38 protein-coding genes, 5 pseudogenes and 1 riboswitch (1 of these 44 running past the window's edge) are annotated in these 57,671 nt (G+C 58.3%); of the genes and pseudogenes, 23 read left to right on the top strand and 20 right to left on the bottom strand.

Features of this window, described 5'->3' with window-relative positions:
• From I6F33_RS31065 to I6F33_RS31055, 3 genes are all read right to left on the bottom strand, one after another.
• A protein-coding gene (locus I6F33_RS31065) for an acyl-CoA dehydrogenase family protein (protein ID WP_225145070.1) crosses the window boundary here: on the bottom strand, positions 1-573 show its 5' portion. Its footprint begins 972 nt before the window's first position; 573 of the gene's 1,545 nt are visible here — the first part of the coding sequence; the start codon lies at positions 571-573; its stop codon lies off the left edge, out of view.
• Between the two features lie 1,009 nt (positions 574-1,582).
• A complete protein-coding gene (gene groL, locus I6F33_RS31060; protein ID WP_225145069.1) occupies positions 1,583-3,223 on the bottom strand; it encodes a chaperonin GroEL in 1,641 nt (546 codons plus the stop codon).
• An 83-nt stretch (positions 3,224-3,306) separates the two neighbouring features.
• Positions 3,307-3,621 (bottom strand): co-chaperone GroES, encoded by a 315-nt coding sequence (locus tag I6F33_RS31055; RefSeq protein ID WP_128932171.1) that lies wholly within the window; start codon positions 3,619-3,621, stop codon positions 3,307-3,309.
• 751 nt (positions 3,622-4,372) lie between these two features.
• On the opposite strand from I6F33_RS31055, the gene I6F33_RS31050 reads away from it, so the two are divergent.
• Positions 4,373-5,020, top strand: a complete 648-nt coding sequence (locus I6F33_RS31050; protein WP_345944121.1) for an FkbM family methyltransferase — start codon at positions 4,373-4,375, stop codon at positions 5,018-5,020.
• A gap of 723 nt (positions 5,021-5,743) precedes the next feature.
• Here I6F33_RS31050 and I6F33_RS31045 read toward each other — a convergent pair.
• The 5 genes and pseudogenes from I6F33_RS31045 to I6F33_RS31025 all read right to left on the bottom strand — a co-directional run bounded on the left by I6F33_RS31045 (position 5,744) and on the right by I6F33_RS31025 (position 14,446).
• Positions 5,744-6,111, bottom strand: a pseudogene (locus I6F33_RS31045) (hypothetical protein).
• Between the two features lie 1,472 nt (positions 6,112-7,583).
• The gene (locus tag I6F33_RS31040) at positions 7,584-8,750 is read right to left on the bottom strand and encodes an acyl-CoA dehydrogenase family protein (RefSeq protein ID WP_225145068.1); all 1,167 of its coding nucleotides are present in this window, start codon (positions 8,748-8,750) and stop codon (positions 7,584-7,586) included.
• A gap of 1,667 nt (positions 8,751-10,417) precedes the next feature.
• On the bottom strand, positions 10,418-11,161 hold the full coding sequence (locus I6F33_RS31035) for a carbonic anhydrase (RefSeq protein ID WP_225145067.1): 744 nt from the start codon (positions 11,159-11,161) through the stop codon (positions 10,418-10,420).
• A 10-nt stretch (positions 11,162-11,171) separates the two neighbouring features.
• Positions 11,172-11,924, bottom strand: a complete 753-nt coding sequence (locus I6F33_RS31030; RefSeq protein WP_225145108.1) for a thermonuclease family protein — start codon at positions 11,922-11,924, stop codon at positions 11,172-11,174.
• Between the two features lie 1,739 nt (positions 11,925-13,663).
• Positions 13,664-14,446, bottom strand: a complete 783-nt coding sequence (locus I6F33_RS31025; protein ID WP_225145066.1) for a nodulate formation efficiency C protein — start codon at positions 14,444-14,446, stop codon at positions 13,664-13,666.
• 1,007 nt (positions 14,447-15,453) lie between these two features.
• A riboswitch (cobalamin riboswitch) is annotated at positions 15,454-15,657 on the top strand.
• 102 nt (positions 15,658-15,759) lie between these two features.
• Here I6F33_RS31025 and metE point away from each other — a divergent pair.
• Positions 15,760-18,105 carry a 5-methyltetrahydropteroyltriglutamate--homocysteine S-methyltransferase gene (metE, locus tag I6F33_RS31020; RefSeq protein WP_225145065.1) on the top strand — a complete coding sequence of 782 codons (2,346 nt, stop codon included), beginning with the start codon at positions 15,760-15,762 and terminating at the stop codon, positions 18,103-18,105.
• A 1,267-nt stretch (positions 18,106-19,372) separates the two neighbouring features.
• On the opposite strand, the gene I6F33_RS31015 is transcribed toward metE, so the two are convergent.
• From I6F33_RS31015 to I6F33_RS31000, 5 genes and pseudogenes are all read right to left on the bottom strand, one after another.
• Positions 19,373-19,972 carry a hemerythrin domain-containing protein gene (locus I6F33_RS31015; protein ID WP_225130916.1) on the bottom strand — a complete coding sequence of 200 codons (600 nt, stop codon included), beginning with the start codon at positions 19,970-19,972 and terminating at the stop codon, positions 19,373-19,375.
• A 1,008-nt stretch (positions 19,973-20,980) separates the two neighbouring features.
• Positions 20,981-21,578 (bottom strand): annotated as a pseudogene (locus tag I6F33_RS31010) (response regulator).
• A 449-nt stretch (positions 21,579-22,027) separates the two neighbouring features.
• Entirely contained in the window at positions 22,028-22,156 is a 129-nt protein-coding gene (locus I6F33_RS38405) for a hypothetical protein (RefSeq protein ID WP_275945328.1), read from the bottom strand.
• 123 nt (positions 22,157-22,279) lie between these two features.
• Positions 22,280-22,522 (bottom strand): hypothetical protein, encoded by a 243-nt coding sequence (locus I6F33_RS31005; RefSeq protein WP_225145064.1) that lies wholly within the window; start codon positions 22,520-22,522, stop codon positions 22,280-22,282.
• A gap of 235 nt (positions 22,523-22,757) precedes the next feature.
• The gene (locus I6F33_RS31000; protein ID WP_225145063.1) at positions 22,758-23,096 is read right to left on the bottom strand and encodes a hypothetical protein; all 339 of its coding nucleotides are present in this window, start codon (positions 23,094-23,096) and stop codon (positions 22,758-22,760) included.
• A gap of 864 nt (positions 23,097-23,960) precedes the next feature.
• Here I6F33_RS31000 and I6F33_RS30995 point away from each other — a divergent pair.
• The 3 genes from I6F33_RS30995 (at position 23,961) to I6F33_RS30985 (ending at position 26,228) form a co-directional block, all read left to right on the top strand.
• On the top strand, positions 23,961-24,179 hold the full coding sequence (locus I6F33_RS30995) for a hypothetical protein (RefSeq protein ID WP_225130907.1): 219 nt from the start codon (positions 23,961-23,963) through the stop codon (positions 24,177-24,179).
• 875 nt (positions 24,180-25,054) lie between these two features.
• Entirely contained in the window at positions 25,055-25,387 is a 333-nt protein-coding gene (locus I6F33_RS30990) for a hypothetical protein (RefSeq protein WP_225145062.1), read from the top strand.
• A gap of 655 nt (positions 25,388-26,042) precedes the next feature.
• On the top strand, positions 26,043-26,228 hold the full coding sequence (locus I6F33_RS30985; RefSeq protein ID WP_225145061.1) for a hypothetical protein: 186 nt from the start codon (positions 26,043-26,045) through the stop codon (positions 26,226-26,228).
• 810 nt (positions 26,229-27,038) lie between these two features.
• On the opposite strand, the gene I6F33_RS30980 is transcribed toward I6F33_RS30985, so the two are convergent.
• Positions 27,039-27,368, bottom strand: a complete 330-nt coding sequence (locus I6F33_RS30980) for a MarR family transcriptional regulator (protein WP_345944124.1) — start codon at positions 27,366-27,368, stop codon at positions 27,039-27,041.
• 799 nt (positions 27,369-28,167) lie between these two features.
• On the opposite strand from I6F33_RS30980, the gene I6F33_RS30975 reads away from it, so the two are divergent.
• The 11 genes from I6F33_RS30975 to I6F33_RS30925 all read left to right on the top strand — a co-directional run bounded on the left by I6F33_RS30975 (position 28,168) and on the right by I6F33_RS30925 (position 45,378).
• On the top strand, positions 28,168-29,322 hold the full coding sequence (locus I6F33_RS30975) for a sulfotransferase (RefSeq protein WP_225145060.1): 1,155 nt from the start codon (positions 28,168-28,170) through the stop codon (positions 29,320-29,322).
• 210 nt (positions 29,323-29,532) lie between these two features.
• Entirely contained in the window at positions 29,533-30,498 is a 966-nt protein-coding gene (gene cysD / locus I6F33_RS30970; protein ID WP_225145107.1) for a sulfate adenylyltransferase subunit CysD, read from the top strand.
• Entirely contained in the window at positions 30,498-32,381 is a 1,884-nt protein-coding gene (cysN, locus tag I6F33_RS30965) for a sulfate adenylyltransferase subunit CysN (RefSeq protein WP_225145059.1), read from the top strand. The genes cysD and cysN overlap by 1 nt, the downstream gene beginning before the upstream one ends.
• Positions 32,382-32,858: 477 nt before the next feature.
• Positions 32,859-33,317, top strand: a complete 459-nt coding sequence (locus I6F33_RS30960) for a hypothetical protein (RefSeq protein ID WP_225145058.1) — start codon at positions 32,859-32,861, stop codon at positions 33,315-33,317.
• Between the two features lie 1,225 nt (positions 33,318-34,542).
• Entirely contained in the window at positions 34,543-37,074 is a 2,532-nt protein-coding gene (locus tag I6F33_RS30955; RefSeq protein ID WP_225130891.1) for a 2-aminoethylphosphonate--pyruvate transaminase, read from the top strand.
• 31 nt (positions 37,075-37,105) lie between these two features.
• Entirely contained in the window at positions 37,106-38,164 is a 1,059-nt protein-coding gene (gene rtxC, locus I6F33_RS30950) for a dhydrorhizobitoxine desaturase (protein ID WP_225130889.1), read from the top strand.
• A gap of 29 nt (positions 38,165-38,193) precedes the next feature.
• Positions 38,194-38,979, top strand: coding sequence for a gamma-glutamyl-gamma-aminobutyrate hydrolase family protein (locus I6F33_RS30945; RefSeq protein WP_225130887.1), 786 nt, complete (start codon positions 38,194-38,196; stop codon positions 38,977-38,979).
• Positions 38,980-39,108: 129 nt separating this feature from the next.
• Entirely contained in the window at positions 39,109-40,011 is a 903-nt protein-coding gene (locus tag I6F33_RS30940; protein ID WP_225130885.1) for a DMT family transporter, read from the top strand.
• Positions 40,008-41,294 (top strand): ATP-grasp domain-containing protein, encoded by a 1,287-nt coding sequence (locus I6F33_RS30935; RefSeq protein ID WP_225130883.1) that lies wholly within the window; start codon positions 40,008-40,010, stop codon positions 41,292-41,294. Before I6F33_RS30940 ends, I6F33_RS30935 begins: the two co-directional genes overlap by 4 nt.
• Positions 41,294-42,631 (top strand): glutamine synthetase, encoded by a 1,338-nt coding sequence (locus I6F33_RS30930; RefSeq protein WP_225130881.1) that lies wholly within the window; start codon positions 41,294-41,296, stop codon positions 42,629-42,631. The genes I6F33_RS30935 and I6F33_RS30930 overlap by 1 nt, the downstream gene beginning before the upstream one ends.
• A 2,276-nt stretch (positions 42,632-44,907) precedes the next feature.
• Positions 44,908-45,378 (top strand): hypothetical protein, encoded by a 471-nt coding sequence (locus I6F33_RS30925; protein ID WP_225131000.1) that lies wholly within the window; start codon positions 44,908-44,910, stop codon positions 45,376-45,378.
• On the opposite strand, the pseudogene I6F33_RS30920 reads toward I6F33_RS30925, so the two are convergent.
• The 6 genes and pseudogenes from I6F33_RS30920 to I6F33_RS30895 all read right to left on the bottom strand — a co-directional run.
• Positions 45,379-45,750: pseudogene (locus I6F33_RS30920) on the bottom strand (transposase); the annotation flags it as partial. It abuts the gene before it with no gap.
• A gap of 364 nt (positions 45,751-46,114) precedes the next feature.
• A pseudogene (locus I6F33_RS30915) lies at positions 46,115-46,303 on the bottom strand (transposase); the annotation flags it as partial.
• 293 nt (positions 46,304-46,596) lie between these two features.
• Positions 46,597-47,193: an aminodeoxychorismate/anthranilate synthase component II gene (locus I6F33_RS30910; RefSeq protein ID WP_225130879.1), complete on the bottom strand. Its 597-nt coding sequence runs from the start codon at positions 47,191-47,193 to the stop codon at positions 46,597-46,599.
• Positions 47,190-48,584: an aminodeoxychorismate synthase component I gene (pabB, locus tag I6F33_RS30905; RefSeq protein ID WP_225130877.1), complete on the bottom strand. Its 1,395-nt coding sequence runs from the start codon at positions 48,582-48,584 to the stop codon at positions 47,190-47,192. Before pabB ends, I6F33_RS30910 begins: the two co-directional genes overlap by 4 nt.
• Before the next feature lie 184 nt (positions 48,585-48,768).
• On the bottom strand, positions 48,769-49,053 hold the full coding sequence (locus I6F33_RS30900; protein WP_225130875.1) for a Dabb family protein: 285 nt from the start codon (positions 49,051-49,053) through the stop codon (positions 48,769-48,771).
• 135 nt (positions 49,054-49,188) lie between these two features.
• A complete protein-coding gene (locus I6F33_RS30895; RefSeq protein ID WP_225130873.1) occupies positions 49,189-49,824 on the bottom strand; it encodes a GntR family transcriptional regulator in 636 nt (211 codons plus the stop codon).
• Positions 49,825-49,938: 114 nt separating this feature from the next.
• On the opposite strand from I6F33_RS30895, the gene bioB reads away from it, so the two are divergent.
• The 7 genes and pseudogenes from bioB (at position 49,939) to panC (ending at position 57,479) form a co-directional block, all read left to right on the top strand.
• Entirely contained in the window at positions 49,939-50,934 is a 996-nt protein-coding gene (gene bioB, locus I6F33_RS30890) for a biotin synthase BioB (protein WP_225145057.1), read from the top strand.
• A 51-nt stretch (positions 50,935-50,985) separates the two neighbouring features.
• The gene (panD, locus tag I6F33_RS30885) at positions 50,986-51,339 is read left to right on the top strand and encodes an aspartate 1-decarboxylase (protein WP_225130861.1); all 354 of its coding nucleotides are present in this window, start codon (positions 50,986-50,988) and stop codon (positions 51,337-51,339) included.
• A 76-nt stretch (positions 51,340-51,415) separates the two neighbouring features.
• On the top strand, positions 51,416-52,573 hold the full coding sequence (locus I6F33_RS30880) for an 8-amino-7-oxononanoate synthase (RefSeq protein ID WP_225130859.1): 1,158 nt from the start codon (positions 51,416-51,418) through the stop codon (positions 52,571-52,573).
• Positions 52,566-53,201 (top strand): dethiobiotin synthase, encoded by a 636-nt coding sequence (bioD, locus tag I6F33_RS30875; RefSeq protein ID WP_225130857.1) that lies wholly within the window; start codon positions 52,566-52,568, stop codon positions 53,199-53,201. Before I6F33_RS30880 ends, bioD begins: the two co-directional genes overlap by 8 nt.
• Positions 53,198-54,463 (top strand): annotated as a pseudogene (locus I6F33_RS30870) (adenosylmethionine--8-amino-7-oxononanoate transaminase). Before bioD ends, I6F33_RS30870 begins: the two are co-directional and overlap by 4 nt.
• 1,282 nt (positions 54,464-55,745) lie before the next feature.
• Positions 55,746-56,624 carry a 3-methyl-2-oxobutanoate hydroxymethyltransferase gene (gene panB, locus I6F33_RS30865; RefSeq protein WP_225145056.1) on the top strand — a complete coding sequence of 293 codons (879 nt, stop codon included), beginning with the start codon at positions 55,746-55,748 and terminating at the stop codon, positions 56,622-56,624.
• A gap of 3 nt (positions 56,625-56,627) precedes the next feature.
• Complete coding sequence (gene panC, locus I6F33_RS30860) at positions 56,628-57,479, top strand: pantoate--beta-alanine ligase (RefSeq protein WP_225143632.1); 852 nt, start codon at positions 56,628-56,630, stop codon at positions 57,477-57,479.
• Positions 57,480-57,671 lie beyond the last annotated feature (192 nt).

Here is a 57,671-nt window from a genome sequence, read left to right as displayed (position 1 = left end):
ACCAACGAGCCGACCTTTCGCATCGGGACCAGACGCGCGAGCAAAGCAAACGATCCAGCGAGCCCAGTCAGCGAGGCCGATCCAGATCTTGCGGCCAGAGATCCGAACTTTATCTTCGCGCATGAGAGCCGAAGCTTCTATATGCCTCGGGGCAGAGCCAGCTCCAGGCTCGGTCAAAGCGAAAGCGCAGAGATCGCCGCGTGTTGCACCCCGAATGATATGCTTTTGTTCGGGGATGTGCGGTGCCGCTTCGATGCAGGGCAAGGCTAGGAAGTTATGGATGACGAGGGTGGAGGCAGCGGAGACGTCGAAGGATGCAGTGGCGGAGATGAGGTCGATGGCCTCTTGCAAGGGAAGAGCTAATCCGCCGTGCTCTGCTGGTGTGGTGAGCCCGAACAGTCCATGCCTTGCCAAGATGCTGTGTAGGGTTGGAGGGAATGCTCGGCGGTCATCAGCGTCTGCGAAATTCAGCTGACTGAGGTCAGCGATCAAACTGGAGAAAAGTGCAGCTGCACGGCCCTCAGCTGTGCGTTCCTGCGCCTCACCGAATTGGGCGTTAACCTGAGTATACATAGCCATAAGGCCCATAATGATCCCGGCCCCGCTTCGGGCCAATTCATCCGCGTGGCTAGCTTGGCTACACATTGGTATAGTGTGGATGCAAGCGCAGTATAAGCACGTTGTCGGGGACGGGGGTTTATTGCGTCTACCGCTTCCGGGCCGATCTCAGCGCCGATCAGTTCCTCAGCCATGCAGACGCCCAGGAAACGTGGGGATTTGGCGCAAATTCTACAACAAAGAATGCTCCCGGAGGGCAATCGGCAATAGATCGCCGATTTTGCTGCGAACTCACGTGGCGCAACCAGCCCGCCAAAGTGTTCAGAGTCGTAAAACTCTACTTCTGGGTAGTCCAAAGTTTCGGTCCCGCTGCATCCTCAAAAGTCATTCCCCGTGATTTGCCTGGCCGTATGCTCAACAGCCTCAATTGAGCAACCTGCTGACACACACTCTCTCTAAAACAGATATCATGGTAGGACCCTGCGGCGGAGTTCAGGGCCCGGTAGGCGAAGCGGAGCCCATCCGCGAGGACAAAAATGAAGCGCACGCTAAATCATGGCACTTCCACGGGACATCTTGTGGCTCTTGACAATGAGCATTCTCGCTGAGGGGTTTCAAACAAGCGCTCTCGCCATGAGATGTAAGTGCGAAACTGCAGGAAAGGGTATTTGGGCGCTTGGGACCACGCGTCAGGACAGGAAAGTAGGCAAGAAGGTCGAAAGCGGGTAGGCGGCGCCGGATAAGCCCCAGACGAAGGGTTCAAACACTCAGCAGAGGTAGTTTCGTGAGACTGAAATAGCGACAGGCCCACTTCCATCGCAGTGCTGGACCCGTTTAACGTCGACCGAGGCCATGTCCCCGAAGGAAAAGTCACAAGCAAATTAAGTCTGGGCCCTACCGCCGTTCATACGGATGGGTTGGGCCTTTGGCGCGGCTTGCAAGGGCTACGTTGCAAGCTCGCCCGAGCAAAACCCTGGCATTCGTGCCAGGGTTTTTCATGTCATCGATACTTTGAGAGAGTGGATCAGAAGTCCATACCGCCCATGCCGGCGCCTGGAGGCATTGCTGGACCAGCCCCGGCCTTTTTCGGCAGCTCGGCAACCATCGCTTCCGTCGTAATCAGCAGCGCCGCCACCGAGGAGGCGTTCTGGACTGCGATGCGCACGACCTTGGTCGGGTCAATGATGCCTTTGGAGACAAGGTTGCTATACTCGCCTGTCTGCGCATCGAAGCCATAAGAGTACTGCTCGTTGTCGAGGACTTTGCCGACCACGATCGAACCGTCTTCACCGGCGTTGATCGCGATCTGGCGGGCCGGCCAGGACAGCGCCTTGCGGACGATCTCGACGCCGGTCTTCTGGTCGTCGTTCTTGGTGCGCAGACCCTTGAGCTGCTCGGAAGCCCGGAGCAGGGCGACGCCGCCGCCCGGCAGGATGCCTTCCTCGACTGCCGCGCGGGTCGCGTGCATCGCGTCATCAACGCGATCCTTGCGCTCCTTCACCTCGACCTCGGTCGCGCCGCCGACGCGGATCACCGCGACGCCGCCCGCGAGCTTGGCCAGACGCTCCTGGAGCTTCTCACGGTCGTATTCCGAGGTGGTCTCCTCGATCTGCGCCTTGATCTGGGCCACGCGCGCCTCGATGTCGGCCTTCTTGCCGGCGCCGTTGACGATCGTGGTGTTCTCCTTGTCGATCGTCACCTTCTTGGCGCGACCGAGCATGTTGAGCGTAACGTTCTCGAGCTTGATGCCGAGGTCTTCCGAGATCGCCTGGCCGCCGGTCAGGATCGCGATGTCCTGCAGCATGGCCTTGCGGCGATCGCCGAAGCCCGGAGCCTTGACGGCCGCGACCTTCAGACCACCACGGAGACGGTTCACCACAAGCGTGGCCAAGGCCTCGCCTTCGACGTCCTCGGCGACGATGACCAGCGGCTTGCCACTCTGCACCACGGCCTCGAGCAGCGGCAGCAGCTCGTTCAGCGAGGAGAGCTTCTTCTCGTATATCAGGATGTAAGGGTCCTCCATTTCAACCCGCATCTTGTCGGCGTTGGTGACGAAGTAGGGCGAGATGTAGCCGCGGTCGAACTGCATGCCCTCGACGACGTCGAGCTCGGTCTCGAGCGACTTGGCCTCTTCGACCGTGATCACGCCTTCGTTGCCGATCTTCTTCATGGCGTCGGCGAGGAACTTGCCGATCTCCTGGTCGCCGTTGGCCGAAATGGTGCCGACCTGGGCGATCTCCTCGTTCGAGGTGACCTTCTTGGAGTTCTTCTGCAGGTCCGCAACGACGGCCTCGACCGCGAGGTCGATACCGCGCTTGAGGTCCATCGGGTTCATGCCGGCGGCAACCGACTTGGCGCCCTCGCGGACAATCGCGGCGGCCAGGACGGTCGCGGTGGTGGTGCCGTCGCCGGCAGCATCCGCCGCCTTCGAAGCCACCTCGCGCACCATTTGGGCGCCCATGTTCTCGAACTTGTCGTCGAGTTCGATGTCCTTGGCGACGGCAACGCCGTCCTTGGTGATGCGAGGCGCGCCGAACGACTTGTCGAGCACTACGTTGCGGCCCTTCGGACCAAGCGTGACCTGCACGGCATTGGCGAGGATGTCGACGCCGCGCAGCATGCGGTCCCGCGCGTCTACTCCGAATTTGACTTCTTTGGCTGACATAAAGAATTCCTCAGTTCTTATTTTCTCTTCCTTCAGCGCGCCCGCCGGGCGCTCGTCAGGGGGTGGGCTGTGCGAGCGCTGGGTTAGGCGGCTTTCTTCGTGGAAAACACATCGGTGAGAACGCCCATCACGTCGCTCTCCTTCATGATCAGCAGGTCCTGGCCGTCGATTTTGACCTCGGTGCCGGACCACTTGCCGAACAGCACGCGGTCGCCGACCTCGATGTCGATCGGAATCAGCTTGCCGGTCTCATCGCGGCCGCCCGGGCCGATTGCAATGACTTCGCCCTGCGAAGGCTTTTCCTTGGCTGTGTCGGGAATGATAATGCCGCCAGCGGTCTTCTCATCGGCGTCGATGCGCTTGACCACGACGCGGTCGTGAAGCGGACGGAAATTCATACAAGTCTCCTGAGCGTCTGAACAAGTTGGAGATAGTCACATTGTGACGAGCCCAATTACAGCAAGAGTCAGGCCAAAAATGAGCTGAACGATCATGCCTGCAGTTCTGCTGAATCGTTGCCTGGTCTGCGCGTGTCTTTGTCCGGAAGCAAACGCCCTCAGGTACACAGTCCGCCAAGCTGTTGCGAAAATGACATTGCGTTGCGTCGGAACACCCGGTTGGTCCCAGGGTTCCTCAACTTGGCGGCCCTTACACCGATCGAAGCGCCGGCGTATTTCGACGGCGGCGGCCTGGCTGCACATAATTGGTTCGTCTTACAGCAGCATCTAGGAGCCGGGGAAACGTGCGGCGCACAAGATTCATCAAAGGGCGGGTTCGAACAATATGAGATCCTCGCGCATAATAACGTTATGCCAACTATCTTGAGCGCGGGACCTTCAAGAATTGATCTGGACCGAGCTCGATAAGGTCATTGCACGCTGCAGTACGAACCCAGCAGAGGCCCGCCATGAGGAAGGCGCACGGCGGTCTCCAGACAGCGAGAGGTTGCAGGGCAGTCGCTGCACCTGTCGGTCCGAGAGGTTTCCCTTTTTATGTCGATGGCATCCAAATAGCCGTCATGGATCAAGGGGACTGAGGGGCATATGAATAATATACGTTGATATGCGTTGTGCCGGCGCATCTGGCGTGTGATTGCAGCTTCGAAGTTCGAAATTCACGCGATCTCCGCGCCCAATGGGAAAAGCACCTGTGTCCTCTGTAGAAGTCCACCAGTACATCGTCTCACTTCTTCAGAAGCCGAATCCAGTCATCCTGGATATCGGCTGCAATGACGGGACCGATACGCAACAGTTTCTCAACCTCTGCCCGCAAGCTCAGCTCTACTGCTTTGAGCCGGACCCCAGAGCGATCGCGCGCTTCAAGAAAAAGCTGGGCTCGTCCCTCAATAAGGTGAAGCTGCTTGAAATCGCGATCAGTGATCGAAACGGGATGATCGACTTCCATCCAAGCAATGCAGATGGTGATGCGAAGGAATGGGACCTCTCCGGCTCAATACGCCGCCCAAAGAATCATCTCACTGAGTATGATTGGGTCCGATTCGATCGCCCTGTCTCCGTTGAAACGCGGCGGCTGGACGACTGGTGCGGCGAGGCGGAGCTGAACACGGTCGATTTCATCTGGATGGATGTCCAGGGAGCCGAAGCCGATGTTATTGCCGGCGGCATGCGGACCTTGAGCAACACGCGCTTCATCTACACGGAATATAGCGACCGTGAGCTCTACGAAGGGCAGTTGTCCCTGCAAGCCATTCTGGACCTGCTACCATCATTCGAAGTGGCGGCCCATTATCCGCGCACAGTGGAAGGTGATGTATTGCTCAAAAATACGCGCTTCTAGTGGCTGCTCGTATCGAGCGCCTCATTCATTGCTGGGAGACCTGACCAGCGCGCTCCATGCCACCCAAAGCTGCACAACTGGCGTCATGAAGGCGAGGGGATGTCAGTAGCCGAGCGGGCACTCCGGTTTCCGGCTGCCATTGCAGACCACACGCATCACGTCGGCGTCGGGCGGGTGGTGGGTCTCTGACAATCATTTATTTGGCGAGCCGGCACGACCGAGGACTTTGCAGCCAGCAGGCCGAGCCGTTTCATATGTTTGAATCAACACTGCCAGCTGGGGCTCGAAGCGTGGAACATCTGAACGGCTGCTGATGGTCTGAACCTCTGGTAAGCTGGTGCACTGCTTCGAAGCAACTGCATCGGTTCTCGTAGTTCCTTGTCTCAATCGGAAAGCGAGCTGAAGCATGTGTTTATGCCATATGAAGGTCGCCGTGAGGCGTCCAGCATAACTGCAGCAGCCGATTCTCCAGCAAAGCGTGCGGCGCAGGAGAAGGGGCCGCGATCATCAGCGGCCGATCTCGTGCCGGATCGGATCAAGACCGCCATCGTAATCGCGGTTACTTGCTGCTCATGTGTCGCAAGCGGAGTTGATCATCGAATCTGCGAGCACGCTCGGCCCGTGCGGCTGCGGCGCGATGACGAAGATCGGCGAGGATGTCAGGAAACGCCTTGACGTAATGCTGGCGCGATGGCCGAAGAGTCTCCTAGCCGCGCCGCCCGATCACCCGCAATTCGAGATCGGCCCGATCGGCGTCCGCGTCCAGCACGGCCCGAAACCGCCGCCATTGTAGCGGCCGCCGGCGGAAGCCGGGGCGGGCCGAAATAGTGCCATTCGCCATCCCAACCGTAGTGCTGATGAACCGGGTCAATATACCAGTGGCGCCGGTCGGCGCGCGAGAGCCGGCGCATCGCGTCCTTATGCCCGTAGAGCGGAATGCTGTTGCTGGGCGGCTGGCGATAGCCGCGCAGGAAGCCGTAACTTTGCCAGACCGGCTTGGGCCGCTTTTGAATTGGCGCAGCGTTCGCGACGACCGACAGCAGCGACAGGATGATAGTAGCAGTTAGACACACAAGGCGCGCGACATGGATCGACAATAGTCGGTCTGTTGCGCGGAGGCTATTCAAATTTGGGGGCAGAGTCCTGCGCAATCTTGCGCAGAATTGTTCTCTCAGCTGATCACGCCCTTCCTGATCAGAAAGCACGCATATCCGGTGCTGTCACCCACCTGCACCGCGCCAGCCCTAAGCCTTAGCGCGAGAAGATCCGGACGTGAGAGCTTGCTGCGACTGATGGGGCGACCGACCGAGCGCTCGATCTCGGTCTGCACCGTGCGTACGTCCGGGTACACGGTCGAGATCGTCGACCGGCATCATCACGAGCGCGGATCGACGAAATCTCAAGCGGGTAGAAGGGTTAGGATGGCAGTCTTCTCCATACTCATGCCCGGGAGCTGGATCAGGCGCTCCGAGCAGAGTCGTGGGTGGCCGGGCCGCGAGGGTGGTCGCCATGGCCCATGGAGGCGAGCAGCCAGAGCAGCTCGGGCACTAGGATCGGATCAACCGGCTTCAGGATGTGATGAACTATCCCCTCGATCATTCTGACGTTTGTCTCTGTCTTCCCAAGCTTCGCAATCATCAGATACCACGGGCCAGAACAGTCCAAACTGTCGTCGATCGGTGGCAAAAAAAAGCCCGGCCTCATTTCGATAGCCGGGCCGAAGTCAGTCGTCGACAGAGGGAGAACTGTCGACGGTTATTTGCGGCAAAACGTTCACCGCAAATTCTAATTACGAAAGGATTAATGACCGGAGAAATCTCGCGCCTTTTCCTTTCTATCAGACGATATTGACCGAATGCGGCTCAACGCTGGCTCGCACAAACCTTGAAGGGTGTATTGTCCGTTATCCTGAGGATCGTCGAGCCATGGTGATAAAGTGAGCGTTGCCGAACAGAGACGATCCGCAGCTGAATGGCGTCAATGTGTCGGCCGCAGAGCGCAGCAACCCAGCTTCCCCTGGGCTGGGACGAAGTACGTTATTTTTCGCATGCGAGCACTCGTTGCCCGTTCGCGCGATCCCGCACGCGAGGGCCCTCTGCTGCACACACAACGACCGCATTGGCATCATCGTCTCACCGATGGCAGGAAGCCGCAGGCCGCTCCGATTTTCCGGGCATCCTCGTCATCTATTTCTCATGGTACACCGTGACGTCGCGTGCGATTCAAGGCCTTTTAGCCTGACGATGCAGATGTTCTGGAGCGTGCTGGCGCGTATCCGGAATGTGCGGGCCGGTTGATCTCCGGGCCGATAGCCGCCGAGCGGTCGTATGAGGAAATGGGGCAAGTGCGGCGGGGAGGGGATGCTCTATGGAGATGCGGTGGTGTTTTTGAGAAGCGCCTGACCGCAAGGGTCTCTCTCTCTCTCTCTCTCTCTCTCTCTCTCTCTTTCTTGTCCTTTAAACAAGGCCGGCAGGCCGCCAAGTCCTTGCAACCGCAGGCCGCATCATATCGCAGGCTCTGCAATTCGTAGCTGCAGAGCGTGGGGGGACGTGGGTGAACCACTTCATGGAAAGCCCGGCTGTGCTGCACTTCCGAGCAGGAGTCGGCCGGCGCTCTGGAGCGTTCCCTCGTTTAGAGCTGCGTGTTGGGCAACCACGAAGCTGTCGCACATGGCGCGCGCCAGATTGCTGGTGGTATAGAGCGAGGTACTTCCAGCGAGACCGCTCGCAATCCTACAGACCTCAGCGCTCTGCCGCGCGGCGTTCGTTGCGGCGAGTCGCACCAGCGTCGCCGTGCTCCGGTTTACCGCACCCTTGAGCGCTTCCTTCCACAGCTCCTCGGTGGCCTCATAGAAGAAGGAACGGGCGGAACGCAGCATGGCTTCGGCTCTGGCCATCTCCAGTTGGACATAGCCGCGCTCCGCCATCACGGGCGCTCCAGTGATCGAGGCGCGGCTTCCGGCCATGGCGACCACCTCGTCTAGCGCCGAGCGCGCAATACCGATGCCGACAATTGCATGCACCTGCGCAGCGAAAGCCACGGACGGATAACGATAGACCGGCCCGTCGAGTGTCGGCGGACCGCCGCGGATCAAGGTCCATTCCTCCGGCACAATGACATCGTTGACAACGACGTCGTGGCTGCCGGTGCCTTGCAGGCCGATGACGTCCCAATTGGGGCGGATTGTCACCTTCTCGGCCGGCATTACGGCTACACGCACAAGGTCACCGGTCGAATCGTCTTCCACAGTGATGCCAACGCCTATCAGGTCCGCGCCCGGTGAGCCGCTGGCGAATGGCCACACGCCGTTCACGACAAATCCGTCGGTGCTTCGCCTGGCGGGCTGGAGTGGGAAAACCGCACCTGCCAACACCACATCAGGTCCATTCGCGTATACCTTGCGAAGCGTGTCGTCCGGAAGAGCAGCGAGGTAGCGAGCCCCATCGCCGAAGCTGGCGACCCAACCGGCGGAGCCGTCGGCTTCAGAAATGCGCTCGATCAGGCGACAAAAATCGGCCGGCGTTCGCTCCTCACCGCCGAATCGCCTGGCCGCCATAGCCCGATAGACGCCAACGCGCTTGAAGCCCTCGATGATCTCGTCGGGAATCTTCTGCGCTCGGGCGAACTCGTCTCGACGCGCGCGGATATCGACCAGTAGCGGCGACAGATTATCCCAGGTCGCAGCCGTAGCGTCGGCTTCTGCAGTGATCTTCTCTGGTGGAGCGTTCATAAACTTTCCTCGGGTGTTGAGCCGATCGACGGCGCGTGTCATTGATATGGATTGCGCGCGCATGGCGAAGCTGGCCGGATTGATACCCAGCCGGAGGGATCGTCGAAACTGTCGCAGTTGATAATCGGCTGTGATGCGATTGCAGGCGGTTGCCAGTCCAAACCGCACCCCGAGCGGATTGGCTCAAAGAAAAGGTGTTGAGGGCCAGGAAGGCTGATCGAGATGTGGCCTCGATGTTGCCATTGAGGCTGAACTGGCAAGGCAACCGATATGAGGCGGCGAGATCGATCCGCCTCTGCTGCACTATGTTTCGGACGGCTGACGGCAGCGCTCGTTTTGTCATGTCTTATCCAACGGACAGGTTGTCACAATTGGGGCTCGGCCGGCGCGAACCACGTTGTGAATACCTGACTTGGCGACCGGTACCCCAAGCCTGCGGCTCGTTTCCATATCCCCAGCAATCGACGTGCCATCAATCATGTCTGCCGGTCGTGTCTGAATCGAGCGAGATCACGTGACCCGTGCCGCGCCAGGAGGATGCTCGCGCCTCCCGTGTCTGATACCAGGCACAAGAAGTCATCAACCGAACAAGGCGGGAGGAGAACGACTGAAGTGGACCTCGGCCGCGGACCAGTCGGGCTCGGCTTGCCTGCTGGAGTTTCAGGCCCGCTGCGATCTCCTGAGACTACCAACAGCGCAATTTACCGTGGTCGCGGAGCCTGAGCGGCGGCAACGCCTGATCAATCCGGTCGACGATGCGTTGGTTGAAGAGACTATGGACGACGTGCGATGACCGCGCGAGTCGCGATCATCAAGCTGATGTCCGCATTGGAAAAACGCACTTCAAAGGTGCACGCCGGCCGCGAAGATGCTCCTTTCCGATGCGCCACTTCGGAACTTCCAATGACAAGACCCGCCTGCGCAGAGCCACGAGTGCCTTTTAGATGGCACGTCAACGCGTCTGTCGATAGTTGACCGTCAGGCTTCACGAACTCCGGCGCGGGCATAAAAGATTGTTCTCCGCTCGAGCCGATGGTCGCCATCGTCGTGCGCGCGGCAAGTTTCTGTTTATGCTGATCCAAGCTAGGCCCAAGACAGATGCGACAAGGCTGCTTTCCGACACTTGTGGTCTCCCAAATGGCTGATGCAGAGAGACGTCCGATGCCTACGCGAGTAGCTATTTTCTTTACGTCAGTCGGCTGGTTAGTCATGGCGGTCGTAATCCTGCTCTATTTGATCTTCCGGCCCTGCCTGAGCCTGGTGATCATAAGCAGGACCATAGATGCCTTGCCGGATCGGGAGTGAGAGTCTGCCGGAATTGTCGCTTGTTCCGGGGGCCGAGAGCTCAGACCCTGCATGCCTCGCACCGCGATCTGCCGCTTGACCCCCCTCGGCCCGCCTCGCGCATTAAGGTGCAGGCTTGAATACTGTTGGCCGCGATATGAGTGTTTCTTGGTGCTGGCCTCGCGTTGCCAACATGAGCGCGTAGAACACAAGGAGGATTAAGAGGCCGCGCATACCATAAAGCTTCCCGAAGCTATAACAATTGTGGAGCTGATTGTACTCGGTGCAGTTGATGCAGCCGATGCACGAGCGAATTGCGCGGGACTCGACGAAGCCCTGTATCAGGCGGCAAACGACCAGCTGGCCGCGCGAAGGTGCCAGCGTCAGCTCAGCAATTCGACCCTGCCGGTGTCGAGCCGATATAGCCCCCCGACGACCTTCAGTCTGTTCTGCTCAACTGCCGCGTTGAGAATCGGCCCCGTCGATCTGAGTTTGTTGACATTATCGACTACATTTTGTCGGGTTGCTTCTGCGAACGTGTCACCTGTTTGCTGGCGAGATGCTGTTACTGCAGGCGCAAGCGCAGCGATGAGGGATGAAATGTGCCCCGGCGGCGGCTTATCGTCGTGGAGCGACTTGATCGTGGCGTCTATCGCACCGCAATGATCGTGGCCAAGTACCAGGATCAGCGGCGTATTCAGCACGGCGACCGCATATTCCATACTGGCAAGCGTGTCATCGTTGGCGAAGTTGCCGGCGAGGCGGCAGACAAACAGATCACCGAGTCCGCTGCCGAAGACAAGTTCAGGCGCCACGCGAGAATCGGCGCAGCTCAGAACTGCGGCATATGGATTTTGCCCATCCACCAAAACAGAGCGCTCGCGCTTGAAATCGTCGCCTCGTGATACGCCATGGACATAACGATCGTTACCTTCCATCAGCCGCTTCAGGGCAGCATCCGGCGAGAGCAGGTTATCCGGCTTGGGCGGCGTTTTTGCTTCCTTCGCATCGACAATGTTGTTGTCAAGCCGCAGGCAAGCCGCCGAAACAGCGAACAGCAACAGCGAGCGGCGTGAAGGCGCGATCTTGGTCAGATAGGACATATTCGGATAATGGCCTGCATGCATGCATCTCACCTCATCGCGCGGCTTTGCGCCACCCGGTCGCTTCGGCTTCCGATTCGCTGCAGAGCCAGCGTTCACCGGACTTCTTCGTCATGTCGATTTGTTCGTAACCGAATTGCCCGGGCAAGTGATAAAGTCGCTCGCCGTTGTGGCCCACGGTGCCTTTTATCATACACTCTGACGAGGGCGGGTCCGATAGCAAAGCGGATCCGAGCAGGAGCTCCTGAGCGTCGATCGGAACCGAGCTCGCGCCGATGATGATCGTCCCCTTGTTGCGGCGACGCCAGTCCCAGGGCGCGATGAACGCCCCCGACCACAGCCCCGCATAGGCGTTGCTCGCCACAACCTCATAGATAACGTACGTATTGGCAGAAGGGGACGATAGTGCCCAGCCGGAGCGTACCATCCAGGCGTTCACGTCCTCGCCTTCGATGAAGCAACGGCCACGCGACCTGCCGTATTCATCAACTCCTGTGGTATGACAATCCCACGTTCGTCCGTTCGAATGCTTGATAAGCTCGTCGCGAGCAGCCACGCCGCAAGCCCATTTCCGGCCGTGGGCGTCGAGGCAAATCTGGTCAGTCTCAGGAGCGTCGATGTCTGAGAGCCGAAGCGTGGTTTTCTCGAGCTCGATCGTATTGCCGTCGAGGATGCGCGGAGGGCCGCTGAGCTTCGCCGCGCAGACCGGAGATGTGATGACAGCGAACAATGCGACCATCATTATGCGGTGTTTCATTCCGACAATAGCCTTTCGCTCTTGATTCATGTTCACGTGCGATCCGGCGCCGCGTTCGACGCTTAAACGCACTATGTCCGTTATCGGGCCGCATCTTTCGACGTTTGCTTTATGAAAGCTTGGCCCTCATTTCCAAGCTACGACCTGACGCTGCGTGAGGTTCAAGCGATTTCTTCCGGTGTGCGTATCGCGGTATCCTTCGAGCCTCGCCGGTCTCACTCAGTGGGCGCGCACTGCACCCTCTCTCGGCCTAAGGAGGAGATCCCCATCGCTCAGCCGCCAACTCGGCATGCGGGAGAAAGCCGAGCCTCGGAACGCTGTTTCTCACGCGATTGAAGAAGAAAAGCGCCTGTGAATTGTGACAGTCGAGTGGGAGTCAGGCGTGGAGGAGCAACCTGGCTATGCTTTGTGCCAACCCCCATCGGCAGACAGAAGGCGCTGCCAACGGTTTCGGCGAGAGCGATGACATTTTAAGTTCTTGCCACCGAAAGACCGACGTTCGAAAGAAATCTGGTCTCGCGTCCTATCTGAGATTTGGACGAAAGGCGCCACGGAGTCCAGCTCAACGCTCGCAGCGCAACTGAATCGGTATCGTTTGCGCAAACCGCAGAAAACCAGGAGCTCTCTTGAGAGCCAGCCGGGATGGTCGGGTAGTGCCGCGGCCCCGTTCGGAGAAGGCCCGGGTTTTTCATGACCCGGTCGGCGCGACTGGCGGCCGGCTCTTTCGTTGTACGCTTCCCCGTACTCTCGTGTGGAGAGTTACCCAGCAAGCCCGGCATGAGGGCATGCGTTTGCGCCAGGGAAATTTAAGGACAACCATGTGGAGCCGTGGCTTCTTCGTATACGCACCGGCGAGGGGTAAGCCGCCCGCGTGTTCGGACGATCGCGAGTGCCGTCCTGATGCCATTCGGTGCGAGGCGTCAATCCACAAATGGGTAGGCCCATCGCGGCATCCGAGCAGGTAGCTCTGGTGTGGTATGGCCGACTCAAGCTACACATCATTCTGAGCCACCTCACTACCCAATGGAAATGAAATGGTTTCAGCCCCCCGGGAATTGCCCGTCTCTTCTTACGCGCTTGAAGTGGATGGCCGACTCAGAGCTGAATTCGCAACCAAAGACGGCGCCAGGGCAGGTGGAGCAGAACTAAAGAAGCGTTTTCCCATGCTTCAAATCCGGATCTACGATGCGCAGACGAATGCGTGCGAGGAAATCTAGCGGGCGACTCAGTCCGGTCTTCGATGCCTCGCGCACGGCTCCGGCTCCTCGTTGAGGGCACTCGAAGGACCGGTGGTCAAGCCGGGGCCGCTAACACTGCCCCATTACCCTATTAACCGGTTTCGTCGCAGCAGTCGATCCCGCGTGCCACCTCGGCCTCGGAATGGTCACGCTCTTGCGGGTGCCAGTCAGTCGCGTGATGCGCGGTTCGCACGCCGGATGGCCCAGTCCCGTGAAGAATGGCGTAGAGAGCTGGTTCTCTCGCAAATGGTGTCCTTCCACTGCGTGGGGTGCGCCGAGGTCAAGCCGCTTCTCGCAAGGCGCACGCGCCGCTGAGCTCGACTCCTCGCAGAAAGAGTCGGAGGTAATCGTGCTGCCCCATTTTCTCGATGGCCGGCTGAAGGCCGCGGGAAAGCTCGCGACTGTTCAAGGTGTAAACACCGGTAAGTTTAGAGCTGATAGTCTTGCCGTTGCTCTGAGGCGTTCGGCCCTGCAGGAGCTACGGCGCGATCTTGCTCTGCGCGATCATTTACCGAGGCCTTTCGCTCCCTTCTAATCCTCCCGTTCCTTTGGCTCCATGCGAGCGAACCAGGAGCCAGGAGGAAAAGCCGCGATACGCTTGGCAAAGGAGGATTGCGGCTCCCAATCTTGTCCTTCACTCTTCTCGAAAGTGATGACCCCGTTGTATGTAAAATAGCGGGGCCCTGGGATATTACAGTTCACCACAAGCAAAACGCGCCACAGATCACCTTTCTCGGTCGGCTTGTCATTCTGCTTCGGCAAGTAGTCCACTCCAACAGGATCTACGATAGTGCAGCTGCCCTGCCGCAGAAGATCACCGAGCCGACCTTGCATGGTCGTCACAAAGTTGAAGTTGGCCGGGTCATGCAGAAAGCCAACATTTGCGTCCCTTTCGCCATCCTTGACTTCACTGGCGATCAACGAGAGCGCGAAGGCGCGCCAGCCCAATTCCATTGGCTTCGCATAGGACGACGCAAGTTCAATCGTCCCGTCGAGCGCGGCCTTCCAGGTGATAACGTACTCTTCGTCTGATTTATCATCCCGGTGCCTGGTCCAAGAAACAAAAACATATTCATTTTGGTCAAGTTCAGCGACGCCCCACATCCGAGGGACGAACTGTGCCACCTTCGAGACGTTGGAGATAACTTGTTCTATTGTCTCACCGTCTTGCGCTCGCCACGTTGACTTGACTCTTTCGACAAGGGGGCTGTCGTTAGCGCGAACAGTGTTGCTCGTCGCAGCCAGCCCGGCCAGGCAGATCAGGGATCGACTGAGCCAAAGCCATAGCGCGCGTCTTCCTGACGTTTTCTTCATAACCGTCGGCCTATCCGGTCTCATCCACACGCAATTCTAGAGCGGGCAACCTTCAACCTGTTATGCGCGAGCGCAAGAAGTTAGCGGCGACGCGACGGGGCGACCACTGGTTTTCCCGTGCGAGCAGGCGCTCCCCTCTATGTCACGCGCCGCTAACTTCACTGCCACCGACAGCCTCAATTTGCTGTGCTGGACATGCCCAGCAGGAGGACTGGGCATGCAGAGGACGTGCATTCTTCGTGCCAGATAATAGACGGCAATTCGCACCGGTTTTGCGTCCTCTTTGTCGACTTTCCGACTGGCGCATGTCTCGATGTTTCCGTTCAACCTCTCCAGCGCGGCTTATGCATCCCGTCACGCACCGGATGTTCGACGACACAGCGGAACGCCTCGGTGCCAAGTTCCTGATGAGAAGTGGCAGCACGTTTGCCGTCATTGAACCGTGTGGTTCGGTTATCGTTGCCGGAATGTGGGCTTTCGATCTCTGCCATGCCTTCGGGCACTTTCGGCCAAGGGGCCATGGCGCGTTTGGCGCTCCTTTCGAGACGTGCGGCGCTCCGGAGGTCGAGAACAGCCTCAGGCAGCGCGCTTTGTACTCGATGGCGAACGGCGCCAAGCCGATCTTCGCCGAGCATTTGGGGTGTGGCTGGCACCGCAAATCAAAGGTGCTGCCCGGGTATGTTGCTGGCTTAGCCAGGTGTCTTGGGCCTATTCAACACGGATCTGTTGGTCGAGAAGGTGGCTGGATGGCGCACGTGCTCGAACCGCTGGGAAGCCGGGACTGGCGACAAATGCGTTCTGCTCGAGGCAGCAATCCCGACCGCACAAGCCGCATTTGTCCCTTCCACCGATCTGCCATGCGCCCTGCGATGCTCATTGCGATATCGCTGATTGGAGGGCACTTCTACATCAGCTCAATGGTAGAGATGCACGGTCATTCGCGTAGCAGATGTCGCAGCATCAGCTTGAGACATAATCTGAGAGGTTGACGGAAGACTTCTCTTGCCGATAATCCAAGTCGTCGAGGTTCTCCGGTTTCCATTTGATCCGGAGCTAAGAGGGAAGCCGGTGAATATGCCGGCGCTGCCCCCGCAACTGTGAGCGGCGAGCCGCTGTCCAACGATGTCACTGAAGCCTGCGCGGCTTCGGGAAGGCCGGACAGCAGCGATGACCTGCGAGCCAGGAGACCTGCCCCGACACTATATTCGTCCACGGGCGGGGTGTCCCGGTGGTGCGCCAAGCAGCCGTCGCACCGCGCGACTTCCGCTGCCTGCGTCCGCCATGGCCTTTGCCCCCAACATGGGGTTAACGCTATGTCTCTTCTCTCCCTTCCTGTTGCCACGCTCGGAACGCCACGCATCGGTCCAAGGCGCGAGCTCAAATTCGCTCTAGAAAGCTACTGGGCCGGAAAAAGCAGCGAACAGCAGTTGCTCGAGGACGCAGCTGGCCTGCGTGCCGCGAACTGGGCCCGTCAGAAATCTATCGGCGTCACGGTCATTCCATCGAACGATTTCTCGCTGTATGACCAGGTGCTCGACACAAGTGTCATGGTTGGCGCCATCCCGGAGATCTACGCCTCGAAAGCCGAATCCGTTTCGCTCAAGACGTACTTCGCCATGGCCCGCGGTTCACAATGCGACGACCAGGATGCGAGTTGCGGTCACGGACCGCGCGGATTTGGCGCACCCGCGCAGGAGATGACCAAGTGGTTCGACACCAACTATCACTATATGGTCCCCGAGTTTCACAGGGGACAGACTTTCAGGCTATGCTCTCGCAAGCCGATCGAGGAGTATGAGGAAGCCAAGGCCCTTGGCTTTCAGACCCGCCCCGTCCTGATCGGGCCGGTCACATTCCTAAAGCTCGGCAAGAGTCCCGATCCCACGTTCCAGCCACTCTCACTACTGGATGAACTGATACCGCCCTATATCGAGGTTATGCAGGAATTGGCCAAACGTGGGGCAAATTGGGTTCAGTTCGACGAGCCCAGCCTAGTTCTTGATCTGGATGAGGGGACGCGAAAATCTTTGCGACATGCCTATGACCGGCTCGCCAAGGAGGGGCCGGCGATCAAGATCATGGTTGCCAGCTATTTCGGCGACCTCGGCGACAATCTGGACACCGCCTTGAGCCTGCCAGTTGCCGGGCTGCACCTCGATCTGGTTCGAGCGCCACAGTTGTTGCACCAGATCATCGCTGGCGGCCGAAGTGATCTCGTCATGTCGCTCGGTGTCGTCGACGGTCGGAATGTATGGCGGTCGAATTTGTCGTCGCTGCGCCAGCGGCTCGAACCCGCGATTGCGAAGCTCGGCAAGGATCGTGTACAGATCGCCCCATCCTGCTCGCTGCTTCATGTGCCGGTCGATGTTGAACTCGAGACCGGGCTCGCTTCCGACGTCAAGAGCTGGCTTGCTTTCTCGGTCCAGAAGATGCGGGAGCTTGCGATCCTAGCGCGTGCACTCGCAGGCGACCAGAATGTTGCGTTAGCTCTTGCCGAGTCGGAAGGTGCCGCGACTGTTCGCCGGACTTCGCCGAAAATCCGTGATGCCAATGTCGCTGTCCGGATGAGAGCGATCGACCAGACCATGTGTCGGCGCGCGAGCCCATTTGCCCGTCGGGCCGAGATCCAAAGCAATCGATTCGGACTACCGGCTTTTCCTACCACGACGATCGGATCATTTCCGCAGACCACAGAGATCCGGAATGCCCGTGCGGCGCATGCGCGAGGTGCGATAAGCGACGAGCAATACGACAAGTTCCTCAAGGAGGAGACTGCGCGCGCCGTACGTTGGCAGGAGGACATCGGTCTTGACGTCCTCGTGCACGGCGAGTTTGAGCGCAATGACATGGTGCAGTACTTCGGCGAGCAACTCGCCGGCTTCGTATTTACCAAGAGCGGATGGGTGCAGTCCTACGGCTCGCGCTGCGTCAGGCCACCGATCCTGTTTGGCGATGTAGCACGGCCGAAGCCTATCACCGTGGACTGGTGGCGCTACGCGCAATCACTAACAAGGAAGCCGATGAAAGCGATGTTGACCGGACCGGTGACGATCTTGAACTGGTCCTTTGTTCGTGATGATATTCCCAGAAGCGAGGTCTGCCGCCAGATTGCGCTCGCGATCCGAGACGAAGTCCGCGATCTCGAGAATGCTGGTGCGACCATGATCCAGATCGACGAAGCTGCAGTCCGCGAAGGATTGCCGTTGCGTCGATCGGAGTGGGCGGCTTATCTCGACTGGGCCGTCGATTGCTTCCGCATCTGTTCATCGGGCGTCGCCGATCAAACGCAAATTCATACGCATATGTGCTACTCGGAGTTCAACGACATCATTGGTGCGATCGCTGCAATGGACGCGGATGTCATCTCGATCGAGACATCGCGCTCGAAAATGGAACTACTCGACGCGTTCAGGAACTACGAATATCCAAATCAGATCGGGCCGGGCGTGTACGACATCCACTCTCCACGCGTTCCCGAGACAGGCGAAATGAAGGAGCTGATGGTGTTGGCTCGGACGCGGCTGCAGGATTCGCAGCTCTGGATCAATCCAGACTGCGGCCTGAAGACGCGCAAATGGGAGGAGGTTCGGCCAGCACTAGCGAACATGGTCGCTGCCGCCCGCGAACTGCGCGCTGCATTCGATCCGCGAGGCCGTTGATCCGGGCTTCGGTCTCTTTTCGACAAAGCTGATCCGCTTGTGGTCATTTGCGCGGGAGCCTTAGGAACATAAAAAATGCCCCGCCCCGCTTAGCGGGCCGGGCGAAAGTCTGGGAGGAGCGACGCTGACGCATTCGCGCGGACTTCCATCGGCGAAGCCGCCAGTTCGATCACGGCGAGGACATTCGCCGAAAATCTGAGCCGAGTTGAAGCACAAGCTCAGCGTAGCTCAATTATGCCGTGGTATGCGACCGTATAGCCTGAGAGTTAGAATCTACACCAAGGTTTGTCGCTCATGAGCACGTCGGCACGATTACGATAGCAGCGAGGGGGCATGCCGGGCGGTCGCCGCAGGACACCAACAGCAAACTCGGTGCGCTTTCCTGCCTGGAGCCTTATGTTCGATTAGGGCGACGTAAGCCCGGCTCCATGGATCTCGCAAGCTTATCCAATGCATAAGCGGTTGCTAAATTTGAACCTTGCTTAAGGCAGTCCTTGGTCGACCGGTTCCACCCGATAGTCGGGTTTCGGCTTGGGCGCTGAGGAGCACCCTATCGGCACCGCGGCATCATCAAGCTCGTGACACCCTCCGCATGGTCCGCTCATAGATCTCAAACAGAGGTTTCTGGACCTAATTACCGGAGCGTCGCCGATGCCTATGGCCGCTCCAAGGCCAATGGGAGGGCATGCTGCACGCCGCATACACGTATGTAGGATCGCGATGAAGCGGACACGCGTCAGGAACGAGCATTATTTACGATGCGGATCCCCATAGCTTGTTGAAATCCAATTGCGCCAGAACTGGTCGTGGCGATCCACGTCCAGCGCCTTGCTGTTGGTGCTGAACGTACCCGGGACTGGCAGTGCCTCGCATTTCGCGTGCAGTGAGTAGGACCGGCTGCGGCCGGATGTCTCAGAGCGTATGGGGCGGGGCTCAAGGAGTGCTTCGCCGCACCCGCGCGGCGGCAATCGTCCGTCCTCATCGGTCGGCGGACATGAGAGGCGTCCGTTTCGCGCGATATCACTGCGCAACTGACAGACCTGCGAGGTTTACATTGTGGTGCCGGAACCAGAGCTCAGCTAGGCTCGGCCATGCTGTTTGCGCCGGTGGTCGAGGAAGCGATCACATTGCGCAGAAGCCATTTTGGGGGTGCGGCAGCCTACGTGCCCGCGAGCACCCCCATTTTCTTTCGACAGAATGAGCATGAGGTCCACTTCCTGCTGTCAAACGGCCGCGATCAATACGGCCCGTCCGTCTCGGCGCTGTGTCACGGATTGCCGGCCTTGGCGGACGACAACGCGACCGAGCTCCGTTCGGCCTCAGCTTCTTGCTCCAATTGCAGAATATGCGCTCTTAGCGCATCGGAAGTCGCTGCTGCTGTCTCGCTGAACAGCGGATCTCCATCATTCGTGAGGGCGGAAGCGATTTCGGTCCAATCCTTAGCCGAGAGAGCCTTCAGAGCGGCGGGAAAGAAATCTCGTTCTTCCCACATCATGTGGTGCCGCTCGCGTACTATAAAGTCGCGTATGATATTGCCGACGTCTTGCCGAAAGAGGTCACGATCGGCGAGAATAGCGTCAATAGCTCGCGCGAAGTGGTGCAAACGGTCGACGACTTCCTGGTGTTCAAGCGCGAGATCGCCCACGATTGCAGCTGCCTCCGGATCGCGAGACTTGAGCTTGAAAAAAATCAAGTCTTCCTGTGGATGATGGTACACCTCGGGGTAAACCTCGAAATAGCTGATAATCGCGCGAATGACCTCATAATCGGGGCGGATCCCCTTCTCAAAAATCTCCAATTCGCGTTGAAGAGCGACCAGAAGAAGATCAATGTTGCGATGCTCTCGAAGCAGAAGATCGATTATCATTGCGGTGTTCCTGGAGGCACAATCTAGGCTGGAAGCGATTCTGCCATTTGCAAGACTGCCCAAGCCGAATTCGGTGTCCTTCGCGGGGCTGCGATTTGTCCGCGCCATTCGACGCAAAAAGTAGCGCGCTTCAATTTGAGCTGGCGTAAATCAACTTAGCTGAAGTGTTGCACAAAGCTCCTGGGCAGTCCGTCGTTACGCAGCACGACCGCACAGCGCACGAAACCACCTGATAGAGGTATTGGGCTGCCTCGTCCTCGCGGTAGATCTCGCTATTGGGAGTGAGACGCTTCGGTCTCGGAATTATGCCAAATGGTCCACGACGATGAGGTCGCCCACGCAAGACGCTGGTCGGATGGCGTCTCATCTCGCTAGAACTGGCGGCCTGGGCGTGCATGGCGGACCTATCTTACCAACGTCGATTCGACGCAGATTGGCTGCTCCTGACGAATTGGGAAATTTGGATGTTTTCCCTAGGTAGAAGCCCCTAAGTATTTACACGTAAGTCCATGAGCGGGGCGTCTTGTATGGGGCGGCGCGGTCACTTGGTTGCTCAAACATGCTCAAATCGGATTAGGAAGCTGCATGCTGGCTTCGTCGGCCGCGCACTGCCGTACCCCTGAAGAGCTCCAGCCAGCCGAAACGTTATCGTCCATCGCCACTTTCGGCTCGCCGCAGGAAGTCTTGTTCGGCGCCTTGACTTTGATCCTCGTCAGCATCGGTCGGCCGCGGAGGTGACGGGGCCGATGTTGACGGCATCCTGATCGATGTACGCTGGCGTGGTGACGTGCTTGATGATCATGCGATAAGTACGCATGTGGACCGAGTTGGGGTCTAGCCCGGATCATAGGTCTCGGCTCGCGTGACATATTGACCTGGCGCAACGGCCGGCCTGGGTGTGTTGCATCGGCAGGCGTCACCGAAAACATGATCGGCTCGGTGCGCGCGAAACCCGCCGTTCGTCAGCTTGATGCATGAATAAGCCATTCACGCTATTTTGCGCTGCTGCTAGAGTCCCGCGGTAATGGCGATCCGCATCAACTCGGACATGCTGCGGACATTAGTCTTGGCCATCAGGTTCGCACGGTAAAGCTCGACTGTCCGCGGACTGATGCCGAGATCATGGGCTATCACTTTGTTAATCTTGCCGGCTAATAGTCCCTGCAGGACGTCGCGTTCGCGCGACGAGAGATCCGCGAGGCGGGCTTCCGCCTGCAGTTTCGCTGCGTCGGCTGGCTTTGTTGGCCGCGCTTCCAAAGCACTTCGCACGCAATAGCACCTCCTCCTCGAACGGCTTCTCGATGAAGTCGACCGCACCCGCTTTCATCGCTTCGACTGCGAGCGATACGTCGCCTTGACCAGTTATTAAGAGGACGGGGCAGTCGGCGCGATCGGCTTTCACTTTTCTGACGAGTTCGAGACCGCTCATAGCCGGCAGACAGATGTCTGACACAATGCAGTCAACCGGACCGCTTGCGACGTCATTGAGAAACGCGGTCGCCGTCTCATAGGTTGCTACGTAGAAACCATTAACATCAAGCAGAAACGCGAGCGAGTCCCGCATAGCGGCGTCATCGTCGATCACGAGAATGCGCCGCCCAGTCATGTGTCTTCACTAAGCTCCGCAATCGCGCGGTGAACTGAAAGATCCTGTCGCCGCCCGGATTCCTCGTGGCTCGATGATCGTCCAGCAGATCGATAGCCCCACACCCATGCCATGCGTGTTAGACGTGACAATGGGCTGGAACCGGCCGTCGCTGATGCAGAGCAGGGTAGCGAAGCTCCCCCAGTCCGCGGCCGCGGCGAAAGCGGGAAAAACGACCGGAAGGTAGATGATCGTGCCCGTGCGGTCCTGAAGATGCGGACTAACGCCCGTCGCAGCACGAGAGCCAACGCGGCGTCTGCCGCGCCAGGCCAATAGCCGTACCTGATGTGGTCCGACATGTTTCTGGCAGGCCCTCTCATTGATCAACTCTACATTGTTTACCACGAGAGGCCACCCCGAGGCAGTCCCGGCCTCAACTCACGCCAATCTATTGCGCAGGATGGTCGCCGCTATCCGGGCCAGATGCGCCAGTGCGTCGGCTGCACGGCGACGCGTTCTCCGGTCTTTGCCTTAATCCAGCCGTCGAAGATCCGGCGGCAAGGAAAGACCACCCGGTGAATGGTGTTACCCTCGATCACGGCAATCTCCAGATCCCGATCAAAGGGCGGCGCAGTTTCGAGCCGCTCCCAGGTCAGGTCGCCACTAGATCCTGGACGGAGTTCATCGCTGCGGGCTGACAAATTCAGGCAACCTTCTGAACACTACGGACGAGATCGCTTGGCGTGCCGCGCGAACAGGCTCAACTCGGTATAACCTAGGCGGCGCGTGCTCTCGATGGGGTCGGCCGCGGCCGGGATTTTATCGGCCGTGGCGCCGTTGAACCTATCGTGCCGGGACATGATCCGCTCGCTAACCGAAATATTAGGATTGGCGCTGCGAAACAACTCCCGGGCTTCGGTCGAATCGATCTGGATCAGCTCAAGCCCGCGGCGGTTGGTATTCATCGTTGTCCTGCAGAAGTTAAACTGGACTGCGCTGCCACGATCTGGCCGGCGCCGCGACAAATGTCGCCGTAGTCTGTCATGTCGAAACATCCTCCGTTGGTGAAAATCTCCGTCCCACGGCGTCAGCGCGGGGCGTTGGGTTGTGATGACGTCAGCCGCGCCCTTGCGAGCGGAGCGGCATCCCCAATCGAGAACGGGAAGACGCCGGAATTTTCTTGACACCATTCGGATGGGCCTAGTTGCGCTCGGCGCCGATCATCGCGCCCGTCCGCAGGTCGATGAAGTGGACGCCATCGCACGCGGCGCAGGTTATTGTGAGCAGGTCATCGGCACGCGGCACGGGTGCGCCCGGCAGCAGTCCTTGAACTCGGTCGCCGGTATCTGGACATGAAAAGATGATGGGGCGCCAAGTCTTTCTGTCTGCCATGTGTGTGACCTTGGACTGGAAGCTCACGTCTATCAGTAGGCAGTCGCCGCAGAATTGATACAGGTCAAAACGAGCTGATGCGCGTCCAAAACGGCCAAGCTCGAGCGGCTGCTGCGAGCCCGACAGGCCCGCGTTGGCAGGCGACATGTCTCAACTCGGGCGATCCGCCAGGGTCCCGCGTTGGTCTGCAACACGCCAGCGTGTAGCCGGGTTGATTTGAGGCGCATCCCTCGCGATGGGCCACGACAGCATCTGTCCTCAATGCTGCGATAGCCAGCAAGCAGATAGTCAATTGATCGCTCGCTTCGCATTGTCGGCAGCCTTGCTGGCGCTGATCCCAGATAATCTTTGGCGCTGAAGTCCGGAATCTTGGCCTTATCAAACGTTGGCTGCGACAAGCCTGACCATCGGCTTTGCTGTCGGGGCGGCAGGGCGGACCGTCAGAAGGTGGGGCGGTTCGCCTCATTGGCCCACGATCACGTGCGCGTAGTCTCGCCGTCGATAGCCCTGGCCGCCGGCACGCCTCAGAAAGGCCTCTGCCCGGTCATTCGCGCAATGACCTGGTGTTTGCGGCAATGCCTCGTGAGACCACCAAATATCGCGTGTAAGGTTCGCGGCGTCTCGAGCCTCCATATTGCTAGCGGTTGAGTATGGGATCGATAGAGATCAATAGCCGGCATCTCGGGCGTGACGGCGCATGCTGCTCTCGATCCTCTCTTCGAGACATTCCCCAATTCATCGGCACCCCAATTTGTTGGTCGAGGGCTTGAGCAGACCAGAAGACGCTGTCCCTCGGTTCAAACAGAGTGCGATCTGCAAAGCTAGACAGATAGAGATAGCGCGGCTTGCGGGACAACAGGAGCGCGCGGGCCGCGCTGCCAAAGTCTCGACTTTATCTCGACGGAGCAGCGGACAACCAAACCTCTTGGGGTGCTGCTTGAGGCAGATCAAATATTCTTGAGGCGCCAATGGCAGGATGGTGGATAAGCAAACCCACAAGAAGAGGGGGCCATGCCTTCATTTAACGTTCGGTTCATTAAGACCGTTTGTGACGATACCGGTCACGAACATCGTGCCTGTCAGGCAGCGTTTAAGATCGATGCCGCCTCGCTAAGTGCTGCTGCACAGCAGGCGGAGACCGATTTCTGCAAGCAAAAGAGTGTCCGCGATTGGACAGTCTTCGCCGATGTGATCGAGCTTCGAACCCCGCCTGCATTGCCGCCGGCATAGGCTGGTTAGCTTGACTTTGGCGAGAAGTCTGCGAATTGAGTTGTGGGGTCAATCTGTAATCTAAGCGTGATCCCGGACAGGGTCGTGTCGACGGTCGATTCGAGAGAACAACTGGTGATGCTTTCGTCAATTCGGCGGGCACCCTGTTGTCTCACCACACCTAAGCGGACCTCGCTGGACGGTTTGCCGCCTGCCGTTCAATGGGGTCTGCAGCGCTCCGCCAAGCATCGTACCGGCAGGGCCATCCGGATCGAAGGACCTGCTCCCACAAGTCGGTCTTGTTTGATCCAATGTCAAAAACAAGTCTGCCTCCGGCAGCTATGGCTGTTTCGAAGGGTTAGGCTTGGTTGTCCAATCTGCACACATACCCTTGACGGTTTAGACATCTCCTCAGCCGGTTACGCGCGGGCCTGTCCCAGACATCCGAACCGGCTTAGTTGAGCTCGCAGGACCTCGATGCGATCGCACGTGACCTTAGTCTGTTCGTATCCGCCTTTCGAACCATGGCGCAAAGACCGGGCTCTCCTGAACTCTTGAGCAAGCGCCTCGCACTTGGCGGTGTTTCCGAGAATGCGCTTGCTGCCGCAATCCAGACTGCGATCCCCAACGCGTGTGTGGCCTGTGTCAGACCAAAGTCCGCTGCGCCGCCGACCTCGAGAGCCAACACCATGCAAGTCCGCTCAAAGACTGCCCGAACGAACAGACCCGGCGCGATTGGTCGTGAGATATCCTCCGGCTGCTCTTTCGCGATTCATCGCGCTCAATCAGTTCCTCACCGAAGATCTTGACTCCTGAGCATGCCCTCATTCAAAGAAGGCCGATACAGGACAAGCCCATCGCCGCCTCGAAATCCACGACATAGTGAAGCAGCCCTTATGTCTATATTCGCTGTTTCTGCCTACGTTTTCTTCTTTGCCGCAGCGATGGGACACGATCCGGCGTTTACGTTCTGCGTATTGCTGGCTTTCGTCGCCAGCCTGGCCGCCGCCGCCGTCGTCGTCCTCAATCGCCGCTATGAACCGCCGGCGCGACTACCCCCGGAGGAGATCAAAGTTCGGCCGAACTACAACTCGGTCCGATCAAATTCGCCTCAGCGACGGCGAGGTGGCCGCTGGATAAGGGAAATCAGTCTCAAAGGGCAAGGCGTGTTGCATCCAGACGCTCAACACAAAAGAGTGCGCTCCACCTGCTCGGGCGTATATTCGTGACAAGGGCGGCAATATTCTTAAAAACGCGGATGGTCATTATCGTGTCGATCTGACGAGGCCCCGATAAGTGGATCTGTTAGCGACAATAAGGCGTGAGAAGCTCCTGTGTTCTCGGCGATGCGGAGCACCTGAAGGAGAAGCGGGATTGCGCCATGCACCCTCAAGTGCGGCAACATCCGGAGAAAACTCGCGTAGAGTTCTTAATCGCGACTGTTGCTTCGATATCACCAAATGTATGAACCCGCGATCTACGCTCGTGTCTGACGAGGGACGACATGTTTGATGTTTATTTGAACGGAAGGCGCGATCTTTTGGTCGTTCCGCGAGGCTTTGCGATCCCCGCGGGGTTGGACGGCAATTGGAAGCGAAAGAAGCGGGCGGTGCGTTTAGTGAGCGATGCCATTCGCCAAGATGTCCAACGGCGCGGTTACCACCGACGTAGTTTGACCTCAAATCGGTCGGAGACGGCAGTTGAGACCTCGTCACAAACGTAGCCAAGGCGGCTATCTCCGCTGACCCTTTCTTCGAAACACTATGGGCAGAAAGCATGACCGAACTTATACGCTGGCGCGAGTTCCGATGAGTGCCTCTTTTTTACGGTCGTCGCTCCGAAAAAAATGTGTTACAGGCGCTCCTCTCAGAAGGAGCATTCATCGTGAATAAAGCAACCAAGAAACGCGTTAAGCGGCGCGAGTGGACGAAGGCAGATATCAAAGAGCTCAAAGTCCATTCGAAGGCTCGGACCCCGGTCATAAAAATAGCAAAAATGACCAAACGCAGCGAAGGTGCGCTACGCCAGAAGGCCTTAAATCTCGGAATCGGACTCGGACATCAGCGGTAATTGTGAGCAACGCTGGCTAGTGGCCGGTAGGGCGGCTCGCGGGCCGCCCTCTTTGGCCATACAGACTTTGTCGCACATTAGCGTTACCGACCCGCGCTGAGAGAATTTTTCAGGCACGTAGTGGATGCCTTCAATGTCGCGGAACGTGCTCCAGCGCTTTGATCAAGTTTCTTGGAAGGCGGTTTCGACAGCCGCTTGCGATGTATGATCGCGAGTGAAGAGATAGGCTTAGCCATAGCCCTGTCTCGAAGATAAAACCCCAAGACACTCGGCCCCGGAACGCATGCGATGGTGCCACTACGCCCAGTCCTTGGCGCGTTAGTTCGAGAAGCTGACCAGTCTGAGAGGAACTCCTGTAGGGGCCGAATCTAGCATCCGTTCGGCCAGCAGCTTCTTCAGCTTCGGCGAGGCAGTCTTGGCCGCGCTGGGCCGAACACATCGGCTGATCGCTTTAGCGAAATGGAAACAACTCGCGAATGGGGCATCCTCGAAGCTCGTGCCAGACTAAAGTTTGGGCGTAAGCGAACCTCTCCGAGCCTATTGGCTAGCTCGAGCTCCGAGGCAATATGGCGCGCTCAACAGCAATTGAAAAAGCGCTCTGTTAGCTTGATAGATGGCGGCGGGGCGGTTAGGTCCTGAACCCGTCATCACCTGAGCGCCCTAGGCGTTGTGAACGGACCACAACCATCTTCGACCGCGCTGCTTCAAGACATATTCGAAGGATGGGAGACTCATGTTAGCGAGCTCCATTTCTGAAGGTCGTGCGTTTGATCTTCTGAACGCCAGAGCGGGCCCTTTCCAGGCGAAGCCTCACTGTAGCAGCCTTGGCAATGAACTCGCTTGATCGGTCAACGCCGCTTTCATCAAAAGCGAGCTCAACCAGGGCTGCCTGTCGTGGCTCCAAAGTCGGAGATGCTTGCGCGTTTTGGCCGTCAGCGACATCTGCCCGATCCGGGCATCGTCTGCGGAGGACTTATGCCGCAGCAAACCGTTTTTCTCTAGCAGCTTTGAGTGGGTTGTCACGAAGGAGGGGTCGACGAGCATCAATCGTGACACCAGGTTGACCGGTACACGCATTTCTTTGCCCAAATAGTTCACAGCCATCAGGATCGTCCACCGTGGCCGAGTGATGCCCAGCACATTTAATTTGGCAAGTTCTTCGACGCACGAATCGATCTGATCTCCCACATAAATGACCGGACAATCTCGTCTCCGTCAGTAGAGATGCGGCCAAGCGCGCTTGCTGGATCAGGTAGATCCGGAGGCATCTTAAGTCAGGTTCCATCGTTTACAAGTCTCCTTGCGCCCGATTAAGGGAGGGGCAACGCTCCAAGAGCAGGAAAATCAATTACTTGGTATAACTCGGAAGGATGGGCTGGCGAACAACAGGCTGGCCGGACTATGGAGTGTCTTGGCGGACCAAGGGCAGCATTCACGCTTGCGTCGGCAGGGATGCGCGCTGACAAGATTGCTGCACCTTGCCACGTGAGATGTCCGCGACATGGTCTGCTTCTTTGCCGAGCTCGCCGAGCCGTCCGCTCTTTTGCCGAACTTCTTTGGTGTATGCCGAGCATCAGCGAGGTTGCATGTCGCATTTACGTCTTCCTCAGCAACAGGGAGCTGTGATTATACGTAATAACCTTCCCATGTGCCTTGGCGGTCTTCGGCAAACGTCTGTATAGTTCGTTCCAACCTTCCCATATCCGCAATCAATCTTCGTGTAGTTGAGCTGGCTCGTGACTTCGTTTCAACTGTCGAGTAATCGAGGACGCGATTGCGGTGTCTTTCTGTATCCAGCCGATCGATCGAACTGAACGGTTCTCAAGTCATGAGTGGCAGACAAAATTCTGGTCGTTTTAGCGCTTTGCGGCTGGCTTTCTGTCGATCAATCGAGCGAGCGCCGACAGGGTTCGCTTTTCAAGGACGAGGCGTCTGAACGATGAGCGGATGTTTTGGCCGTTCGCCTGCGGTGTGCTTTCTCCTCGGTCTTCCACGATCCGGGACGACACTCCTGGCGCATTTGCTGCAGCACCATCCAGACATTGTGGCTCCGCCTGAACCCTGGTTGATGCTGGCGGTTGAAGCATTTGGCAGGGTGGATCAGCGCCATCCGGCGGGTGGCTCGCTGATTGAGGCCGCGACCTCTGAATTCTTGGGTCGGATAGATAGCACGATCCCTAGCCGCGCTTTTGCCGATGCAGCCTATGATCAGTATCTGGCACAAGCGGGCAAGCGCATCATCCTAGACAAGACACCACGCTATTGGACGGCGCTTGAGTTTCTTGAATCTGTCTATCCAGAGGCGCCACACATCCTTCTGATGCGCAATCCCTATGCCATCGCGGCTTCACTGAAATCGACGTGGGGGGTCCCACTGCGGGCAGAAAGCTCGCATCCGGTCAGCGTCTCCAGTCTCGTCGATCTCATGCTCCGTCTGCCCGACGGCATCATAACGTCACTCGCCGATTTGGTTCTGGGCCTTCCCAAGCTCGCCGCCCACCGCACTCGCCCGCGCACACAGTTCGTGCAATACGAACTGTTCGTGGCGCATCCGGACGAGGAAATCCGGCGTCTGTTGAGGGGCCTCGGCTGTGATCCAGCGGCCGTCGCATCGGCGGGGATGAGACAAGCAGATTATCTTCGATCGAGTAGCTTCGGAGACCGAAAAATCTTGGAACGAAACGCCGTCGACCAAAGCTCTGTCAAGGCATGGCAATCTCAATTGAGCGTCGAAGAGATGCAAACCGTGACCGATCTGGTCGGCGCCGAGCTTCTGCTAGAACTCGGATATGAGCAGGAACTGGTACATGCACAGCAAGCCGGAGTCCTGGATAGGGGAGGGGAGGTAACTGAACTTTATCGTCAGGTATTCCGAACCTGGTGGGATTTGCGAAGCTCCAAGGCGGGAGCATTATCCGGCCCACCTCACGCTGGAGAGCCGGTCCACACGATGGCTGCCCAGTTGCAACAGACGCTGTTGGCGTCAGAAGCTGATCGAGCTGCGGGGCTGGATGGCATTCGCAACAGCGAAGCGGCTATCGAGATGCTGCGAGGCGAAGTCGCGCGGCTTGAGCGGATCCTCAATATCCGCTAACGGATCTGAATGCTTGCGAATAAAACACGCTGGCTGATTTAGCCATTATCCTTAACCCGCACGAGCTGATCTCCCGATCAGGTGTGACCCAGGCGCCGACCGCACCAGCGGCGGAATGCGATATGCTCCCGCGTCTGCAAGTCTCCTCTCCAGTGGGGCTTGAGCTCATCGACGAGCCATGCGTCTTGGCCAGCCGTTTCCGCCGCGGATATTCCCACTCTAGGCTGGAGCCATAGAACGGCGAAGAACAGAGATCCTGCATCGAAAAGAAGGCACATGCTACCGAAACATCTGCGCCGCCTCGAAGCTGAATCGATTGAAATCATGCGTGATGTGGTCGCCGAGTTCAAAAGGCCGGTCATGCTTTACTCGATCGGAAAAGACTCAAGCGTAATGCTGCACATTGCAATCAAGGCGTTCTATCCGGCAAAATTGCCGTTTCCCCTGCTTCACGTTGACACGACCTGGAAGTTCCGCGAGATGATCAGCTTCCGGGACGCGACAGCCAGGCGGCTCGGCCTCGACCTGATCGTCCATGTCAACAAGGAGGGCCTCGCGCGCGGGATCAATCCGATCGATTCCGGCTCCGCGCTCCATACCCAGGTGATGAAGACCGACGCGCTGAAGCAGGCGCTCGACCTCCACGGATTTGATGCTGCCTTTGGCGGAGCGCGGCGCGATGAGGAAAAGAGTCGCGCAAAAGAACGGATACTCTCCTTCCGTTCGGCCGGACACGTATGGGACCCCCGTAATCAGCGGCCGGAGCTCTGGAACTTGTTCAACACACGGATCCGCCAGGGCGAAACCATGCGCGTGTTTGCGATGTCAAACTGGACCGAGCTCGAGGTGTGGGAATACATCATGCTCGACAAGATTCCGGTGGTTCCGCTCTACTTCGCAAACCAAAGACCGATAGTGCGTCGAAATGGTGCGATGATCATGGTCGATGACCAGCGATTGCCGCTTAACGGCGACGAGACGCCGGAAATGCGCATGATCCGCTTTCGCACGCTTGGATGTTATCCTTTGAGCGGAGCTATTGAATCCGATGCGACGACGATCGAAGATATCGTCGCGGAAATGCAGACTACGACTGTGTCGGAGCGCCAGGGACGCCTAATTGATGCCGACGAAGCCGCTTCAATGGAGAAGAAGAAGCGGGAAGGCTACTTTTGATGTTTACGAATCCGGCAACAGAACTGGTCCCGGCCAGGACGAAGGATCAGCTGCGATTCATCACATGTGGCTCGGTGGACGACGGCAAATCGACGCTGATCGGCCGATTGCTGCACGACAGCAAGATGATCTACCACGATCAGCTCACGGCGCTGGAACGCGACAGCATCAAGCATGGTAGCACCGGCAATGACATCGACTTCGCGCTGCTCGTGGACGGGCTGGAGGCCGAACGGGAGCAGGGCATCACAATCGATGTCGCCTACCGCTTCTTCACGACGCCGCGGCGCTCCTTCATGGTGGCCGACACTCCCGGCCACGAGCAGTATACCCGCAATATGGCTACCGGCGCCTCGCATGCCCAGCTCGCCATCATCCTGATCGATGCCCGCAAAGGCGTGATGGTTCAGACCCGCCGCCACTCCTTTATCTGCTCGCTGCTCGGTATTCGCCATGTCGTGCTGGCAGTGAACAAGATCGATCTTGTGGCATATAACAAGGAGTGCTTCGATCGGATCGCCCGTGACTATCTGGCCTTTGCCGCCGGTCTCAGCTTCACCTCGATTGTTCCGATCCCGATCTCGGCCCGCTACGGCGACAACGTCGTGGACCGCTCCGCTCATGCCAACTGGTATCATGGTCCCTGCCTGCTCGAGCATTTGGAGAGCATTGACATCCAGTCCGGCACCGCAAGCCAGGCTTTCCGCTTTCCGGTCCAATGGGTAAACCGGCCAAACCCGGATTTTCGGGGCTATGCCGGGTCGGTGGCTTCCGGGAGGATCTCGACAGGAGACGAGATCGTTGTCGCTGCGTCGGGGCGGACCACGCGCGTCAAGCGGATCGTGACCCACGATGGTGACCTCGTCGCCGCCGAAGCCGGGGATGCGGTTACCATTACACTGGAAGACGAAATCGATATCAGTCGTGGCGACATTCTGTCGCGACCGGACGACCGACCGAAGGTGGCCGACCAGCTTGCTGCTTATGTGATCTGGATGGACAAGGAGCCGCTCGCTCCCGGACGCAATTACGTCCTGCGGATTGGACCGCAGACGATTTCTGGCAGCATTACCACAATTAGGCATCGAATCGACGTCAACACTTGTGAGCATCTGGCCGCCGGGACGCTTTCCCTCAACGAGATCGCCTTCTGCGATGTTGTGACCGCAACGCCCGCCGTATTCGATCCTTACGACCTCAATCGAAAGACCGGATCATTTATCGTCATCGATCGTTACACGAATCGTACGGTCGGGGCCGGCATGATTGCCTTTCCGCTACGGCGGGCCACCAATATTGCTAGGCAAGCGCTATCCGTGGACAGGAGGGAGCGCGCCGCGCTCAAGAATCAGAAGCCTTGCGTCATCTGGTTCACTGGCTTGTCTGGCGCGGGAAAGTCGACGATTGCCAACCTTGTTGATCAAAAGCTGTTTGCGATGTCGCGGCATACCATGCTGCTGGATGGCGACAACCTCCGGCACGGATTGAACGCGGACCTCGGTTTCTCGGAGACGGATCGCGTGGCGAACATCCGGCGTGTCGGCGAAGTTGCCAAGTTGATGGCGGACAGCGGCTTGATCGTGATCTGCTCGTTCATCTCGCCCACTAGGGCCGAACGGGACAGGGTGCGCAGCCTGGTTGGCAAGGATGAGTTCATAGAAGTCTTTGTCGATACGCCGCTCGAGGAATGCGCGCGGCGAGACCCAAAAGGTCTGTATTCAAAGGTGAGATCCGGCAAGATCAAGAACTTCACCGCGATCGATTCGTGCTACGAAGCACCAACGACACCGGAGGTTCATCTCAGGACCATGGAGCAGACCCTAGAGCATTCAGCGGAAGCGGTAGTGGATGTCTTGATGGCGCGGTCAATTCTTGATGGTTAGAGGTCCCTCGCGTCGCACCATCGATTCGCACGATATCCCGCAAGCCCGGCCAAGGCGAACCAGCTCTGGCGAGCCTGCGATCGGACTTTTGGCTCTAAAGGAACAAAATGGTCGCACCCACTCGTCGATTGCCCGCTTCCGGTTATGTGCTCGAAGTGGATGGCCAACTCAAAACCGAGTACGCGAGCAGAGATGGAGCATGGGCGGGAGCGGAGGAGCTCAAGAAACGCCGTCCCATGCTCCAGATCAGAATCTACGATGTGAAAACAAAGTCCAGAGAGGAAGTCCGACTTCCAGTAAGTTGAGTTTTCGCTTGGCGCTTCTTGCTGCGCGTACGGCCAGCGACACGCCGAGCTCCCGTTAAAGCCGAGCCGGACAGCGTCTCGGCCGGCTTCGATCTCTCGCGCAGTATGAGGGGCCTCGGTTTCCGGGCTTGGCCGCATCCGGCGAGCGGGCACTTGTTTTCAGGACCCGAACTTGGCAGTCGACCACCACTCCCTCCTGTCGCGGCCATGCCGGCTTTCGGCAAGCTTGCCTCGGTGGCCCGCCGCTCGACGGCGGACAACGCCTGCCTACACCCGCGCCTTCGCATTGCGAGACAAAGCAGCCGCGAACCTTAGCCATCCCGTGCTGCGCTACGGACTTCCGCGCTTCGGGTTCTGCTTCGTACCGCCTGCCGTCGTTGATCGCCATGAAGGCGGCCATGGCGCGGCCGAAAAGGCAAGGGAGCTCATCCATGGCAAGCGACAAGGACGATCTCTTGATGATCTGCTCTGGTCAACCGTCAACCTGTTCGACCGCGCGGTAGACCGCGTCGAACGCGAGCTCGCCATCAACGAGCAGGCGCTGCAGAGGGGCCAACGCGAGCAGAACGGCTGCGAAATGCGATCCGTCGAATCAGAGCGCCTTACCGCCGAGGTACTTGCGCTCCATTGAGTGTTGGACGCGATGGAACTCCTTTCACTTTGGGCCTTACGATTCGGACCAGCCCGTCAACCGCGGCACGCTCGCCACGGCGATGATCGTTCGTGAGACTTTCTCGCCACGAAGAGTGCAGGCCCGAGAGATGCTGCTAGCCTAACGATCGCGCTCACAGAGGGACACGTGCCACTCATCTGGAGTCGAGTCGACCTGGTCCTAGCAAAGCAGGACGACAGGTTCTGCGTCACGGCGCCTCACCGAAAGGTCGAACTGTTCGTTGCTAAAGCGACAGCAATCGCAAGGTCGCTCAGATTACCTTCAAGCCGGATTCGACCACAGCCTGCCAAGGGCGCTTCATTCAGCGCAACGACACCTGACAGCGGCGGTCATGTGCGACGAGGCGTACACTTTCCAGGTGCCAGCTATCCAGGAGGATCTCGGCGGCATGGCGGAGAAGCTCGGTACCTCCATCTGCGGTATGGCGAGGAATACGTGAACGGAAAGGCTGGCCATCCTTACCTGCTGGTATGCGGCCGCAGGCGGAATGCCGAATGTCCTGATGTCGAACTCTCAAAATACTTCAGCTCGCTGTGAACCTCCGCACTCCGCTGCCTACGTCGGCTTGTCGCCGCCAGATGGGAGTACGTCAGGAAAAAAATCTTACGAGAAAATCCCCGGAGAGGGTTGAAACGCCCCTAACGTCAAGTTGTACGATCTCGAAATGGACAGCGACAGTCATCAGCGTCCCAAACCTCCAACGAGCTACGAAGTGCGAATGCATCAAGTCTCAAGCCCATGCATCAGACTCCCGCTGCCTGCGACATCATCAAGTGTGCCATGCCTTAATCTGCATCCCGACGCGATGATCCGGCTGCATCGCTTTCCTAATGTCAGGTTTGCCTGAATGACGCAGGTTCGCACGTAAGTCGGTCGGTCCACCTGCCGCTTCGCGACGCAAGAAGGCGACCGCGCTCACGCCTGCGCATGCGTGATGGCTAGATGACAGCGCGCGTCGCCGCCGGTTGCGTTCGAGGGCGCGGTCGCAAGGCCAATATCTTGGAGGTGATGAATGGTATCGGTGAGCAGCTTTGTGAAAGATCGCTCTGCATCTGCGATGAGATGTGGAGGTTGTCATCCGGCAGGGTTTCGGACACAGACGCGAAGCGCGCCCGCAATCTATGGGCATCTGACCCGAAGCTGTTGAACGGAGGAAGTCGACACTCGCCACAGGGGTTCCCTGGTGGGGTGGGCGTACTCCAGGTCTATTGAAGAATACAACTTGAGGAGGAATGGTTTGATAAGACAGCGCTCTTTGCTGACGCCTGGTCCATTGTCGTTATCGCTGGCGGTCAGGAGCCAGATGCAGCTTGATCTCGCATCGCGCGATTGCGAGTTCAAGGAAGTGACCGCCTGCATGAGGCGGCTGATGCTCAACTTGCTGGGAAATGCTGACGACTATTCGGTCGTGCCTATTCAGGGAGGGGGCTCCTTTGCGATGGAGGCCGCTCTCTCTTCATTTGTGTCCCGAGCCCACAGGCCGCTCGTTTGCATAAACGGCATCTATGGCGAGCGTATTTTGCAAATCTTGCGGCTGTGGGGCGTCGAAGCACTGAAGCTTGTGAAGCGAGCGACCGATCCTTTGGATCCTCAAGAAATTGGCGAGCATCTGAGCCGAAATCCTGGCGTTACGCACCTGTGCTTCGTGCATTGTGAGACGACAACCGGAATCGTCAATCCGCTGGACGCGATCGTGGAGGAGGCGAGAAGACGTGGCGTAAAGACCATCGTCGATGGGATGAGTTCCTTCGGCGGCCTTAATATCGACCTGAGCCAGCGTGGACCTGACGTCCTGGTCACGTCGAGCAACAAGTGCATAGAAGGGCCGCCGGGAGTGGCGTTTGTCATCGCGTCCCGCGAGCTGCTGGAGAATGCGGTTCAAGAACCGAGGTCGTTTGTCCTCGACGTGAGAGATCAATGGCTCTCGCTCGAGCGCACCGGTGAGTGGCGGTCGACCCCTCCCACCCACATCGTTCAGGCAACGACAAAGGCCCTGAAGATTCTGCACGAGGAGGGCATCGATGCCAGACGCTGCAGGTACGAAAAGGTCAGGGACGATCTCGTCAAGGAACTCGAAGGACTGGTGTCTCCGCTGCTGTCCGCGGACTTGCAGTCGCCGGTCTGCGTCGCGTTCAGTGCGCCGTCGGGAATCGTGGACCAGGCAGGATTCGATGGGCTTTATCGCCACTTGGCGGCCCACAACCTTTACATCTACTCAAAGCTGCATCTTGCCACGCGGAGTTTTCGCGTCGGTTGCATTGGGGAAATCCAATCCAGCTGGATCGAGCAGTTGGGGTGCGCTTTTCGTACATATTTCCGGTCCGGTCAGGCTCGGTTAGCAAAGCCGATGTCGGGCCAAGAGGCATGCGGGGCTCGCATAAAGATGCCGGCTCGAGTGGCTGGGGACCCGCGGCTGCCGTTTTCGGCCGAGACTGCTGTTCTGCATGCGGGCTATCGGCGAGACCCGGCGACGAAAGCCGTCGCAGTGCCGATTTACCAGAATACGGCTTATGAACTCGATGGCGATCTCAACCACATCGCTGACGTCTACAACGTCAAGGCCGATGGGTTCACCTACACAAGGATCATCAATCCAACGACCCGCGCGCTGGAAAGGCGCTACGCCGCCGTCGATATGGGGAGCGACTCGCTCGCCGTTGCGTCAGGTCAAGCAGCGACGTTCCTTGCGATCGTCAACCTGTCAAGTGGCGAAGTGGGGGACAATGTCGTCGCCTCTCCGTATCTATATGGCAATACCTGGAACCTGCTCCACAACACATTAAAGCGTCTTGGGATCAGCGTGAGGACGGCCGATCCTCGAAAGCCCGAGACATTTGAACGTGCCATTGATGATCGCACGATATGCCTGTTCGGAGAGGTGATTTCGAATCCTTGTCTGATTCCGCTCCCCGTCAAACAGCTGGCCGAGATCGGCCGAAAGTACGGCGTGCCTTTGGTCGTGGACAATACGACGACGCCACTGGTATGCCGGCCGTCAGATCTCGGCGCTGCTATTACGACGTACTCCGCAACGAAATATATATGCGGCCACGGTACGACGCTCGGTGGACTGATCGTTGACAACGGCGAGTTTAGCTACCGGGGAGCCTCTCGCTTTCCCTTGTTCAACCGTCCCGACGATGCGCATGGCGGAGTTGTTTGGCATAATGCGGTGCGCGATGTCGACGATCTTGGAAGGAGCGAGTTTCTTCTCAAGGCTCGCATGACCTGGTTGCGCGATACCGGCGCAGCCATCGCCCCGTTTGCGAGCTTTCAACTGATCCAAGGGCTTGAAACGCTGCCACTTCGCATGAAGCAGCACTGCGCGAATGCCAGGATCGTGGCCGACGTTCTCAAGGAGCATCCAAAAGTGCGCCGTGTCTTCTACCCCGGGCTCTTCGAAGGCGCCGATCGGGAAACCGTTGAACAGACACTCAATGCTGCATACGGACACGGGGCGATGGTCATGTTCGAGGTGGAGGACGAACAAGCCGGGCGCAAGTTCATCCAGAACGTCGACTTGATGTATCACGTTTCGAATGTAGGCGATGCCCGCACGCTCGTGACCCATCCTGTCTCGACGACCCACACCACCGTCCCGCGGGAAAAGCGCGAAGCCGCCGGCATATTTGGCGGCTCGATCCGGCTTTGCGTCGGCATCGAAGATGTCAACGACATCCTGCGCGATCTGGACAAGGCGCTTTCCGCAATCTGACAACCTGCAAGGCGATCAGGAGGAGGTTCTCATGAATCAGGCAGACGCTTGGAAATTGAGGTCATCACGCTATGAGGCCGTTCAATTCAGCCGAGAAATCAATAAGCAGCTCTCCGAGCTCAGGCCCGACAACATAACGGGAGCGGCTTATATTGCCAAAGATTACGCTGTCATCACAGCGTGTACGCTCGCGACTGTGTCGGTCTCATGGTGGCTCTACCCGCTGGCCGTCCTTCTGATTGGCGCCTATCAGCGCGGATTGACAACCATTGCTCATGATGCGGCTCACCGCACGCTCGCGAAGAACACGACCTGGAACTACGTCCTGGGCATTCTGTTCGCTTCCTATCCCTTGTTCCAGCGCCACTGGGCCTACCGGATCTCGCACGTCTATTTGCATCATCCCTATCTCGGAGATCCGGACAAGGATCCCGACCTGAAGTTCTTTCTGGCCAGCGGCGTTTACAACGTGCAGCCTCCGGAGCGGTACGCTTTCAACATGATCTGGAAGCCGATCTTCGGCGGCGCGACAGTAGCGTATCTGAAGTATCTTTGGGCCAATCGATTTTCGATCACAGATGTCGAGGAGCAGAGCCGCTCAGGCATACTTATCGACAAGTATGGCTTCTATCTCTTCTGGATCAGCATCCTGGCCGGGTCATATGCTGTTGGGCTGCTCCATATCGTCGTCCTGTTTTGGATCGTGCCCTATCTCACCACGTTTCAGGTCCTCGGATGGTTTATCGAGCTAGCCGAGCACTCACCTATGTGCGAAACCGAGACGCAGAACGTCTATCTCACCAGGAATCGGAAAGGAAACTTCCTCGAACGAGCCATCCTCGGACAGAATCTGGATGAGTACCACCTTGAGCATCATCTTTCGCCGGGCATCCCGTTTTGGCTGTTGCGCAAAGCTCAGAAAATCCGAATGCAGGATCCGAACTATGCGAAGGTTGCCGCGACCTGGGGTGGTCTCTTTGTCAAGGGACCTCAAGGTCAACCTAGCGTCATAGGTCAGTTAAAAGAGCGAAATCGACGCTTGTATGAGCAGGCCGTTGCCGAGGTTCGCGCGCGAGGGCAGCTCGCGTGACGTTTCTACGGCCAGAGAGCACCCGAGCCGTGGTCGGCGTCACTTCGAACCGTCTTCTGGTCGATGGTGTGCATCGCGACTGGTTGCGGCGCAAGTACTTGCAGGCACTCCATCGTCATGCGGGAGTGGCTTGCGTCATATTGCCGACGATCGACGCCGAAGATGCGAGGGAGGAGATCGCCCCGGCGATCATGCGCCGGCTCGACGGCTTAGTGTTGACAGGTGATGAATCGAACATCGACCCCGCCGTCCTGAGAGCGCCTGCGTCCTTGACGCAGGCTGATCGGCAGGACGTTGAGCTTGGGATCCTTGACCGTCCGCGGGACAGGCTCTCTGCCGTAACTATAGAGAGCGCCATCGCGCTCGGAATGCCTATTCTGGGCATCTGCCGTGGGCTTCAGGAACTCAACGTCTATTTCGGCGGCACGCTCCGCTCATCGCTTGCGGAGTGGAAGCCGGAAAGTGGCGCGATGCATGCCGAGAAGCCAGATCGTCCAAGAGACCGTCAGTACGACGCCGCGCACACCGTCAGGATATGCTCCGATGGCGCGCTCTTTCCAATCGCGCGGACGATCGAAGCGCAAGTCAACTCGCTGCACAATCAAGGCATCGAGGCGCTTGCCCCGGCGCTGAGGCGCGAGGCGTGGGCGCCTGACGGTTTGGTCGAGGCGGCTTCGGTCATTGGCGCCCCGACGCTCCAAATCGGTGTGCAATGGCACCCCGAATGGCACGTCTCAACCGATCTCCTCAGCAAGCAACTGTTCAAGGCATTTGGAGAGGCGTGTGTTGGGTACTACCGAACTAAGAAGAACTAGAGGCAGGTTGTGACATTTCAAACCAAACGTGGTCCGTGCACGTCGAAAGGACACTCCCTCGGAGCCGAAGCACGCGTCCGGTCCTGCGAGGGCCGTGCGCCGCCTCGCGGGCACAGGAAGACTGGAGGATTGGCGAATCGCTTCGTTCTGGGAGTCCTATTTGTGGCGCTTTATGTCGTCGTGAGCGCGGCAGGCGAGGTTTATGCGGCGTCGTATTTTCAGCAAGCGGATGTGTTCGTCGCGCTCCTGCTGACCTTCGCTGTGGTTTGTCTGATGTTCAATCTCCTGGCTCGCCAGGAAGGACGCGAGGCAACGGTGGCGAAATGGTCGCTCCTCGTCTTCGTCGCGCTCAATGTCGTGACAGCAATCAGCTGGATCGGCCTATTTATCGGACTGAAATACGCTGAACCTGCGATCGTCATCGCCTTCATGGTGGCGCTGGGGCCCACCGCAACAGTGTGGTTAAACGCACTGATCAGGCGCCAGGGTGCCCCTCCAGCATCCGATATTGTCGTGAGCGTTACGATCGCAACGATCGGGAGTTACATGATTTGGATCTCGGCCAGCGGCAACGCAGGCGTGGAGTGGGGGGCTCGATCGTCCTTCGGCATCGTCTTGGCGATCGTGGCCGGCCTATCGCTGGCCCTTACAAATATACTTGTCAAACTGCTGTTCGATCGTGGGTTTTCTGGCCGACAAGTCCTGGCGCATCGCTTTTATGGAACGATTCTCTTGCTGCTGGGACTGGTCGACCATTCATCTATCGTGCCTGAGATCTCGCAGCATTGGTTTGCGATCGCGGCAATTGGGCTGTCGACGATCATTGTTCCTTTGCTCTTGATCCAGCAGGGCATTCGCCGGGTAGAGCCCTTCACCGTCAACATGGTCCTGTCCACCGCCCCTATCATCACCTTCCTGTTCCAGTACTTCGATTCTCGCATCGTGCCTTCGTTACATACGTTCATAGGAAATGCTCTCATTACGGCTGTCGCTGTCGGAAACATCTACTTGCAGTATCGGAGATCCGCATGAAAGAACGGAGTTGTGTAATCGTAGACGCATATTCTACCGGCCGATACCTACCGGAAGAATTCAAGCGCTATGGAATTGGAACGGTGCATGTGATGTCGGCTGCACAGATTCCGTCCATATTCCAATCGCATTTCAATGCGGATCTTTATGATGAAGTCATTCGCCCCACCGAGCGCATGGGATATGACGACATCGTTGATTATCATCTTCAGGCTCTCCATGGCCGGGAATTGGAGTTCGTTGTCGCGGGCTGCGAGACCGGAGTTGAACTCGCCGATTCTCTGTCGGAGCGGCTTGGCTTACCATCAAATGGGACTGCGCTATCCGCTGCTCGGCGTGACAAAGCGCGATTGTCTTGCGCGCTGACCTTTGCAGGCGTGCGATCGATCAGACAAGTCGTGTCCGACAGTCCTGTAGAGATCGCGAGCTGGAAGCGTGAAGCGAAGTTCGATCAGATCGTGATCAAGCCGCTGAACAGTACGGGTACCGAGGATGTATTCTTTTGCTCGACAGACGCTGATATTCAGCGGGCTGTGAGCGCAATTGTCGGGAAGACGAACCGTGTCGGAGCGTTGAATCGTTTTGCCCTTGGGCAAGAAAAAATAAACGGCCAGCAATATACCGTAAATGCCGTCTCGATCGAAGGGGAAGCCTTCGTTACGGAGGCGTGGACCTATGACACGGTTCCGATTGAGAGGGCATCATCGGTCTGCTCACTTGAGAGATTGTTGGGGGGCAACGAACCAATCGTTCAGGAACTGTCCGACTACTTGGTGCGTGCGTTGCAGGCACTACAGATCGTCGACGGACCGGCTCATGCTGAGATCATCGTCGATCATCGGGGACCGGTTCTGGTGGACTTCGGAGCGAGGCTTCAAGGGACCATGTCGGCAAAAGCACGAACGATGGCGTTGGGGCACAACCATATGACCTTGACGGCCTGGCGTTACGCAGATCCCAAGGGCTTTGGTGAATATATGAGGCTGCGCGGGCCCTACAAGCGGCAGGCTCACGCACTTTGCGTCTCGCTGATCTCAGATATGAGCGGTGTCGTTGCCGGTTACCCGGGACTCGAAGCAATCCGCAAGCTCCCGAGCTTCGCGGATGCCATTGCATTCGTCCCGATTGGTCAAGAGCTAGTTCCCACGATCGACTTAGTGTCGACACCAGGCATCGTTTATCTCGTGAATAGCGACTTGACTCAGCTTGAGAATGACTATCGCAAGTTGCGAGCAATGCGGATGGACCAGGTGTTCGATTTGGTGATGCAGGATCGCGACTGATGCCAACTGATCCCAGGTTGACCGGAGCGAATCCAGCCCGCGCGGCGATGGTCGGCTTAAGCGACTTCGATGGCGTTCTGCGAGGCAAACACGTCTTAGGTGAAGATCTCGCGGGTGAAGATAAAGTTATCAAGTTCTCTGAAGCGGTGCTGGCGTGGGATTGTACGGACCGGGTCATTCCGGCCAGTTTCACGCAAAAGCCGCTATCGGCGTTCGGAGATGCTGACCTGCGGATTTTGTCAGGCACCGGCCGTTCGGTGTCTCATCTCGGCGATCAATATCTCTATCTCGCGGAGTTCGCGGGCGCACATGAGAACATCTGTCCGCGCGGTGTTCTGCGTAAGGTCCTGCGAAGGACTGCTGACCACGGATACGACTGCACTGCCGGGTTCGAGTTTGAATTTATGCTGTTTAAGGAGAACGCAGACACGATTGAAGACAAGCCGTTCGGCGAATGGGCTCCTTTAACGCGCGGCCCGTTCGGCTACTCGATTGCGCGCTCTGTCGCACAACATGAGCTGTTCGATGAGATCTTGGCGATTTGTGAGAAGGCTAGAATACCTCTCAGCGGACTACACTTTGAAACGGGACCTGCCGTTGTCGAAGCGTCACTTCGTCATTGTGATGCGCTGGAAGCCGCCGATCGAGCAATCATATTCAAGTCGATGATAAAAGCCTGGGCGCAAACGCGAGGCATGATGGCTACATTCATGGCCAAGGTTTCCGAGAAATGGCCCGGCCAGTCCGGCCATATTCACATCTCGATGTCCTCGGATAGTAAAAATGTATTTTACGACGGTGATGCGTTAGGCAACGTCTCCGATCTTATGAGGCAATTCATCGCCGGACAACTAGAATACATGAATGAGTTCTGTGTGCTCGCTGCGCCGAACGTCAACAGCTACAAGAGATTGGTACCTGGCTGCTGGGCACCAATCTGTCCAAGCTGGGGCCTTGACAACCGCTCCTGCGCGGTTCGCGCCATTCCGGGAGAGCCATCTGCGCATCGCCTGGAATATAGGCTGCCTGGCGCAGACGTGAACCCGTATCTCGCGCTCGCATGTGCGATTGGTTCAGGAATATTGGGCGTCGAGACAGGTCCGGAACTACCGGCTTCGATCGTCGGTGATGCAAGCCTGGAAATGTGTCGTCCGTCCGCGAGGCTGCCTCAAAGCCTATCAGAGGCAACATCTCGGTTTGCAGAGTCTGCAGCGGCCAGTGATGTCTTCGGAGAAAGGTTTGTTGAAGCGTTCGCTTGCTCGCGCCGTTGGGAGTGGGAATCCGTTCAACATCGGGTCACCGACTTTGAACGTCGGAGATACTTCGAGATCATTTAGCTTGAGCTCTTCGCTAGTTCTGAACCTCCTTCCGTTGGCCGGTGCCGGCGCGACCATCGCGGCTGTCTGTGCCGCTGATGTTGAGCTTCATACAGAGCAAGTGTGCGTTACTCGTTAAGTGAGGACCTTGGGAACGGTGAGGAGGTCTGCTATTATCTGCTCTATGGCAGCAACCGCGATTGCTCCGTTCTAGCAACGAACAACACCATTTCCATTCGCATCAATGAAGACGTTCTCGACTTCTTCAAGCGGGAAGGCATGGTCGATTATGCTCAGAGCACGAGCCGAAGAGGCCCGTGATGCGCGACGCTGTAGCCGAGCCGCAGAGCCACGCAGGACGCGAGGCTCACCATTAATGGGGGCAGCGCGACCAGACGATGGCTTAGCCGCCGCCGGCCACAACGAGGCTGGCGTTGATCGGTGCTGACTTATACTCTTGGCGCGGCGCTCTGAAATCCCATCAGGGAAGAGGTCCCAGTCACCTTGGGTCCATTAAGTTCATGAGAGAGCGATGGCGGCGAACGCTACACGGCCATCTTGGGACCGAAAGGCCCCAACGACGTTCAACTCATTCATCACCCTCGGCCAACTTTGCCGAGTGAAGCTGCGGCACCAAGGACTTCCTCAGATATCTATGGCGGTCTTGCGCCAGGGTTTGATTCGCCGGCACTTTTCGAATGGCGTGAGGACGCTCCTTCGGCGCTGGCGCCAAACCTTTCCCTGCCGTCTGCCGCACCGGCATCAGGCCATCAGCCACTCCCGCAAGTGCCTGAACTGAGAGAGTTGTTCGGCGATCACTGGACGCACGGCCCCCAAGAGGCTTCGCCTGTCGTGATCGACATATTGCAGAGCCTAGGTCTTCTGCCGAGCCGGGATGTCCCAATGACCCGTTTCTTAGTCCACGGTCAGCCCTACACGGCCGAGAGCCTACCGGGAGGCCGCGTTCTTCTCTTCCATCGGCCGCAACTTGGCTGAACGGGGCTCGTGGGCACCTAGTGTTTCGGCACAGAGATTTTGAGTCTTTTTGCTTTCGGCACTCTGGTAGATATTTTAGAATAGAGAGCGGCCTAATTTGGTGCGCGCCTTCTCGATCGCGAACATCCAATTGATGGGTGCGCGCTCGGCGTTGCGGCGTTCTCCCATGCAGCGGTCTCTCTGACGAGATGGGCATAACTGTCGATGCGCCGGTCGAGACACTGACGGGCGAGCGCGCTAATCTCGATCTCGATGATGTTGAGCCAATTGGCATGCTTCGGGGGCAATGAAATTCGCGCATGCGCTCGGCAAAGTCGACGGCGGCCGGTGCTAGATGGCCTTCACTGGCCACATACCCCATTTGTACCTTTGGAGTGCACCACATGCTTCTGCGCCATGGCTTGAGATCGTTCTCGGCCAGGCGCCGTCTCGCGCGACAGGCTCTCCTGCGACGTCAGTCTGACCGTCTCGTCGGCCAGCAGCTCCAGTGTCCAGCGCGCGCGGTCGGAGGGCTGAAGCAGGAGGTGGCCACCAGAAGGACCTCTTCTTTGTCGTTGAGCTCGCGCTCTGCCCCTGCACGGGCTCTCCGCTCTGGGCGGCCACCGGGTTGCCTTGCGACAAAACGCCGACGGGTTCGATAGACCATCGAGTGGCCGACGTCCACGCTGCTGGCGATATCGTCACCACTCATCCCGGCATCGGCGGCATCTGCGCCTTTAGCTTGCGCACCGCCTGTCTGCCTCCGGCGCATCGAGGATGTGCTTGATTTGTACGCCGAGCCGCCCAATGAAGCAGTGCGGGCGCGGTCCGGATCCTACCGGCGGGGGGCTGAGTTGACGAAAGGTTCCTGCCGCATCCGCACTGCTGATGAGGCTGACGAGAAACATGACTCGGCGCCGACCGTTCTGGTACGCTAGCACTGTCCCTGCCACATCCCGCCAACCTCAACGGCTCTGTATCCGGGGGAGCTTACTGAAAGCTGACAGACCTGCGCGACAAATCACAAATGGAAGGGGCCCCAGGGCAGCTTGCCACTAGACGTCAGGACGTTCAGGTCCAGACAAAAGGCCGTTCGGCGCGCTTACGATCAGCGGCCGCTACAGCGGCGCGACGGACCGGAGGGGCGGTCAGCCTAGTCCACTGCAAGCTTTATGACTGATCGCCGGTTACGACATCCGGCTTCGGGCGGGTCTTCGAGGAGGAGAGTTTACCATTTGGATCACGCATCAGGCGCGTCCGGACCAAATACGTCGCACCGCTTACACAGTAGCGGTCTAGCTGGCTAGACATTCCTCGTGAACATGACCATATTGCCGAGCCGTCTCTCGATCCAAGAGCGCGCTATTGTCCGCAAAATGATAGACACAGCAGTTCTATTTAAGCCGCTCGGCTGCAGCCGTGATAACTTCGAAATTCTTGGTATCAGACATATGTTCCCTCACATGAACTCCTGGGACAAATCGCCAGGAGATTCTCTGACAATCGAACATCATCCGCTACATGGGGTGACCTACGCGCTTACGCTTGTTTTAGCGCTTTGCCGTCGATACGGGCTCCGGCCATTTCGTTATCACCGCCAGCGACGCAACACGGTGATGATCCGTGCGTCACTGGGCTTCGTCGACAAGGTGCTGCTGCCGGAGTTCACCGAGCTGGCGAGGTCGCTGCAAGTCTATCTGCACGAGGTGACGCCGCGCGTGATCCGCGACGAGTCTATGACGGACGACACCCGCGATGCGCAGGAAGTTACAGATGCCCTGCCGTCGAACTGATCAGGCGGCGAGCTTTGCCTCAGAACCATCGCGCTCGGCTTTCCAATTCCACGGCAACAGCATGTGCAGCCGATTGATCTTTGTACGTCCGGAGACGATGCGCTCGAGAACATTGGTCAGATAGTGCCGCGGATCGATGTCGTTCAGCTTCGCCGTGTTGATGAGCGACGCGAGAATGGCCCATGTCTCGGCCCCGCCTTCACTGCCGGCGAACAAGTAGTTCTTCTTTCCCAGGCCTATCGGCTTGATGCTGCGTTCGACCGTATTGCTGTCGATCTCGATGCGCCCGTCATCGATGAAGCGCGTCAGACCTTCCCAATGGTTGAGAGTGTAGCTGATGGCCTTGCCAAGACCGGACTTCTTCACGCGATCTCGGCGCTTGGAGCGGAAGACACAAAGTCCGCCGTCGTACGGATCGGCCCCAAACGCCTCGCTCACCAGCATCGCTAGCTAGTCCATGCCGTGACGGAAATCGATCGGCTGCGTCGCGATCCAGATCGACAACCCTGGTCGGAGCCCGATCATCGGCCAACCGTCCCTACTGCGGCCAGCACCTCGCACCGCGCCCGGCGGTCGACCGTCCCCCTGACACGGATACAAACCGCGCCGACCTCGATCTCGATTGCCGCCTGCTCTTCGCACGAGGGCAATTTGCCCCCGCAGCCGGTGATCGCGACCGGCAAAAGCCAGCTGGCACGTCTCCGTACCCGCGCTCCACCACCTTCGCCCGCATTGTCCGACGACGCCACAGAAACAACAGGCTTGGGCTGATGTCGTGTTGTCGCGCCATCGCGGACACGCTTGCACCCGGCGCAAAACTCTCCGCGACAATCGCCGCCTTCGCATCGGTCGACCAGCGCCGTCGCCGGCCCGTCCCGGTAATGATCTCGACACGCTGCAGCGTGTCCGAGCCGTCCTTGAGGATAGACGTATGCCTATCCTTATCGCCATCCTTACGACTATCCTTTGACATGGTGATCTCGTGACGAACCATTCCACGAGATCTTTCTAACCGACTAGATCAGCCCTCAGCGCGTGGTGCCTCGATGACGCTCACGAAACCGCAAGGTCCGGTTTCTGTCGGAGGCGCGCCGCTGACTGCGGAGCCGAGCACGGAACAGCGCTGATTACCACAAAATGCCTGCCATATGGCGCTGCGCCTTCCAACCACGTCGGAAACCAACAGTCCACCATCTTGATCGGCAGGCGAGCCGCCTCTCATTGCTCCGCGTGGTTTCGAAAATCCTCTGTGAGTCGCAAGAAGTTCATAAGCAGGACGTGCCCCTGTGACGTAAGTATCGACTCGGGATGGAACTGGACCCCATAAGTGGGATAATAGCCGTGCGTGAAGGCCATGATCTCGCCTTCCTCCGAACGCGCTGTCACTATGAGATTCTGCGCACATGACTGATCAAGCTCGACGATAAGAGAATGGTAGCGTCCGACGTCAAGCGGGGTTGGCAGCCCCTTGAATAACCCTCGGCCGTCATGCGCAATGTACGAGCGCCGACCGTGCATGGGCCGATGCGCACGCGCCACCCGTCCTCCGAAAACGCTTCCAATACATTGATGTCCAAGGCAGATGCCGAGAATTGGTACGCGTCCTGAAAGTTCGCGAACCACTGCTGTCGATATTCCTGCCTCATTTGGGGTGCAGGGGCCGGGCGATATGACCACCGCGCGCGGGTTGAGACCAACGAGCTCGCTGATGCTGATAGCATCGTTTCGGATCACTTCCGTTGCTTCACTGAGCTTGTGGAAATAGCGGGCAATGTTGAACACGAAGGAATCGTAATTATCGATGATGACAATCAAAATGCACCAGCTGGTTCAGAACCAAATGCATCAAAGATTCGCTCTGCCTTGGCGAGCGTTTCCTCGTATTCGGCCTCGGGCTCCGACAGGGCCGTTATACCGCTGCCCGCATGAAACACAGCCAGGTCGCCGTCGATCGTGACCGTGCGGATCGCAATACTTGTGTCCATGTGCCCGTTGAAGCCGATGAAGCCGATCGCCCCACAATAGACCTCTCGCGCTATGCGCTCGATTTCTGTAATAATTTCCATCGACCGCAGCTTTGGCGCTCCCGTAATGGAGCCGCCGGGGAAGCAAGCACGGAGCAGGCTAACGGCGTCTTCGCCTCCGGCAAGTTTCCCCGTAACGATCGACACGAGATGGTGCACTGAGGCATAGGACTCGAGATTGCACAGGGCCGGAACCTCGACCGAATGCGCGGTGCAAACGCGTGACAGATCGTTGCGCAAAAGGTCGACAATCATCGTGTTCTCGGCATGATCCTTTTCGGAAGCGAGGAGAACAGCCGCACGGCGCTGGTCTTCCTTGAAATCAGGAGAACGCGCGATCGTGCCCTTGATAGGTCGTGTCTCGACTTGTCGTCCCTCAAGCTTCAGGAATCGTTCCGGCGAACTTGATGCGATGGTCAGCTTTCCCCATCGCAGCAGGGCCGCAAAAGGCGCTGGATTCAATGATCGTAGCTGGCAATAGAAGGCGAGTGGATCAAACGAGGTCGACAGGCGGGCGCTGAAACGCTGCGCAATATTCGCCTGGAACACGTCACCCGCCAGGATCAAGTCGATCACGCGTTGTACCGCCGCAACGTAGCCCTCGCGGCTGAAGTTCGAGCGCCATGCGCCCGCTTTGCTGGGACAACCCTTCTGTGGCGCCTTTGGACCGGCAAGCAATGCTGCAAACTGGTCGGCTCGACGACGCGCTCGTTCGCTCCGTCGCACCCGATCCTGCTCCGGCCATCCGGTCGAGACGATCCAGCATTTGTTATCCCGGTGGTCGAAGCTGATGACCACATCATAGAAATGCAGGATGGATTGGGGCAAACCCAGACCGGCAATTGCCGGCGCAGACAATCGCTCCAATGTCCTGTTCATGTCGTAGGCAAGGTAGCCCGCCGCTCCTCCCTGGAACGGCGGGAGATCGGGACGATGCTCTTGCGGGTACTTCGCGAGTAGCGTGCGAAGGACCTTCCATGGATCGGCCTCGAGAGTCAGTCCGTTCCAACTGACTTGGCCGTTCGCGACCCTATAGGTGCTGAACGGGTCGCACGTTAGATATGAGTAGCGCCCAAGCAGCTCGTGCCTTGCTACGCTATCGAGAAACGTGAGATGCGATCGATGCCCGAGACGTCGCATCGCTATGACAGGGTCAACCCACTGCAACTCGCGAACGTACATCGTGGTTATCGGTCACCGGCGGCTGACGTCGTGAAAGTGCCGTTCCATCTGTTGGCCCCCCCGATGAGAACGACGCTTGCCTGCGATGGGCCGAAACTTGAGGCCCATTGCCAAGTTAACCAGGCGGTGGACTTTTTGCTGCGACAGCACCTGGATCATCCTGCCGTGGAGGCGCAAGGGGTATCTATGCATCGTAGTCGGCCGCGAACCGCAGCTCGCGGAGCGGTCGGACCCGCTTAATCGACTCCCGGTAGAGATCGTGCGCCTTGTACGCTGCGAGCTCCGCCTCGCTGTCGAACTCACCATAGACCACGACATCGATATCGTTGCCGAGCTGATCGGTCTTGCGGTTGCGGGCAACCTCAAGCCGGCGCGCATGTGGTATCGTGGTGAGAAGCGAAAGACCTTCGATGATATGGTCGATATGCGCCTCGTCCTTGGCGCTGAAGAAGACGATGTGACGAATCATGGCCGTCCGTGGAGATGTCGCTAGTGGGTGGCATAACTATCTGGGAATAGAGCCCGTTGCAATGAGGCTAGTCGCTTGCCGCATGATCGTCGCTTGCGATCGTCGGCGATCCGCAATGAAGCTTGCCAGATTTGCTCAGGGCGCCGGAAGGGCAAGGCGCTCAATGGTTTGAATGTGCCGCGTGAGCAGATTACAGGCTTGATCGACGTTGCGCGTTCGCAAGGCTTGCAGAATCAGGCGGTGATCTTGATTGGAGCGCGGTCGCCAGCCCACCGATCGCGCCATCGCGAACACCAATCGAGAATTGGCAAGCTGCAGTCCATCGAGGCTCGCGAGCAGACGCGGCATTCCGCACGGCGCGACCAAGGCTTGGTGAAAGGCGCGGTTGGCTGTCTCAAACTCCTCGATCGTCTTTGCATTGTCTCCTTCGATCAGGGCGAGCTCGATCTGAGCCAAATGAGCTGTTGTGAGCCTTGGCCCCGAATGGCGCAATGCCACCACTTCGAGCGCGGCGCGCATTTCGGCGATCTCCTTCACTGAACGGGTATCGAGCGGGGAAACCCGAACACCGCGACGCGGCACCGCGACAACAAGATGTTGTGCCTGCAACTGCCGAAAGGCCTCGCGCACGGGGACGTGGCTGGAATTGAATTCTCGTGCCACGTGATCCTGACGGAGTGGCGCGCCTGGCTCTAAGGCGCCGCTGATAATGCGCTCAGCAATTGAGTCCGCGATGCGCGCGACCGTCGTCATGTTGTCACTAGTGATCATAGATTATCTACCGCAATAACCGGTGCATTTGCGAGACAGCTCGATTAGCATCTCTTCGAGGGCAATGACTATAGATAATTGACGCGATTATCTACAATTGAGCGGGATTGGCTTATGGATGCTGCTGCGCAAGTCCAGCGGAAGGAAGCAGGCAACGGGACGCAGGTTCGTTATCATTGGAACGTCGAAGAGGCTAAGGCGCTCTACGACCGTCCTTTTGCCGACCTGATGCTTCAGGCGCAGCACGCTCATCGCAAGAACTTCGATCCAAACCACGTCGAAACTGCGAGCCTGCTCAGCATCAAGACCGGCGGCTGTCCGGAAGACTGCGGCTACTGCTCGCAAAGCGCGCATTACGAGACCGGCCTGAAAGCCACTCGTCTGATGCGTTGCGCCGATGTGGTTGCGACCGCGCAGCGCGCGAAGGGTGCCGGCGCCACGCGCTTCTGCATGGCCGCGGCCTGGCGCACGCCAAAAGATCGCGATCTTGATTTCGTCTGCGACATGGTCAAGGCGGTCAAGGGACTCGGCATGGAAACGTGCGTCACGCTCGGCATGCTGACAACGAAGCAGGCCGCGCGCCTCGCCGAGGCCGGCCTTGACTTCTACAATCACAACGTCGACACATCGCCCGAGTTTTACAGCAAGATCATCACCACCCGCAGCCTGCAGGACCGCATCGATACGCTGGCGCATGTGCGCGATGCCGGCATCAAGATCTGCTGCGGCGGGATTATCGGCATGGGCGAGCGCGTCGAGGACCGCCTGGGTATGCTCGTGCTGCTCGCCAATCTTCCCAACCATCCCGAAAGCGTGCCGATCAACCTGTGGAACAAGATCGAGGGCGTGCCGGTGGAAGACACCGCGGGGCCTCCCGATCCGATCGCGCTGGTCCGGCTGCTGGCGACCGCGCGGATCATGATGCCGAGGAGTGTGGTTCGCTTGTCCGCCGGGCGGCAATACATGACCGATGAATTGCAGGCGCTTTGCTTCTTGGCCGGCGCAAATTCAATCTTCGTCGGCGACGTGCTCTTGACCACCAAAAACCCGAAAGTTGATCGCGACGCGGATCTGCTGGCCCGGCTCGGCATCACGTCCGGGCTCTCCTGACGGAAGCAGTGCGCGCAATATGTTGCCCCCTACATCCAGCCTAGGTGAGAAATGCAGATAACTTTGATGAAGGGCAAAATCCATCGCGCCTCAGTGACCGAAGCTGATCTTCACTATGAAGGCTCGATCTCGATAGATCGTACGCTCCTGGACGCGGCAGGAATGGTGATCAACGAGCGCGTCGAAATCTACAATGTCGAAACAGGGATGCGCTTTGCCACCTACGTGATCGAGGCGCCGCCGATGTCTGGCACGATAAGCCTGAACGGTGCGGCCGCCCGACTGGCGATGCCCGGAGACAAGATCATTATCGTTGCATATGCCTCATTCGACGAGGCCGAAGCAAAGATATTCAAGCCACGCATTGTGCGTGTGGACAGAGACAATCGCATCCTGGCAAGTTGAACCTAACAGGCCATCCTTCCTTCTTAAACGGCCAACGCATTTTTTGCGTGATTTGATGCGAGCCTCGGAGTGATGAATGCGGTCAATCCAAACAGCTAGACTTGGTCCCTACGTCGCAGCGTTGAATGCGTTGAACGAAGATAAACGGCTGCGCTGCCTCAAGCCCCGCGTGGGGATCGATTTCGCATCGAACGACTATCTGGCGCTCGGCAACGACTCGCACATCAAAAAGGCGATGGTCGCCGCGCTCGATGCGGGCACTCCGATTGGAGCCGGCGGGTCGCGGCTTCTGCGCGGCAATTGCGAGGAGCATGAACGGCTCGAGACGGAAGCGGCTCAGTTCTTTGGCGCGGAGGCAGCGCTTTTCTTTGGAGGCGGCTACATCGCAAATTTTGCCCTCCTGACAACGCTGCCGCAGCACGGCGATCTGCTCGTTCTCGATTCGCTCGTGCACGCCAGTATTCACGAGGGGGCACGGGCCGGCCGCGCAGAGTGTCGAATTCACGCGCACAATGATCCCCAGTCACTCGAAGACGAAATTCGCGACTGGCGAAACAAAGGTGGGGCGGGCCGCGTCTGGATTGTGGCCGAAAGTCTCTACAGTATGGACGGCGACTTCGCTCCACTCGAAGAGCTGGTGGCAATCGCCGATCGCCACGACGCGTTTCTGATCGTGGATGAGGCTCATGCCACAGGCGCTTACGGGCATCAGGGACGAGGGCTCACGGCCCCTTATGACAGGCGCGAAAATCTCATCGTCGTTCATACCTGCGGCAAAGCGCTCGGTGCGGCGGGTGCACTGGTTACGGCCTCCGGCATCTTGCGCGATTTCATGGTCAACCGCTGCCGTCCGTTTATTTTTGCCACCGCCCCATCACCATTGATGGCCGTTGCCGTTCGAGAGGCACTTCTCACCCTGCAGAAAGAGCCGGAGCGGCAGCAGCGGCTGGCCAATCTCGTTGCGTTCGCCCATCGGCAGATCACCTTGCTTGGTTTGCGCACACCATCGACCTCTCAGATCGTGCCGTACATCGTAGGTGATAATGCTCATGCAATGCGACTTGCCTCTGCTCTGCAGGCGCGCGGCTTTGACATCCGCGGAATTCGGCCGCCAACCGTCCCTGCAGGCACCGCCCGGTTGCGAATTTCGTTGACACTCAATGTTGGGGAAGAGGACGTGCGCGCAATGCTCGATGCGCTGGTTGAGGTGACGAGGGCTCGTTTTGATGAATAAGCGGATCGTCGTGGCTGGTACGGACACCGGGGTCGGCAAAACGGTATTTTCCGCAGGGCTCGCCGGCCTTCTCGGCGCGAATTACTGGAAGCCGGTCCAGGCTGGACTCGAACAAGAGACCGATTCCGAGTGCATCCGCCGCCTCGGTGGCCTCTCGTCCGATCGGATTGTCCCGGAGCTCTACCGACTTCGGACGCCTGCGTCGCCCCATTACTCCGCGGAGATCGACGGTGTTCGCATAGATACAGAGACGCTTCGACTGCCGGACAGCGGCGAGCGGCAACTCGTGATCGAGGGCGCCGGCGGACTCATGGTGCCGCTGACAGCCCGCACTCTTTACATTGACATCTTCGAGCGCTGGCAGCTCCCCGTCGTGCTTTGCGCAAGGACGGGACTGGGCACAATCAATCACTCCCTGCTCTCCATAGAGGCTCTGCGGAAGCGTCAGATTCGAATCCTTGGAATTGCGTTCATTGGCGAAAGAAACGCCGAAACTGAAAGCGCGATTTGCGAGATCGGGAGAGTGCGTTGGTTGGGACGGCTCCCGTGGGTTGTTCCCCTCACGGACGATAGGCTGCAGGCGGCTTTCAAAGACTCCTTTGTTAGCAGCGATTTCCTGAACCTATGAAGATAGCCAGGAGGTCGCCGATCTGGCACCCGTTCACGCAGCATGCTCTACAGCGGGACATGACGAAGGTGCTGCGGGGAGAGGGGGCTTATCTCTACACCGAAGATGGCCGACGCCTTATCGATGCAATCTCCTCCTGGTGGGTCGTGACCCACGGCCATTGCCATCCATGCATCGTGAACGCGATCCGAGAGCAGGCAGGCAAGCTCAACCAGGTCATCTTCGCCGGATACACTCACGACCCGGCTGAGCAAGTTGCGACGGAACTATTGAAGGTCACCTCCCCGGCGCTCGAACATGTGTTCTTCTCCGATAGCGGGTCAACCAGCGTCGAAGTCGCGCTGAAAATGGCGCTCGGCTACTGGCGCAATACCGGATGACAGCGAACCCAAATTGTGGTGATGCAGCACTCGTACCATGGCGACACGATCGGGGCGATGTCGGTAGGTAGCCGAGGCGTCTTCAATGCGGCCTACGGGGCGCTGATGTTCGAGGTCACCTCGATTCCGTTCCCGGCAAGAGATCGTGAGCAAAGAGCGCTCGATGCGCTTGAAAACGCCTGTAGAAACGAACATCCCGCAGCCTTTATCGTGGAACCCCTGATATTGGGTGCCGGTGGAATGCTGATGTATTCTCCCTCGACCCTAAGAGAGATGAAGCGGATCTGCGAAGCCTTCGACGTCTTGTTCATTGCGGACGAGGTCATGACCGGCTGGGGCCGGACGGGTACCTTGTTTGCGTGTGAGCAGGCCGATGTCATGCCCGATATTGCCTGCTATTCGAAAGGCCTCACGGGTGGGGCGCTGCCGCTCGCCGTCACACTCTGTCGTGCCGATATTTTCGATGCGCATTATTCTGAAGATCGCACACGTACGTTTTTTCATTCGAGCTCATATACGGCCAATCCAGTGGCCTGTGCCGCGGCCAAGGCTAATCTGGACCTATGGCAGGATCAGGAATATCGCTGGCGGCTGGCATCCTTGGCCAGGATGCAAGAGCAGGCACTCGTGCCATTCCGCGCCGATTCACGGTTCGCAAACGTCCGACGCACGGGAACAGTCACAGCGCTTGAACTCAACACGAGCGATGCCGGCTATCTGGCGGACATCGGTCCGAGGCTTTTGGCTTTCTTCCAAGCGCGGAATCTGCTGCTACGCCCACTCGGTAACACGATCTACGTGATGCCGCCTTACTGCGTTACGGCGGCCGACCTTGATGAAATCTATACTGCCATCCGCGACGCTGCTGACTTGCTGATGTGAGATGCACGAGGCTGTGCAATCATCTGCAGCGACAGCATCTTGGAAGGCGAAAGTGTCCGTATTGCTGCCGCTTGATAGTGCAACGAGAATGCAGCACCCAAGGCTCGCAGGCTGATCGTGCTTTAAGCACTTAAGCGCTCCCGACCCCGCTGCCGCAGCAATCCTGCGGGCTAGCCATGAAAGGCGCAGCATTTGGCCGAAATGTCGGGCGAATTGCGTTAACCACGATAGAGAAATCCATTATCTTGAGCAAATTCTCGGCGAGGCTTTCTGCGGAAAGTACTGCTTCGCGAGGCAGCCGCACATCAGAGTCAAGCCTCTTGATGGCTGCAAGAACCAGGGAAATGGACCGCCGGGCGACCGCACCTTTGGTGCGCGCGTGGTGCTGTGGTCAGAGGGCAGCGGGGCTTCCCCAAGTAAACGTCTGACAGGAGGCGAGAATGCACATTGGATTCCGTAATTCCCCCGACCATTCAGCCACATGCTGCGCGATATGCGGCGGAAAGTTTGGGCTGATCCGCCATTACTGCTGGCGAACGGCCCTTTGCTCCAAGAAATGCGTCAACCGCTTTAAGGCGCGGCGGGAGGCCGATCAGAATTGGTTGCGACGGGGGCGAGCCGCTTAGGAATGGACTGAGTTGTGCCGGTACGACCCTGGTCAGAGAATTCAAGTGGCCCTCTAGAGCGCGTGGAAATCAAGTGACAGAAACATCGGCAAAAATAATCGACTTCAGAGCCTACAGGGCCAGCAGGCTGGCTCGGTCTGAGCGCCTTCGCGACGACATCTACTCGACCGCGACTCTCGCTGCGCTTACGGCGGCCTGTGACTTTTGGACGTTCCTGGCCTGCCATCCGTTTGCTTTGCTCGGTGCGCCAGCGCGAAAGCGGGAGGCTAACGAGTACCCCTAGGGGGGGCAGACACGCAGATGTGCCTAAAGACGAAGTCCCCACGCGTGCATCTGCAGCTCGGTCCGGTCGAGCCGTCACCGTTTGGAGAGACTGCAACTAGCCCAGAAACGCGTGCAGATGGTGGCTCGTCGCGAGCGCCGCTCCTCGATTGAGGCCGCGGCTGGCATAGCCGCTGAAACTGCACGGGAAGACGAGCCATCGGGAGGTGAAATCGCGATGAGGAAGGTCTTGTCTCATGGTTGCGCGACCATTGGGCTGTTTTTGCTCTGTTCTCCAGCTCTAGAGAAACTCTGATCTCCATCCTCCATACCATTGACAGGTTTCTCCTGCCTTCTCTAGGAAGCGCCGACGGTGTGTGGGGAGCGGATTCAATATGAGCCACAGTTCAGAGCAGCCTCTAGAGCGTGTCACGATTCCGGCACTGCAGCAGTGGAAGGATAAAGGACGGCGTGTCGTGATGACCACCGCCTACGATGCGGTTGCGACGCGCATCGCGGATCCCATTGTCGATATCATCCTGGTCGGCGATAGCGTTGGAAACGTCTGCCTGGGATTCGACAACACGCTGCCCGTCAGCGTGGCCATGATGAATCATCACCTGGAGGCTGTTGCGCGCACGAAGCCTCATGCCCTGCTTGTGGCCGACATGCCCTTTCTGAGCTTTCATGTCGGTTCTGAGGATACGATTCGCAACGCAGGAGGTTTTCTGCAGCGTGGCGCCGATGCTGTGAAACTCGAGGGTGGTGCCAAACGCATCGATATGGTACGCGCCTTGGTCGATTGCGAAATTCCTGTGATGGGACATCTCGGTCTGACCCCGCAGAGCGTCAACGTCATGGGTGGATTCAAGGTGCAGGGACGGACAACGGATACCGCCTTGCGGCTGCTCGATGACGCCCACCGTCTGCAGGAAGCCGGCTGCTTCGCGCTGGTCCTGGAGGGCATTCCTGCCGAGCTCGCGGCGCGAGCGACCGAATGTCTCACGATACCCACCATCGGGATCGGAGCAGGACCTGATTGCTCGGGCCAAGTGCTCGTGTTTCATGATGTCTTGGGGCTAACCGAAGGTCATCGCCCCAAATTCGTTCGTGCCTATACAAATGGATTCCAGCTGTTCCAGGAGGCGCTGTCGCGCTGGGCTGCCGATATCCGCAAAGGTGCATTCCCGGGCTCGGAGGAGTGCTATCGGCTTCCTGATCAGCTTCGGCATGCCGTCGCCAACTGGGTGCCCTCCAATTCAACCTCAAGGTAAGAAATGCAAGTCATTACGAAGGTCGCTGAGCTGCGTCGCGCCCTTGCAGACGTTCGCAATGCCGATAAGCGCATCGGATTCGTTCCGACGATGGGATACTTGCACGACGGCCACCTGGCCCTGATCTCGGCAAGCCGGGGACACTGCGACGTCACTGTCGTCAGCATCTTCGTCAACCCCACTCAGTTCGGCCCAAATGAGGATCTCAGCAGGTACCCTCGCGACTTCGCGCGCGATGAAGCGTTGTGCCGCAGTGCCGGGGTCACCATCATCTTCGCGCCAAGTGCAGAGGAGATCTATCCGGCTCAATTTGAGAGCTTTGTCGAGCCGGGCGAACTCGCAAAACCGCTCTGCGGAGCTTTCAGGCCTGGACATTTTCGTGGTGTAGCGACTGTCGTCTGCAAGCTATTCAACATGGTGCAGCCGAACGTCGCGTACTTTGGACAGAAGGATTTTCAGCAATGCGCTGTGATACGCCGCGTGACGGTTGATCTGAATCTTCCGATCGAGATTGTCACTGTGCCAACCGTGCGGGAGCCAGATGGGCTGGCAATGAGCAGTCGCAACCGTTATCTCAGCTCGGAAGAACGTGGTCGGAGCCTTGCGATCAGCCGTGGCTTGTTCGCCGCAGCGCATGAGTTTGCCTCAGGGGAGCGCGATGCGGCAACGCTGATTGCGCTTGCAAGAAAGCATTTGGAAATGGTCGATCGACTGCAGTACCTTGAGCTTGTCGACACTGGGACCCTAAGGATTGCCGAGAGCCCTCTGCGCTACCCGGCGGCACTCTGTGTCGCAGCGTACGTCGGCTCCACTCGGTTGATCGACAATGTAGTCCTATCCCGGTCGCCATCGTAGCTAGATCCGCAAGTGATTGCGCTCAGAAACAGTCGAACCGGATGGGTTGGCCCTGAAATCCTCAACATCTCTCGAAGGCGACCCGGAACTGCCCTTTGCGTGCTGAACAACTGCCCCCCCCCCCCCCCCCCAACCTCTTGATTTGGGCTGGGATCGGCTTTGCCGGCGGCCGGGGGGGGGGGGGGGGGGGGG

This window comes from Bradyrhizobium sp. BRP20 (assembly GCF_020194215.1).
Classification (GTDB): Bacteria; Pseudomonadota; Alphaproteobacteria; order Rhizobiales; family Xanthobacteraceae; genus Bradyrhizobium; species Bradyrhizobium yuanmingense.
This window is presented reverse-complemented; position numbering and strand designations above follow the sequence as displayed.

Excerpts from the sequence above, each read along its gene's own strand:
- groL (WP_225145069.1), bottom strand. The coding sequence starts at position 3,223 with ATGTCAGCCAAAGAAGTCAAATTCGGAGTAGACGCGCGGGACCGCATG.
- I6F33_RS31055 (WP_128932171.1), bottom strand. The coding sequence starts at position 3,621 with ATGAATTTCCGTCCGCTTCACGACCGCGTCGTGGTCAAGCGCATCGAC.
- I6F33_RS31040 (WP_225145068.1), bottom strand. The coding sequence starts at position 8,750 with ATGAACGCTCCACCAGAGAAGATCACTGCAGAAGCCGACGCTACGGCT.
- I6F33_RS31035 (WP_225145067.1), bottom strand. The coding sequence starts at position 11,161 with ATGCATGCAGGCCATTATCCGAATATGTCCTATCTGACCAAGATCGCG.
- I6F33_RS31030 (WP_225145108.1), bottom strand. The coding sequence starts at position 11,924 with ATGAATCAAGAGCGAAAGGCTATTGTCGGAATGAAACACCGCATAATG.
- I6F33_RS31025 (WP_225145066.1), bottom strand. The coding sequence starts at position 14,446 with ATGAAGAAAACGTCAGGAAGACGCGCGCTATGGCTTTGGCTCAGTCGA.
- metE (WP_225145065.1), top strand. The coding sequence starts at position 15,760 with ATGTCTCTTCTCTCCCTTCCTGTTGCCACGCTCGGAACGCCACGCATC.
- I6F33_RS31015 (WP_225130916.1), bottom strand. The coding sequence starts at position 19,972 with ATGATAATCGATCTTCTGCTTCGAGAGCATCGCAACATTGATCTTCTT.
- I6F33_RS31005 (WP_225145064.1), bottom strand. The coding sequence starts at position 22,522 with ATGAATACCAACCGCCGCGGGCTTGAGCTGATCCAGATCGATTCGACC.
- I6F33_RS31000 (WP_225145063.1), bottom strand. The coding sequence starts at position 23,096 with ATGTCGCCTGCCAACGCGGGCCTGTCGGGCTCGCAGCAGCCGCTCGAG.
- I6F33_RS30995 (WP_225130907.1), top strand. The coding sequence starts at position 23,961 with ATGCCTTCATTTAACGTTCGGTTCATTAAGACCGTTTGTGACGATACC.
- I6F33_RS30990 (WP_225145062.1), top strand. The coding sequence starts at position 25,055 with ATGTCTATATTCGCTGTTTCTGCCTACGTTTTCTTCTTTGCCGCAGCG.
- I6F33_RS30975 (WP_225145060.1), top strand. The coding sequence starts at position 28,168 with ATGAGCGGATGTTTTGGCCGTTCGCCTGCGGTGTGCTTTCTCCTCGGT.
- cysN (WP_225145059.1), top strand. The coding sequence starts at position 30,498 with ATGTTTACGAATCCGGCAACAGAACTGGTCCCGGCCAGGACGAAGGAT.
- rtxC (WP_225130889.1), top strand. The coding sequence starts at position 37,106 with ATGAATCAGGCAGACGCTTGGAAATTGAGGTCATCACGCTATGAGGCC.
- I6F33_RS30935 (WP_225130883.1), top strand. The coding sequence starts at position 40,008 with ATGAAAGAACGGAGTTGTGTAATCGTAGACGCATATTCTACCGGCCGA.
- I6F33_RS30930 (WP_225130881.1), top strand. The coding sequence starts at position 41,294 with ATGCCAACTGATCCCAGGTTGACCGGAGCGAATCCAGCCCGCGCGGCG.
- I6F33_RS30925 (WP_225131000.1), top strand. The coding sequence starts at position 44,908 with ATGACCATATTGCCGAGCCGTCTCTCGATCCAAGAGCGCGCTATTGTC.
- pabB (WP_225130877.1), bottom strand. The coding sequence starts at position 48,584 with ATGTACGTTCGCGAGTTGCAGTGGGTTGACCCTGTCATAGCGATGCGA.
- I6F33_RS30900 (WP_225130875.1), bottom strand. The coding sequence starts at position 49,053 with ATGATTCGTCACATCGTCTTCTTCAGCGCCAAGGACGAGGCGCATATC.
- I6F33_RS30895 (WP_225130873.1), bottom strand. The coding sequence starts at position 49,824 with ATGATCACTAGTGACAACATGACGACGGTCGCGCGCATCGCGGACTCA.
- bioB (WP_225145057.1), top strand. The coding sequence starts at position 49,939 with ATGGATGCTGCTGCGCAAGTCCAGCGGAAGGAAGCAGGCAACGGGACG.
- panD (WP_225130861.1), top strand. The coding sequence starts at position 50,986 with ATGCAGATAACTTTGATGAAGGGCAAAATCCATCGCGCCTCAGTGACC.
- I6F33_RS30880 (WP_225130859.1), top strand. The coding sequence starts at position 51,416 with ATGCGGTCAATCCAAACAGCTAGACTTGGTCCCTACGTCGCAGCGTTG.
- bioD (WP_225130857.1), top strand. The coding sequence starts at position 52,566 with ATGAATAAGCGGATCGTCGTGGCTGGTACGGACACCGGGGTCGGCAAA.
- panB (WP_225145056.1), top strand. The coding sequence starts at position 55,746 with ATGAGCCACAGTTCAGAGCAGCCTCTAGAGCGTGTCACGATTCCGGCA.
- panC (WP_225143632.1), top strand. The coding sequence starts at position 56,628 with ATGCAAGTCATTACGAAGGTCGCTGAGCTGCGTCGCGCCCTTGCAGAC.